Genomic DNA, 45,430 nt, shown 5'->3' with positions numbered 1-45,430 from the left:
TATTTAGTTGCGCATAAAACCCGGCAATTTGTAAAAGTGGCCCTTACGGGAGATGGAGGAGATGAAGTGTTTGGCGGGTACAACAAGTATTACATGGGTAAGCTTAATACAAAGTACACGTCATTAGTACCTGAAGCAATACATGGTTTTATCAAAAAATCTACTTTCCCTTTTTTATCCACAAAAGATGATAAAAGAGGAAAGAGGTTCAAAGCCAAAAGACTTTTGAACGCCCTAAATTATGAAGGTGATTTCTACTACAATATCGTTTCCCTGGCATTTCAGGCAGAAGAAGTGGATGCTTTACTGAAAAATAGCTGGAGAAAGGAGAATACATTCCGGCACTATAAAAGTATTGTGGGAGATAATAACCGTTCCCTTACAGACTTCAGGAATATCGATAAGATAATGAGCCTGGAAGGAGATATGCTGGTGAAGGTTGACCGTACGAGTATGCTTACTTCTTTGGAAAGTAGAGCTCCCTTCCTTAACAAGAAAATATGGGACTTTACTGCACAATTACCTGAAGATTACCTTATGAAAGGCTGGAATAAGAAATATTTGCTAAAAGAATCTTTTAAAAAATATTTTCCGGATGGGTTTTTGGATAAATCAAAAAAGGGTTTTGGGGTCCCCGTGGGAGATTGGCTGCGTGGCCATTTGGCACCTGAATTAAAATCATATATAGAACCAAATTTTCTGGAATCTCAAAACATTTTTAATCCTGCTGAAATTCGCGGAATTGTAGAAAGACACCTCACTGGGAAGGAAGACAACACCTTTAGGGTTTGGACCTTTTTCTGTTTTCAGAAATGGTATAAAGAAACCTATATGGCACTTTAAGTAATTGATGCCAACAGAGAACACCCTAAATCGCTTCAAAGTACTTAAGTGGTTCATAAAAATTCCTTCAAATGAAAAATTCAGGATTTGCTGCTTTTATTATTACCTATGAGCGTACTGAAATCCTGTTGAATACAATTGCTATTATAACGAACCAAACCTTTCCTCCTGCATATCTCCTGATTGTTGATAATAGCTTTAGTGATAATACACAAAATGCTCTTAAACAATATATATCCAATTCCTTTGAATATCATAGGGTAGGTTACAATAGCGGCCCAGCCGGTGGTGCGAAAATCGGGTTAGAGAATTTGGCAAATTTGGGCTATGATTGGATCTATTGGGGAGATGATAATAATCCGCCACGGGATAAAAATGTTTTCCAGGAAATGTTTAAAGGAATACATCAGCTTAGTAAACGGGGAAAACCGGGAATCTTTGGTGGCAAAGGCGGAAGCTTTAATCCCTGGACAGGTAGGGTAAAGTCGCTTAGCAATAAAGAATTAAGGGCTAAAAAATATGCCGGGGCAGATTTTATTCCGGGGGGACAAACTTTAATTACGAATGCAGAGGTAGTGAGGCAGGGAATTGTTCCAGAAGAGAAGCTTTTTTTTGCCTTTGAAGATTTGGACTTTTGCTTAAAAGTTAAGGCAGCAGGTTATAAGATTTATGTAGATTCCAATTCCTGGCTAAGGGTAAGGCTTAGGGACAATTATAAAAAAGATGCTTACCGGTGGAAAGGATCTTCCTTTGGAGGAAATACCTCCTTTCCCCGCGAATACTACAGTACAAGGAGTTTACTTGATATTTTCTTCAAACGACAATATTATACTGCGTTTGCAATTGTTTTTTTTAAATCTTTGGCCAAAATAGCACTGGGTTTTAGATTTGGATGGAATTATGGTAAAAGCATGGCGCGGGTTCAAACTTCAGCATTAAAGGATTTCTTTTTCGGGAAGTTTGGAAAACAGGTAGATTTATAAAGCTGTTGACATTTATCAAATTGGTTACCTTTAGCGAAATTATTTTTTATGCTGAACATAAATCAGAAAAAAATTCAACTTCTGGATTGCACCCTGCGTGATGGAGGCTACTATACAAACTGGGACTTTGATGAAAACCTGGTGGAGCAGTATTTTAAAACCATAAACAATCTTCCGGTAGAATTCATCGAAATTGGTTACCGCTCCAAACCACAGCAAAAATATGAAGGAGCTTTTTTTTATCTTCCGCAGTATCTTCTCGAATTCTGCAAAAAGCAAAGCTCCAAAAAATTAGTGATTATTCTTAATGAGAAGGAGTTTTCACCTGATGATGTAGAAGAAGTTTTAAAACCATGTGCTGGAATGGTTTATATGGTTAGGTTGGCAGTAGCCCCCCATAGGTTGAAAAATGCTCTAAAAATTGCTGAAGCAGTGAAAAAAATGGGATTCTTGATTTCCCTTAACCTGATGTATGCCAGCAAATGGAAAGAAGATTTATATACTTCAGCAGATCTTAAAAACTTCCAAGGAATCCTGGATTATTTTTACGTGGTAGATTCCTACGGAGGAATGCTTCCTTCCGAAGTAACCATGACCTTCAATAAACTTAAAGAATCACTTTCTGTAGATTTAGGATTTCACGGACATAACAATATAGAAATGGCGCTTATTAACTCCCTAACCGCAATGGAGGCCGGAGCATCAATAATAGATGCTACCGTTTGTGGAATGGGACGTGGCGCCGGGAATCTTAAAACTGAATTACTGCTGAGTCTCCTGCATAGGAAATACAAAGTTCCTGTTGATTTTGATATTCTAAATGAACTCGTCGAAGAATTTTTAAAGCTGAAAGAAGAACATAAGTGGGGAACTAATTTACCATATATGCTTTCCGGCGCATTTTCTCTACCGCAAAACACGGTTTTGGGAAGGGTTAAAAAGAGATTTTTTTCGCTGAATTCTATTGTAAAGGAAGTTTCTGAAGAAACCACTCCTCCTCCAGAAAATTGTCATTTTCCTGTTTTCACTCCAGTAAAGCAATATCAGAAAGCGCTGGTAGTGGGAGGAGGAAATACTCCTCAGGAATTTTCTGGAGCGGTGAGAGAATATCTGAAGCATAATCCCAAAATTTGTATTATACATTCGAGTTCCAGGAATGTGAATTCCTTTTTAGATCTGCCAAATCACCAGTTTCATTGTCTTTCAGGAAAAGAAATTCTAAGACTGGAGAAAACGCTTAGCCCGGAGAACTATGATAAACGATTTTTTCTGATTTCTTCGGAAACCGGGGAAACTATTCCTGCGGATTTTTCATCTAAATATAAGCAGTTTACAAAAGTGCTTAAAAAAGGCCATTTTCAAAAAAAATATGAATTATCCACCACTGCAATGGCTATGGATATTGCCGATTCTTTAGATGTTCAGGAAATAATGTTTACAGGATATGATGGTTATGCGGGACAGGTTACCAGGGAACAATTAGAGCTGTTTGAAGAAAATCAGGAAATATTTGATGATGCAGAAGAGCACGGGCTTACTATTTTTTCCCTTACCCCAACCATGTATAAACTGAGTTCAAAATCAATATTTTCGATACTGTAAAAATGGCAATTTCAATCTTTCTACCCCTACGCAAAGGCAGTGAACGCATTAAAAACAAGAACACCAGGAAATTTTCTGTTTTTGAAGGCGGATTACTGGAATTAAAGCTAAAACAGCTAAAGGAAATTCGCGGTATAGAGGAAATTATACTATCTACAAATGATGAATCCTGTTGGAAAATAGGAGAAGGCTTTAAAAAAGTTATTCCACACCTTCATCTGCAGCAGCGACCGGATTTTTTGGGTAGTGCAGATACAGATCTGGAGGACCTGATAAAACATGCAGGAGAATTGGCAAATTTCGATGATATTTTGTGGACACACGTTACTTCTCCGCTTTGTGGTGCCGCCAATTATGAAAATGCTGTTAAAAAATACGCTGAAAACCAGAAACTCGGATATGATTCTTTAATTTCGGGCAGAAATTACAGGGATTTCCTTATTGACAGGAATTCCGGGAGGCTCGTAAATAATCCCGGAAGCCTGAAATGGCCTAGGACACAGGATTTAGCAGATTGGTTTGAGATAGATAATGCGATATTCATTACCTCCGGGAGCAATTTTAAAAATGGGAAAAGAACAGGCGAAAAGCCGTATCTGCTGGAGCATAATAAAGTGAATTCCATTGATGTAGATTATGAAGAAGATTTTTTTATAGCTGAAGCTGTTTATGAGAGAATTTATAGGTAAAGAAGTTATACTATGGGATTTTGACGGTGTGATAGTGGACTCTATGGCCGTTAGGGAAAAAGGGTTTGTGGAAACTTTGAAAGATTTTCCTGAAGAAGAGGTCAGTCAATTGATCAATTATCATGAAAAGAACGGCGGATTGTCCCGCTACGTTAAATTCAGATATTTTTTTGAAGAAATAAGGAAGGAAGAGGTTGACCAGAAAAAAGTAAAGGAATTATCTTCTGCCTTTTCTGATATAATGAGAAAAAGTCTGATAGATAAGCGTATTTTAATAGGAGAGGTTGTGGGATTTATAAAAAGCCATCAGGAAGATTTTAAAATGCATGTGGTTTCCGGTTCCGATGGGGAAGAGCTAAGATTTTTATGTGGGCAATTAGGAATTTCATCTTATTTTTATTCCATAGAGGGTTCTCCCACGCCAAAAATTGAATTAGTAGAAAATCTCCTTCAGGAATATAAATATGAAAAGAAAAAAACTTGTTTAATTGGAGACTCAGTTAATGACAAGGAAGCTGCCGACCGGAATGGAATAGATTTTTACGGATATAATAATACTGAGTTAAAAAAGGAAAACGCCTATATCAATTCATTCGGATGAAATTTAAAAGAAATCTGTATGCATTTTATTTAATGGTAAATTCCCTTAAGACTTTTGTGCCCGAAGAAGGACTGAAGGGGAAAAGAGTGGCTATAGTCGGAGCTGCAGATTCTGTTTTCAAAGAAAGAAATGGGAAATATATTGACGATCATGACGTGGTGGTGAGGATAAATAAAAGTCCGCATACCTGGAGGAAAGATCAGTCACAGCATGTGGGGTCAAAATTCACATTATTGTACCATAGTTTTTTTGAAAATGATTTTAGTGGCGGCGGAAAGATTGATTGGAACATGTTCAAAGAAATGGGCATTCAAAAAGTTATAAATCCAAATCCGACAAAGGAAGGTTTACTTGCTCATTTTAATTATTATAAAAGGCATTTTTCTGGAGAGAAAACCTATATGTTGAAAAGAAAAAATTACAATCTCTTTAAAAAGAAGCTAAAAGGCTTCACCCCAACTGTGGGATATGCAGCATTAGCCTCCATATTGCAGGCAGAATGTAAAGAGATTTTTATCACCGGATTTACTTTTTTCAAGACACCTTATGCCGGTAATTACAGGCCGGGGTTGGAAAAAATGGATGCTAATAAGGAACATATACAAAAACAGGGGCTTCATAATCCCAATTTCGAGTTGAAGTCTTTTAAACATGATCTTCTGGAAACAAAATGCAAAAAGGTGATTCTGGATAAAGAACTGGAGAAAATAATGGAAGGAGAGCGGGTATGAGGTTTTTGTACTACAGTACTTCTTATTATGCAAGCCACGGAGGCAGTATTCAGGCTATAGAATTTTATAATCACTTGGACGAGTTTAAGCTTATTGAAGAAAAATCAATTTTTCCGAAAGAGGCAAAAAAAGGGTTCCCAGGCAAAGCAGGAGCTGGAAAAGTAAGGCATTGGCTAAAGAAAATTCCGTTGGTTCAGATTTTTCTTTTTTATCGTCGGAATAAGTTTTATCTGGAAGGATTAAAAAAGGAAATTCAGGATTTTAAGCCGGATGTTGTTCTCTTTCAGATAGATTCTAATTTTCTTCAGCTGAAAAAAGTGAAAAAGTGGTTTCCTAAATTAATTATAGCTACACAAATCAACGGTTCTCCTTTTGATGAACCTTTTCGTAATATTGCTTTCAGGAATTTTTTTCTGAAGAAACAAAGAAAAGCCTACATGGCCAGTGATGTTAATTTTTTTGTTTCTGATGTTTCTAAAAATCAAATTATGGGAAATAATGTTGATGCTCAGCGGGATATTATTGTTCCTAACGGCACCAGCACTCAGACTTTTTTTCCTATTGAAAATAAAACACAGCTAAGGGAACAATTAGGTTATGATGTACAAAAGACATTAGTAGGATATGTGGGGACGTTAGATTATCATAAAAAAATGTTGTTGCTTGTAAAAGCATTTGCAGATCTTCTAAATGAGAATGCTCAATTACAACTAATAATTATAGGAGACGGCCCTGCTCATAAAAATATTACTTCAGAAGTAAAGCGGTTAGGAATAGAAAAGGAAGTGCTTTTAAAAGGCTGGATAAAACACGATAATCTTAATAAGCATTTAAACTGTTTCGATATTGCTGTGCATCATTATGCCAGTGATTATATGAACCCTATGAAAATTTTTGAGTATCTGGCTGTGGGATTACCGGTTTTGGCACCCGATATCCCTTCAATAAAAGAAACTTTTGAAGATGGTAAAGATCTGCTAATTACTAAAGATACGCCAAAGGAGATTTTTAAAAATTTAAAAAAATTGGTTCAGGATGTTTCCCTTAGAAGTAGGCTTACGGGTAACCCCAGAATTTTGAATGATTTAAAGGAAAAACACAGTTGGGAAAACTATACCAGGAAAATTGTTCAGGCAGTTTATGAAAAAATAAAAAATTTGCAACTTGGATAAGCTTATACGCATTACTACTGTACCAATATCTCTGGAGAAATTGTTAGAGGGGCAACTTAACTTTATGAGTGACTATTTTGAAGTTACCGCAATCGCAGCCGAGAAAGAAAAGCTGGAAAAATATGGTAGAGACGTCGGAATAGCGACCTATTGGGTAGAAATGACCCGTGCAATTACACCGCTAAAAGATTTGAAAGCATTATTCAAAATGTATCGCTTTTTAAGAAAAGAGAAGCCTCTTATTGTCCATACGCATACGCCCAAAGCGGGAATTATTGGAATGACGGCAGCAAAAATGGCAAAAGTTCCGCTGCGCTTTCATACAGTGGCCGGTTTGCCGCTGTTGGAAACTTCAGGGAATAAAAGAAAAATTCTCAATAAGGTGGAGAAATTAACCTATGCCATGGCCACAAAAGTTTATCCCAACTCGCTGGGACTAAAGGAAATCATTATAAAAGAAAAATTTGCCAGAGCGGAAAAGCTAAAGGTTCTTGGAAGAGGTAGTTCAAACGGAATTGATACACAGTATTTTGATGCTGCTGCGTATTCAGAAGAATTCAGAAAAAAGTTAAGGGAGGAATTAAGTATTCCAATTCAGGATAAGGTGTGTATTTTTGTGGGCCGCCTGGTTTCAGAAAAAGGAATAAATGAATTAGTGAATGCTTTTGAACGGCTAAGTAAAAAACATAGTGAAATTTCACTCCTTTTGGTAGGTGATTATGAGAAGGAACTCGATCCTTTAAAAGAAGAAACTTTCAGGAAAATAAAAAATGATCCAAAAATATTCACAACAGGCTTTCAGCAGGATGTAAGGCCCTATTTTGCAATTTCAGATATTCTTGTTTTTCCAAGTTACAGGGAAGGATTCCCTAATGTGGTAATGCAAGCCGGAGCTATGAATTTACCGGCTATTGTTAGCAACATAAATGGATGTAACGAGATTATAAATCATAATATAAATGGCTTAATAATAGAAGTTAAAAATGAAGATGCCTTAAAAACAGCTATGGAAAAACTTTTACTTAACAGCGATCTTATAAAAAAAATGAAAAATAATTCCAGGGAAATCATTAGTTCTAATTATAACAGGGAAGATTTCTGGAATATTCTTCTGGAGGAATACCGAAACCAGAAGGCAAATTAATTTAAAAATAAGTGACACTTAAATTTATTCCGTAGGGTAGATTTATATATTATAGCCGGAAGAGACAATGGAGATGTACAGACATTTTTTTAAACCTATAATAGATTTTGTTATTGCTTTAACGGCATTATTAATCTTAAGTCCGTTATTGATCATTGTATTTCTATTGTTAGCTTTGGCCAATAATGGCAAACCTCTGTTTTTCCAAAAGAGGCCGGGTAAAGACGGGAAAATATTTAAAATCGTGAAGTTTCGTACCATGAATGATAAAAGGGATAAAAAAGGAGAACTTCTCCCGGATCCCGAGCGGTTGACCAAGACTGGAAAAATAGTACGAAAAACATCTATAGATGAAATTCCGCAACTTTGGAATGTGTTGAGAGGCAATATGAGTTTAATTGGGCCAAGGCCTTTGCTTCCCGAGTATTTGCCTCTTTATGACGAATTCCAGCAAAGACGGCATGAAGTAAAACCAGGAATTACAGGTTGGGCCCAGGTAAACGGCCGAAATACTATTACCTGGGATCAGAAGTTTAAATATGATGTCTGGTATGTGGATAACGTTTCATTAAAGGTTGATGCCAATATTTTTTACCTTACCGTTAAGAAGGTACTAAGTTCTGCAGATGTTTCTGCAAAAAATCATATTTCAATGCCTAAATTTTCAGATCAATTTAATAATAAGTAAATAATACATACCAATGAATATTTTAGTTACTGGAGCAGGTGCTTTATTAGGTCAGGGGATTTTAAGATGCCTTAATTTTTCAACCAATTCTTATTATATTGTTTCTGCAGATCCAGATGTGCGTTCTACAGGTCATGCTTTAGCACATAAATCTTATTGTATTCCCTATGCTACCGATTCTTCTTATTTAGAGCGTATAGAAAAAATCATTTCTAATGAAGATATTGAGATGGTCTTCATAGGGACTGACGTTGAACTACCTTTATTTGCCGAAAGCAAAAAGTACCTGGAGGAAAAATATAATTTAATAGTTGTAGTATCAAATCCTGATGCTATTAACATTGCAAATGATAAGTGGCTCACGGCTGAATTTTTAAGAAAAAACAATTTCCCGTTTCCTCTCTCTGCGCTAACTACCGATTCTGAGTCTATTACAAATTTAAGACAAAAGGCCAGCTATCCATTTATTGCCAAACCTGTAGATGGAGCACGTTCAAAAGGCCTGAAAGTTATAAATAATGATGAAGATTTGCAGGCAATTTGTAGTTACTCCAATAATTTAGTAGTACAGGAAATGTTAAGTGAAGAAACCGGCGAGTTTACAACTGGTTGTTTAGTTGTGAATGGTAAATGTGTTGCTATTGTTTCACTAATGCGGGACTTAAGGGATGGCAATACCTGGCGGGCTTATCGTAATGGTGCTTCTCCCTATGATGAAACCATAGGGGCAATAGCAGAAAAGTTAGGAGTAGAAGGCCCCGCAAATTTCCAGTATAGGATCAAAGACGGTAAGCCTGTTGTTTTTGAAGTAAACTGCAGGTTTAGTGGAACTACTCCATTAAGGTTAATGTTTGGTTTTAATGAAGTGGAAGCGTTGATTGATTATTATTTAAAACAAAAACCCATAAAACAACCAAAACTGAAGAATGGAACTGTACTACGTGCTTTTTCCGATATTTTTGTAAGCAATGAAACTCTGGATGCTTTTCAGGAAAAGGGGGTTACAAGTTCCTATAACTCACAGTATTTTCCTTTTAAAAAAAATGAAGAATGAAATATCTAATATTTGGTGGTACAGGACTGGTAGGAAAGAAATTAGCAGAATATATAGAAGATCAGGGTGATGAAGTGAGAACTGTTTCCCGGTCTGGAAAAGATGGGTCAATTGCCCTTGATATTCGTGAAGAATCGGAATTTACTAAAATAGATTTTTGTCCGGATGTAATTGTTAATTGCGCATCACAAATTCCTGTTAATGGTAAGACCTCTAAAGATCCTGTTTTTCTGAAAGAACTTTTTCAAACAAATGTTATAGGTGCAGTTAATATAGCAAACTGGGCAGTTAAAAACAAGGTCCCTAAAATTATTAATTGTTCTACTTTAGTAGTTGTAAAGAAACCCTGGCCTGATTTTTTATCTGAAACTTATTTTGGAATACCTGATGGCCCGCATGTAGGTTATTGCATGTCTAAGCTAAGCCAGGAACAAATTATGAGTGAATGTGTGGTTAATAGCGATACTAAACTTTTACACGCTCGCATTTCAGCTGTTTATGGTGAAGAAATGCTTCCGGAAGGAATAATTTATAAACTACTACAAAAATTGGAGAACGATCAGGAGATATTATTAACTGATGGTGGTAAAAATACTTTAGATCTTATCCATGCCGAGGATGTTAGCAGATCCATATATGCTTTAAGTGGTGGGGATTTTAAATTAAAAATTGTAAACCTTGCCAGCGGAAAACGAATTTCGATTTTGGCATTGGCCAATCTTTTAAAAGAAATAACTGGATCTGAGTCAAATATTGTTGACCGTTTTACAAATAATCCTGCTTCAACTGCTAATATAAGTGTTGAGAAACTAAAAGGATTAATAGGAAATATTTACAATGATTTTATTCCTTTGGAAAAAGGTTTAAAATCCTTAGTTGGAAATTTGCAAGAGGCCTAACAAAATATGAATTTAATGCCGATAGATTTACTTCTTAAAAAAATATTTTATAACTAATCTTATTATGAAAATCAGAACTGCTGTTATTGGAGCTAATGGATTTTTAGGTTCCTGTATAGTGAAAAACTTGCTTAAGGAGAACTACGAGGTGCTAGGTGTTTATAATAATAAACAAGACAATTTGACGGATAATTGCATTAATATCCCAATAGTTGATTTTCTGTCCGCTAAACATTCTGTAGATAACATAATATTTGCTGCTGGAAATTTTAAATTGACGGCAAAACAGAATAATGATCTCAATTTCAACGTATTATACAAGATAACTAATCTGTATCCGGACTGTAGATTTATCTACGTTTCAAGTGCAAATGTTTATGGCCAAACCAGAGAAGTGAGAACGGAAAGTTCTCCTTATGATAATCCTAATTTGTATGGTCTGGCAAACATTTCGGGGGAATTTATTGCTTCAAGTATTAAGAATCATGCAGTGGTAAGACCAGTTTATCTATACGGGCCAAACCTAAATAATAATTCATTTTTACCAAAAATAATTGGACAGGCTAAAGAAGGAGCAATTAAATTGTTAGGGCAGGGGCTTCGGAGGCAGGATTATTTACACGTTAATGATGCGGCAAAGCTGTGCATTAAAGCAATGCAAAATGGCAACAGGAAAGTTTTTTTAGGAGCAACTTGCAATTCCATAGCAAACAAAGAAATTGCAAATGTAATACGCAAATATATTTTGTGTGAAATTCAGTATTTAAATAAAGATGAACATGCCTCTTCTTTATATTATGATTCATCATGGACACAAAAAGAACTAAACTGGGAACCACAAATATCACTTGAGGAAGGAATAAAAGAAATGTTTTCATGAGGTACTTGATTTTTGGCGACGTACATGGTAACCTGCCTGCTTTAGAGAAACTTTTTAAGCTGGAAAAGGGGAATTACGACCAGGCAGTCTCACATGGAGATGTGGTTAATTATGGTCCCTGGAGTAACGAATGTGTGGAATTTATGGAAAGTACACCGGAACTTGTAAAACTAAAAGGCAACCATGAGAACAACTACCTTGAGGGCAATTATACAGGAACAAATGAAGTAGCTAATGCATTTTTTGATTTTTGTTATCCTATTTTTAATAGATTTGACGAAATTTCAGCTTATCTGGAAAATGTACAAACCAGGGATTTTAATGTTCAACATACAATAAGAAGTAAATACATTTTTCCGGATTCAGATCTGGAAGAGCTTTATCTGGATAAAAACTATATCATTGGACATTCTCATTATCAGTTTGACAGATCTTTTGCTGGTAAACGTTTGGTTAATACCGGAAGCGTAGGGCAAAACAGGAAATTCCTCAATCTCGCGGAATATGTACTTTTAGATGAAGAAAAAAAACGTGTGGAGCTTAAGTCTTTTCAGTTTGATATAGAACTGGTAATTAACCAGATGGTTCAGGATGGATATCCTGAAATCTGCATTAACTATTATAGAAATAAACCTTTTATTATATGAAGCCTAAAATCTGGCTTTCCTCACCACATATGGGAGGAAATGAACAAAAATATATAAATGAAGCCTTTCAGGAAAACTGGATAGCACCGCTGGGGCCCAATGTGAGTGGATTTGAAGACGATATAAAGGAATACCTTGATAATGGTGTTGATAATGGCTTTGAAGTAGCTGCCTTGAGTTCCGGTACGGCTGCTCTTCACCTGGCTTTGATTCTACTGGGAGTGGAGCGCGGAGATGAGGTAATATGCCAGAGTATGACTTTTGCCGCCTCAGCTAATCCCATTGTTTATCTTGGAGCTACTCCTGTTTTTATTGATAGTGAGAAAGATACTCTCAATCTCTCTCCTGAATTTTTAGAGGAAGCAATAAAAGATCGTCTGGAAAAAGGAAAAAAGCCAAAAGCAATAATTGCTGTTCATTTATACGGAATGCCCTATAAGGTGGACGAAATCAACGAGATTGCAGCCAGGTACGAAATTCCTGTAATAGAGGACAGTGCTGAAGCCTTAGGAAGTTCTTATAAAGGACATAAATGTGGGACTTTTGGTGACTTTTCGATTTTGTCATTTAACGGGAATAAGATTATTACTACTTCTGGGGGTGGAGCTCTTGTCTGCAAAAGCAAAGAATATAAGAAGAAAACTGTTTTTCTTGCTACACAGGCACGGGATGCTGCACCACATTATCAACATAGTGAAATAGGGTATAATTACAGATTAAGTAATATCTGTGCAGGAATTGGAAGAGGCCAAATGGAGGTTTTGGATGAAAGAGTTAAGTTAAGAAGAAAAATGCACACTTTTTACAAAGAGATATTTGCTAACATTAGCGATGTAAATGTTCATAATGAACCAGGTAATGATTATTTTTGCAATCATTGGCTTACGGTGGTTCGCTTTAATGATAAGTCAGCTACATTTTCAAGAGAAGGGCTTCGTCTTCATTTGGAAAAGGAAAATATTGAAAGCAGACCTTTATGGAAACCAATGCATATGCAGCCGGTTTTTAAAGATGCACCGTTTTACGGAGAAAAGGAAGCAGAAAATCTTTTTGATGAGGGACTGTGTCTTCCTTCTGGCTCTAATCTCGGAAACGAAGATCAGCGGCGTATAGCAGCATCAATTAAGCAATATTTTAACAAGGGCATCCTATAAGGAATGGGTAAAAAAGTAAATAGATTAATTAAAAAGATTTTATCAGGTCCTGAAAATTCACTGAACCTCCGGAATATCAAGTATCTTCCCCGATGGGCTGTGTTTTTAATTGATATTGTTCTAGTTGCGATTTCTTCTGTTTTCACTGTTCTTATTCTACTAGATTTAACTACAAATATTTACAGTTTACTTGATCTTGCAGACAAGGGAGCGATTGTTTTGGCTGTGAATATTTTTTATTTCTATATTTTTAAAACTTATGCCGGGATCATAAGATACTCCTCCAATATAGATGCTTTAAAGCTACTCTTAGCTACACTAAGTTCTTTTTTCACGCTTCTCATCATTAACCTCATCACGTCGTTGGTTGTTGGGCAGAAAATTTTCCTTTTTGGAGCTCTTTTAATTAATCTTTGGATATCTTTTTCATTATTATTCTTATTTCGTCTTGCAGTTAAACAGATATATGAGTATTTCAAGTTTGTTCAGAAGGATGAAAATTTAATAAAAGCGGTAATACTTGGAGCAGATGAAAATGCTATTTCCATAGCGGGTGCACTGGATATTGAACATCCCAGAAGATTTAGGGTCGTTGGTTTTCTCACAAATAAGGATCATAACAAAAGCATACGTCTCTTAGATAAACCGGTTTTAAAGCATGGAAAATTTGTCCATGAGGAGGTAAAGGCTTTAGAGGCCGATGCAGTTATTTTTTCTGAAAGTAATTTCTCCGCAGAAGAAAAATTCAAAATAGTAGAAAATTGTCTTGAGCATGGAGTTAGCGTATATAATGCACCTCTCGTTTCTACCTGGGGAGAAGACAAACCTATAGCACAAAAGGTCAAAAGTTTGCAGATTGAAGATCTGTTAGACAGAGAACCCATACAGTTGGATGTACAGAACAAAATTGATCAGCTAACGGGAAAAACAATTCTTGTTACTGGAGGTGCCGGTTCTATTGGAAGGGAAATTGTAAGGCAGGTGGCAGAGTATAATCCCGCAAAACTAATAATTCTTGATCAGGCCGAGACTCCTTTGCATAATGTACAACTTGAAATAGAGGCGAAATTTCCGGATTTAGTTTATAAATGTATTATCTGTGATGTAGGGAACAATAGAAGACTGGAGCTGATGTTTCAGAACAACAATATAGATGTGATTTATCATGCTGCGGCATATAAACACGTTCCTTTAATGGAGGAGAACCCTCACGAGGCCATTTTTGTTAATATCCGGGGCACAAAGAACTTGGCAGATTTGGCTTTAAAATATGGTGCAGGACATTTCGTGATGATTTCGACAGATAAGGCTGTAAATCCCAGTAATGTAATGGGGGCTTCAAAAAGAGCTGCGGAAATGTATGTACAATCTCTCTATCACAGTCAGAAGATGAAGGGAGTGGAGACTACAAAATTTATTACAACCCGCTTCGGGAATGTTCTTGGTTCCAATGGTTCTGTCGTTCCCCTCTTCAAAAAGCAAATAGAAAAAGGAGGGCCGGTAACCATAACACATCCCGGAATTATACGTTATTTTATGACGATTCCTGAAGCGTGCCAGCTAGTATTGGAAGCCGGCGCAATGGGAAAAGGCGGCGAGATTTTTGTGTTTGATATGGGGGAACCGGTAAAGATTATGGACTTGGCAATTAAAATGATAAAATTGGCCGGTTATGAGCCCAATAAGCACATCAAAATAAAAATCACCGGTCTTCGTCCCGGTGAGAAATTATATGAAGAACTGTTGAATGATGAATGTAAGACCCTGCCGACCCATCATAAAAAAATTATGATCGGGCAGGATGTGGTACGTGATTATGAAGCTATAAATGAAAAGATCAATAAAGTTATTAAATCTGCAAATAAGCTAAAAAGCGACAAAGTAGTTGCTAAACTTAAAGATCTTATTCCGGAATTTATTAGTAATAACTCCTCCTTTCAAAAACTTGATAAAGTCCTGGAAAATAAAAATCCTGAGAACTTGCACCAATAGATTTTTGGGAAAAAGAACAGTCATATTCCTTTATCATTATATATTTGCACTTTTTATTTTCTATTATGAAGAAATTACTGTTATTATCATTTCTCCTTTTGTTTTTTATTAGTTGTTCTACTCGTGACGAAATTGTCTATTTCCAAAACTCTGAGCAGTTGGAAGGAATGGAAAATATTCTTGAGTACGAACCTACAATACAACCTAATGATGTGTTACGTATAAATGTATCTTCTCAAATTGAAGAAATAGTCGCTCCTTTTCAAAATCGTAATTCCCAAAGTTCCGGAGGCGGAGGCGGACAGAATTTAGCTTTAACAGGTTATCTGGTAGATCCTGAAGGATTTATTCAATTCCCTGTTATCGGAGAGGTGGAAGTAGGAGGAAAAAAAAGAGGAGAGGTTCAAAAACTTCTTCAGGAACAAATAAGAAACTATGTTACTGACGCTGTCGTGGACATACGTATAGTCAATTTTAGCGTTACGGTAATTGGGGAGGTTAATGCCAGAGTTCCTGTTAATGATGGGCGTATCTCTATGCCGGAACTTTTAGCTACGGCCGGAGGTATTCCTTATACAGGTTTACGGGAAAATATTTTAGTGATCAGGCAAATCAACGGTGTGAAATCTGTAGGTAGAGTGGACATGACGGAAGCCGACATTTTCTCCAACCCATATTTTTATTTACGCCAAAACGACATTGTATATATTGAGCCAACTTATAGAAGAGTCAAGTCTGCCGGTTTTTTTACCAGTTACCAGGGAATAATATCTATAGGAACGACCATAATAAGTTTATACTTACTCATAAACAATCTTTAAATAATATGGAAGAACTCAATGACTATAATGAGAAGAGCGAAGCGTCTAATTTTGATTTAAAAGCTGAGTTTTTTAAATACCTTACTCATTGGAAGTGGTTGGTGTTAGGTCTTTTGCTCGGTGGGGCAATAGCTTATATCTATAACCGCTATACCATTTCCGAATTCTACACTGAAGCTTCAATGATTATAGTAAATGATCAGGAAAAGAACGTAGCTAGTGCCCTTCCTTCAGGTGGTGGGTCTTTATTAACAATTGATGATTCAGGACTAGAGAACCAGATTGTAACCTTACAATCCAAAAGTTTAATTGAAGCAGTTGTAGCTGAACTTGACCATAATATCTCCTATTTTATTGAGGGCAACGTAATAACTGTTGAAGCTTATAAAAGCAGCCCTGTAGTCATCGATTTTATAAGCCCGGATTCAATAGTCCATCAAAGCTCAAAAAGTATTTTTATATATCCCAATTCGGCTGATAGTTTTCGTTTAGAAAAAGAGAATTCTGAAAATTCAAGTATTTATAAATTAGGAGAAATTATAGAACTGGATGAACTAGTGTTTCGAATTGAACACCGCAATGATGGTTCGGCTGGTGATTCTTTCAATGCAAATCATCCTCCAATTAATATTCGGATTTCACCGTTACGACAGGTTGCTAACAACTATATTGCCAGATTACAGATCGCACAAAAAGGAAGGGCTAAAGATATCTTATCTCTTTCGGTTACTCAGGAGTCCAGTAGGAAATCTGAAGATTTTCTAAATAACCTGATGTTCAATTTTAATCAGAAAGGGATAGAAGATAAGAGGGAAGTGGCAGAAAACACTACAGCCTTTATTCAGGAAAGACTGGAGATTATAACACGCGAATTAGATTCTGTAGAAGGGGGAATGGCCAGCTTTAAACGCGAAAATCAAATAATGGATGTTACCAGTGGTGCAGCTAAATTTCAATCACGCTATTCTTCAGTAGAAGAGGAATTATTTGCTCTGGAAACCCAAATAGAGCTAATCAGATCTGTTCAGGAAAGATTAGCGAGGCAGGAAGATTATTCGTTGTTACCTTCAGATATCGGTATTGAAGAAGCGGGAATATCTGGTAATATAACCAGTTATAATACCCTTGTACTTGAAAGAAATGCATTTTTAGATAATGCTACTACTGAAAACCCGGTTATTGAAAGGATCTCCCGGCAGCTAGATTCACTAAAAGCTAACCTGATAAGAAATATTGAAAATTCCATAAATTCTTTAATTATCAGGCGTGATGAACTCACCGAAAGGGGTCAGGTTGCTCAGGGAGAATTTAGTGTTTTTCCAGGTTTGGAACAAGGTATGCGTGGCATTGCCCGACAGCAGCAAATAAAGGAGCAGCTTTATTTGTTCCTACTTCAAAGGCGGGAGGAAGCAGCGATTTCTTTTGCTTCCACCTCTTCAGTAGCAAGAGTGGTTGATCCTGCTTATACTGTGAATGAACCGGTAGACCCTAAGCCCTGGCTTATACTATTAGGAGGTTTCTTGATTGGATTGTTAATACCTATCCTGGTAATCTTCGTTAAGAATTTCTTAGACACTAAAGTACACCATAAAGGAGATTTACAACCCCTTATAAACCAGGTCCCTTTTATTGGAGAAGTGCCCCGGATAGCTGCCGGCCAGAGTGATATAATAGGATTGAATGACCGTTCGCCTTTAGCTGAATCTTTTAGGATCCTTAGAACCAATATGGCATATCTGGTGCAGAAAAAGGAAGATGGCAAAGGAGAGGTTATTTTCGTGACATCTACTATTAAGGGAGAAGGTAAAACTTTTATATCCTACAATTTGTCAAGAACTTTTGCCAGTACAAATAAAAAGGTATTAATTATTGGTGCAGATATACGAAATCCCAAATTACACCGATATACTGAAAAATTGGTTTCGGATAAAGGATTATCAGATTATCTCTATGACTATGATCTTACTGAAGAGGAGATCATTTTGAGTTCTCAGGAAGAAGGATTGAAGGTAGATATTGTGCTTTCAGGCTCTATACCTCCTAATCCCGCAGAGCTTTTTATGAATGACAGGATGAAGAAGCTATTGGATTTTGCTGCTTCTCAATACGACTATGTAATTGTAGATACAGCTCCTACCATGATTGTGACAGATACTCTATTGATTAGTCCTCTGGCCGATACTACGGTTTACGTCACCCGGGCCGAGCATACCGAGAAGAAATTACTAGATTTTCCAAAGGATCTTAAGAAGCAAGGGAAGTTAAAAGGTTTGGCTATCATATTAAATGATGTGGATTATTCTAAATTTTCTTATGGCGCCAAATACGGTTATTCTTATGGATACGGTTATGGATATGGGCAGGACGAAGAAAGCAGATTTAAAAGGTTCTTTAGAAATCCTTTTAAACGAAGTTAAAAGAGATTTATACTGTTTTCCAAAATAGGATAGAGTAAGCGCATCTTCTTTTCAGAAAGTCTTATAGCTTCTATCTTCTTTAAGTGTTCCATTTTATGGCAATCGCTACTAATAACATCTATTAATCCTTTCTCCAGTAACTGAAAAGCTACTTTTTGAACTCCGGATCCATAATGTCTTGTTAGGGATAACATATTCAGCTGCAATTTGCAGCCTCTGGATTTTAATTCTTCGAATTTGTGAAGACTTTTTGAATGAAAGTAGGGGTATCTTTCCGGATGCGCTAAAATGGGTTTAAAGGACTTGTTCTGGAGCTTAAACAAAATCTCATTAAGATTAATGGGTGGCTGGAAATAAGACATTTCTACTAAAACATGTTCACTATCAATAGAAAGAACTTTATCGGATTCTAAAACGTCCAGAAAATGTTGATCCATCATATATTCAGCTGCCGCCCTGATCTTTACCCCTTCAGGTAGACTGGCTTTGATCAAATTAAGGGCTCCCTTTATGGTTTCAGGAGTATTAGGATAATACTCGCCCATGACGTGAGGAGTGGCAACAAAATCTTTAACCCCAAAATTGCCAAATTCTCGTATCAACTTTATCGTCTCCTCAACAGAGTCGGAACCATCATCTATATTAGGTAGAAGATGGTTGTGAAAATCTGTAAAATTCTCCAGATGATCTGCTAAATACTGTTTTTTCTGAAAAATGGAAAGCATCTCTTTATTTTTACTCAACAAAATTACATAATTTTATCCCGATAAACCTTTTTCCCGGTGCCCAAACTTACCACCTGCTCTATGAAGTTTCTGAAGATATTTTCTGTTATATTTTTTCTCACCCAATTTAATGCTTCTTCACAGAGCCTCCAGTATTCGTTGGACATTAACACTTATGGCACTGCATACTCGCAGGATGAATCACCATTTTGGATACATAGCAACAAGAGGGGGAGAGTGAATGAATCTTCTAATTTTTCTGGTTGGATCAACGGAAGAGCAATTTATTCTTTTACTGAAAATGCTTTTCTTGAAGTTGGAATGGGGCTTTTATATCATGATGGTTATGATAGTGCAATAAAGTTTGATCAATCTTACCTGAGTTTCGAAAACTCCTGGCTAAAAGCTACTGCAGGAAGAAAACAAAAGGAGGAACTTTATCTTGGGTTGAGTGCAACAAATGAAAATATGTTGTGGTCATTAAATGCAAGACCTTTACTTGGGCTTCTTTTGGAAACTAAAAGGCCTGTTTTTTTGTTTGGAGATGACGGAATAGGCTTTACAGCTTCGTTTGGAGAGTTTTTCACAGATGATAATCGCTTCGTTAAAAATACACGTATTCATCATAAAAGTTTCAATCTGGTCTATAAAAATTCTGATAAATTTCAGGTCTCTGCCGGTTTGCAGCATTTTGTACAATGGGCAGGTACATCTCCCGAGTATGGTGAATTATCAAGCGACCTTGAAAGTTATGCCAGAATATTCTTAGGTATGCAGGGAGATTCTGAACAAGGCGCAGAGAATGCTGAAGGTAACCAGTTAGGTAGTTATGAAGTTAAATTAAGTACAGAAATAAATTCGTACAAGATCAAATTAATATATAATCACATATTTGAAGATGGCTCAGGAAGGATGCTATTTAATACACCCGATGGTCGTTATGGCATTTTTATCGAAGATGTTTATAAATTGCCTGAAAACAAATGGGTAAAGGCTGCAATGTATGAATTTTATCATACCACAGATCAAAGCGAGGGCAGCGGTACCACAGACGGAGACGACAATTATTTTGTTCATGATCTTTATCAATCAGGCTGGACCTATGAAAATAGGGTCATAGGGGTGCCTTTCATTACCATGAACGAAGATAGAACGAGGGTTTATAACAACACGCTTGTTGCCCACCATTTAGGCTTAACAGGTATGGCTTTTAATAATTTTCCGTACAAACTTTTAAATAGCTATAGAATCAATTACGGATACAAGGGGAATGATGTTTTGGACAATAAAATTCTTTCATCTTTTCTGGAAGTAGAGGTATATAATTTAAACAACTTAAATATCAATGTTCAATTAGGTGCAGATTTCATTTCTGATTCCCCCACTAACATAGGTGCAGGCATTCTCTTGTCAAAAACTATTTATTAAATAACAGCTGTCAAACCTTTTTTCACGGGATCGGCATCATCAAATTTTTTTTCCGTCCGGTTCTTTTGTAATTCATCTGCTCCAGGTTTCTAGTCTATAAACTCTGCTCGTGGTTCGTAGTTCAACTTTATGTACAGAGGGAAATTCTCAGAACTTAGGTGGTTTTTCGCTAGCGATATTAATAAGGGACATCATTTAAATCTGCAAAGATCAATACAGACACTTTATCCTATCTTTTATTCAATTCTAATATTAGTAACACGCCTGCAGCATTTAAACCCAATTCGAAATAAGGTTTCAAATCATGAACCTATAAAAGTAGTCCAGAAAATTAAGAGGCGTCTTTGTATAATTAACACAAAATTAAATCACGTTCAGGTTATAGTTTTTCCTGTTCTGTGTAAAATATCTTAATTTTAGAGAATGATGAAGAGAAATGATAAGAATATAAAAGGCTTTGTTTTCAAAAAATACGAAGAGCCTTTCAGGACGCCTTTTGAGAAACTTTTTGAAATTTTCAAAGAACTTATTACTCATACTTCAGGTGACCTTGACGAAGCACTGGACTGGCTGGAACAACTTGATAAAGAGTATAAACTTACCGATGAAGATTATACAATAGATGATTTTATAGAAGATCTTAAGAAGAAAGGTTATATACGTGAAGAAATAGAACCCGATGGCAGTGGGGGCATGACCATTACAGCTAAAACCGAAAGAGCCATAAGGCAGCAGGCCCTTGATCAAATCTTCGGAAAACTGAAAAAAGGAACCGCAGGAAACCATCGCACCAATCGTATTGGCAGAGGGGATGAGCATACTGGCGATTTTCGCAATTATCAGTTCGGGGATTCTCTGGATAGCATATCCATGACTGAAAGCCTTCGGAATGCCCAAATTAACAACGGCATTGGAAATTTTAATATGACCCAGGATGATCTTGTGGTAGAGGAAACTCACTATAAATCCCAGATGAGTACTGTGCTAATGATCGATATCAGTCATAGTATGATATTGTATGGGGAGGACAGGATTACACCCGCAAAAAAAGTTGCTATGGCGCTGGCCGAGCTCATTACGACCCGCTATCCTAAAGACACACTGGATATTCTTGTCTTTGGAAACGATGCCTGGCCTATTTCTATTGCAGATCTGCCGTATCTAAAGGTTGGCCCGTACCATACCAACACCGTAGCAGGCTTGCAATTGGCTATGGATCTACTAAGGAGAAAGCGGAATACAAACAAGCAAATTTTTATGATTACTGATGGTAAGCCCAGCTGCATTAGAGAGCGCGATGGTTCTTATTATAAAAACAGTATGGGACTGGATCCTTATATTGTGGACAAATGTTACAATGCAGCACGACAGGCAAGGAAGCTACATGTACCAATTACCACTTTCATGATTGCTCAGGATCCCTATCTCACACAATTTGTAAGAGAATTTACTAATGCCAATCAAGGAAAAGCTTTTTATACGGGGCTTAAAGGTCTTGGAGAAATGATCTTTGAAGATTACGAAGCCAATCGCAAAAAACGAATTAAAGGTTAAAAAAGAAAAGATGAAAATTGAAAATATTAGCACACTTGGAGAACTTAAGTCTTCGGGATACGAAAGTAAAAGCATAAAAGAGGAGCTTCGGCAAAATCTTATTCAAAAGATAAAGAATAATGAGTCTGCTTTTGAAGGTATTCATGGTTACGGGAACACTGTAATCCCTGAATTGGAAAGAGCTATCCTTTCCAAGCACAACATAAATTTATTAGGTTTACGCGGGCAGGCGAAAACCCGTCTTGCCAGATTAATGGTCAACCTGCTGGATGAGTATATTCCTGTTGTTGAAGGTTCTGAAATAAACGATGATCCTTTAAATCCCATTTCCCGTTTTGCAAGGGAAAAAATCAAAGAAGAAGGGGATGGAACACCTGTCACATGGATACACAGGGAAGAGCGGTTTTTTGAAAAACTGGCAACTCCAGATGTTACCGTTGCCGACTTAATAGGAGATGTGGATCCTATAAAAGCTGCGAATTTGAAGTTGAGTTATGCAGATGATCGTGTTATTCACTTCGGAATGATTCCCCGTGCAAATCGCAGCATATTTGTTATCAACGAGCTACCAGACCTGCAGGCGAGGATACAGGTCGCACTGTTTAATATTTTGCAGGAAGGGGATATCCAGATTAGAGGTTTTAAGTTGAGACTACCTTTGGATCTGCAATTTGTTTTTACGGCAAATCCTGAAGATTATACAAATCGGGGTAGTATTGTTACTCCGCTAAAAGATAGAATTGGCTCACAAATTCTAACCCATTATCCTGAAACTATTGAGATAGCTAAAACCATTACGCAGCAAGAGGCGAAACTGGACAAGAGACAAAGTGAATTAGTCTATGTTCCGGAATTAGCTAAAGACCTTTTGGAACAAATAAGTTTTGAAGCAAGGGAAAGTGAATTTATAGATGAAAAGAGCGGGATTAGTGCAAGAATGAGTATAACTGCTTATGAAAATTTACTTAGTACAGCAGAAAGACGAACGCTTAAATCTGGAGATGATAAGACCCTTTTAAGGTTTGGAGATTTTCTGGGGGTAGTACCGTCAATAACCGGAAAAGTGGAGTTGGTTTATGAAGGAGAGCAGGAAGGAGCGGCTGCAGTGGCTCTGGAATTAATAGGTTATGCTGTGAAAACTTTGTTTCCGCAGTATTTCCCGAAGGTCGAGAAGCTTCAAAAGGCAGAAGATTCGAGCCCTTATGATGAGCTGGTGGAATGGTTTTTTGAAGAAAGCGGGTTCGAGTTACCAGATGATCTTTCAGATGAAGAGTATAAGAAACAACTGGACTCTGTCGCGCCTTTAAATAAGCTTATAGAAAAACATCAACCTGAAATAAGTAAGGAGGATAGTTATTTTCTAAAAGAATTCCTGCTTTGGGGATTGGTAGAGTACAAAAAATTAAGTAAGCATAGATTTACAAAAGGGGTTCAGTTTAAAGATCTCTATGGAAGTTATATAAGCGGATTATAATACGTTCTTCGTGAAATCCTAGTAAATACCTGATTTTATTAAAGATCAGGTATTTTTTTTGGATCAAATAAAGAAAATCATAATTATAAATCTAATTTTATCTTTTTGTTTTTTTTACACATAAAATTATATAATTTTATCACGAGTTTAGCTAAAATTATGAGGACTAATAGCATTAATAGTAAGCATTTCTTCTTTCCTGCAATTTCTGCATCAGGCACTAATACTATGATGATTATTACTCGTATTACCCCTTTGGGGTAATTTTGTATATAAACTTCCGTCCGTACCTATACATTGGTAAATTCGATTTCAAAAAAATCAAACCCGACAATTTTTAAACATTATGAATATTCTCAAATTCGGAGGTTCTTCTTTAGCCTCTCCCGACCGGATAAAATTAGTAGCTGAAACTATTCAGAAACATCTAAAAAAAGGGCCAACCATCGCGGTCTTTTCAGCATTTGGAGGCGTAACTAACGAACTTCTTTATATGGCTGAGCTGGCTTCAAAAGAAGATGGAGCTTATAAAGAAATTCTTGCTAAAAATGAAAAAAGGCACCTGGACGCTGTTAAAGCGTTAATTCCTGTGCAATCCCAGAGCGGTATTCTTAGCAAGGTGAAAAACGAATTTAACCGGCTGGAAACTTTGTATGAAGGAGTTTTTCTTTTAAATGAACTTTCCAACAAAACAAAACACGTTGTTTCCGGATTTGGAGAAATTCTTTCCTCTCTAATAATTGCAGAATATTTTAAAAGCATTGAGGCAGAGGTAAGCTTTGTAGATTCCCGCGAACTCGTAATTTGTAGAAATATGAACGAAAAGGTGCAGGTGAGTTATGAGGAAACCTATAGAAATATTCAGGATTACTTTGCAACGAAAAATAACGGACTTTTCGTAGTTCCGGGTTTTGTTGCGAAGAACATCCAGGGCGTACCAAGTACACTGGGGCGTGGTGGATCAGATTTTACTGCTGCTATCTTCGCGGGTGCACTAGATGTGGAGGAGTTGTTTATTTATACCGATGTGAACGGGATGTACACAGCCAATCCAAGCTTGGTTTCGCAGGCTTATCCCTTAAAAAATATATCCTATGAAGAAGCCATGGAGCTGTCTCATTTTGGAGCGAAAGTATTATATCCCCCAACTTTGCAGCCGTTACTCGACAAGCAAATAAAAATTCATATAAAAAACACTTTTAAGGCCGAAGAGGAGGGAACCATAATCTCCCGGTCAAGTAAGGAAAATTTTAGATGGGTTACCGGGATAACTCATATAGATTCTATCAAACTGCTGAATATTGAAGGTAGTGGAATGGTAGGTATTCCTGGATTTTCCAAGCGCTTTTTTGAAGTTCTTTTTCAGGAAAATATAAACGTGGTACTTATTACCCAGGCCTCTTCAGAACATAGTATCTGTATCGCAGTAAAAGATGATGAAGCTGAAGCTGCCAAAGAAGCGCTCGATACAGCCTTTGAAGTAGAAATTGAACAGAAGAAAATCCGCCCTGTATTTATAGAAGAAAATGTGGCGATCGTGGCATTGGTTGGGGACAGCATGAAGAGCCATCACGGGCTAAGCGGGAAAATGTTTAGTGCACTTGGGAACAATAATATAAACATCAGGGCCATTGCACAAGGTTCTTCAGAACGGAATATTTCTGCAGTCATCGCTAAGAAGGATGTGAAAAAAGCACTTAATACGCTACACGAACAATTTTTTGAGGTTCCTTCAAAAGAACTGAATCTATTTATCACCGGTGTTGGTAATGTGGGTGGAAAATTACTCGCACAGCTTCAGAAACAGGAAAAATACCTGCTTGAAAAATTGAGGTTAAAGGTTAGGGTGCTGGGGCTTTCAAATTCCCGAAAAATGGCTTTTAATGAGGATGGGATAGACCTGGACAACTGGCAGGAAGCATTGGATAATGGAGAAGCAGCGAATAAACAGGACTTCTTTGACAAAGTGAATAAATTGAATTTGCGCAATAGCATTTTTGTGGATAACACCGCCAGTGCAGAGATTGCTTCCTGGTACAAGGAGTATTTGGCCAATTCAATTTCTGTGGTGACCTGTAACAAAATTGCATGTGCCGATGATTTTGTCAATTATCAGCAATTACAAAATCTGGCGAGGGAATATGGGGCTTCATTTTTATACGAAACTAACGTAGGTGCAGGATTGCCAATTATCGATACACTAAAAAACCTAATGGCCTCAGGAGATAGGATTCAGAAAATACAGGCGGTACTTTCAGGAAGCCTTAATTTTGTTTTTAATACTTATGATGCCACAGAGCCTTTTTACAAAACAGTTGAAATGGCGATGAAAGAAGGTTATACAGAACCCGATCCAAAGATTGACCTTAGCGGAGTGGATGTTGCTCGAAAGATCCTGATTCTTGCCCGCGAGAGCGGTTTGAGGATGGAACTTGAAGACATCGAACGAGAAGACTTTCTTTCTCAGGAAAGTCTTAATTCTGAAACGAATGAAAAATTCTTTGAACTTTTGAAAAAAGATGAACCTGAATTCCAGGAGATATACAAGAGTGCCGAAAAGAATAACGCACAACTTAAATATGTAGCTCAACTCGAAGATGGAAAGGCTAAAGTGGGACTTCAGGAAGTAGGGTCAGACCATCCTTTCTATAACTTGAGCGGAAGCGATAATATCGTACTTTTCTTTACTGATAGATATAGTCAGCAGCCTCTTATAGTAAAAGGTGCGGGCGCCGGTGCAGAGGTTACAGCTTCAGGAATTTTTGCCGATGTAATCCGGATTGGAAAAAAATAGGCTATGGACGAAATCAGAATTTTTGCCCCGGCCACTGTTGCTAATCTTTCCTGTGGATTTGATGTTTTAGGCTGTTGTCTGAACACCGTAGGCGACGAAATGCTTATTCGCAAAAATGATCTTGGTGAGGTTAGGATCACCAAACTCACAGGACAGGATTTACCCCTGGAGACAGATCAAAATGTTGCCGGAGTTGCAGTTAAATCGCTGCTTGGCGAGTTAGGCAGTAAACAGGGTTTTGATATAGAAATTTACAAAAAGATAAAAGCAGGAAGCGGAATTGGTAGTAGTGCTGCCAGTTCTGCCGGTGCTGTGTTTGCAGTTAACGAGCTGCTTAAAAAACCTTTTAGCAAAAAGGAATTAATCCCTTTTGCTATGGAAGGGGAACGGCTCGCCAGCGGGAATGCACATGCAGATAACGTGGCGCCGGCATTGCTGGGTGGTTTCAGCCTTGTGAAAAGCTACGATCCTTTAGAGGTGTTGAGCCTTCCTTCTCCTTCTGAATTGCGAATGGTGGTGTTACATCCTTTAATCGAAATAAAAACAAAGGATTCCAGGTCTATTATCAAACAGAGCGTAAGCCTTAAAAAGGCCATTTCCCAATGGGGAAATTTAGGAGCCTTTATTAGCGCGCTTTATACTGAAGATTATGAACTGCTGGGTAGAAGCCTTAAGGATGAGGTTGTTGAACCCATCCGGTCGATCCTGATTCCGTATTTTGATGATTTAAAAATGGTTGTGATGCAAAAAGGAGCCTTAGGTTTCGGGATTTCAGGTTCCGGTCCTTCAGTTTTTGCGCTTTGCAAGGGCAACGAAAATGCTCAGAATGTGGAAGCCGCCATAAATGAATTCTATAAATCCAAGGCAATAGCATTCGAACTTCATCTTTCAGAAATTAATACCGAGGGGATAAAAATATTATAATGAATTACTTCAGTTTAAATAACAGGGAGCATACCTCCAATTTTGAAAATGCGGTGGTAAGAGGCCTCGCACCCGATAAAGGATTATATTTTCCGCAGTTAATTGAAAAGTTACCAAAATCTTTCTTCAGCGAAATCCGATCTATGGACAACACGGAGATTGCTTTTGAAGTCATAAAAAATTACGTAGGCGAGGAGATAAGCGATTCCGCATTAAAAGATATTATTGCTGATACGCTGGATTTTGATTTTCCTGTTGTGGATGTCGAGAAAAATGTGGGTAGCCTGGAACTTTTCCACGGTCCTACATTGGCTTTTAAAGATGTGGGAGCGCGTTTTATGGCCGGCAGCCTTGGTTATTTCATTAAAAAAGGAAAACTGGGGAATATCACTGTTTTAGTGGCGACTTCGGGAGATACCGGTGGCGCGGTGGCGAATGGCTTTCTTGGTGTGGAAGGTATAGATGTGGTGATCCTTTATCCTAAAGGGAAGGTGAGTGAAATTCAGGAAAAGCAATTGACGACCCTGGGACAGAATATTGTCGCTCTGGAAGTGGATGGTGCTTTCGATGAGTGTCAGGATATGGTGAAAAGGGCATTTTTAGATGATGAAATTCAGCAAAAAAGGCAGCTGACTTCTGCTAATTCGATTAATGTGGCGCGTTGGCTGCCGCAAATGTTCTATTATTTTCTGGCTTATAAACAGTTGGCAAAAGAAGGTCGAAAATTGGCATTTTCGGTGCCCAGCGGGAATTTTGGTAATATTTGCGCCGGACTTTTAGCCAGGGAAATGGGCTTGCCCATAGATCATTTTATTGCTTCCAATAATGCAAATAACGTGGTGACACGCTACCTCGAAAATGGCAATTATCAGCCTACAGCAAGTGTACAGACCATTTCTAACGCTATGGACGTGGGGAACCCGAGTAACTTTGTAAGAGTACTGGAGCTTTTTCAGAATGAGTTCGGAAATTTAAAGGAGTATTTATCCTCCTACAGTTTTGATGATCTTGCTACCAAAATGGCGATTAAAGAAGTTTTTGATAAAACCGGGTATATTATGGATCCACATGGCGCCGTAGGGTATCTTGGATTACAGGAATTTCTGAAGAAAAATGAAAATTATTACGGAACATTTCTGGAAACTGCGCATCCGGTTAAATTTCTGGATACTGTGGAAGAAGCGATAGGACAGAAAGTAGCTATTCCAGATTCTATTGAAAGTATCATGCACAAAGAGAAAAAATTTCATCAAATTAGTAATTATGATGAGCTTAAATCTTATTTGTTGTCATAAAATATTCAGGCCTCCCAGGTTTTAGAAACCTGGGAGATCTGATAATTGAGATTTTAGTTATAGATTGATAATTGCCATATTTATAGGTACACCTGTTTTTGCCAGTAAAGCTAGTTGTATGAAAACATTCAGGTTCTAATTCTGAGCCCTGGCCTGCCGCAGATTTTCTCCAGACTGAAAAATTGGTTTAATCTTTATTATGTAAATTCTCATCCCTGAAGATGATGATATAAGAGAGGTAAATCCCACCCAAAGCGGCTAAAAGAAAAAACAGCATCGCCAGTCCCGGGTAACCAAAAATTGTAAATTCTGAAGGAACCTGCATAAGCATCGCTGCGCCTACAATCATGGCAGCAATTATTAACCCCAGCGTAATCCTGTTCGCTACTTTCTGAAAACCATCGGTTACCCGCTTTTCGTCAATAGCTTCTATTTTAATTTTAAAGTTGTTGTTTGCCAGGTTTTCTGAAATTGTATTGAGTCTTTCCGGAGCATTTTCAGCAAGTTTCTTCGACTGCAAAAGCATCGTGAAGAAGTTTTCAGGCTTCAGTTCTTCATATACTTTATTTTGCATAATCTTGGTTACGTGCTTTTGAATCGTATCTTTTAGATCAAAATCGGGATCCAGAACAGCAACGATCTGGTCCATATTCAAAAGTATTTTTCCAAGGATGTTTAATTCTACAGGAATATGGATCCCGGACTCTGCCGAAAGCCGGTTCAGCTGAATAACCAGCCGCCCGGTTTGCAGGTCCTTGGCCGTGCTGTGCTCGCTCTCCATAATAATATCATTTATAGATTTCCTGAATGCCCGCAAATCCCTTTCTTCATCATATTCACTCATGCCCAAAAGTACATTGGCAGTTTCTGAACCGTTGGTATTACTAATGGCAATAAGTAATTGCAAAATATTCTCCTGCATCTGTGGCGTAAATTTTGCCACCATTCCAAGATCTATTAAAGCAATTTTTGCGTCTGGGGTAAACTGGATATTCCCCGGGTGAGGATCTGCATGAACAAAACCATCAATAATAATTTGCTTTAAATAGGCTTCCACAAGCTGGTCTACCAGCGGGCCGTAATCTACCTCCAGCTGTTTTAAGGGAGAGAGGGAAGTGATTTTTTTCCCCTTGATGTACTCCATCGTAAGTACTTTGCCTGTGCAGTAGTCATTAATAGGTTGCGGAACAACAAGATCCTTGAACTCCTGTAAATTCCTGCCTAAAGTCTTGAGATTTTGCGCTTCCCTGTAATAATCCAGTTCATACAGTACAATCCGGCTTAATTCTTCCAGAACATGGTCAAAAGAATACCTCCTGGCAGTTTTGGTATGTTTTACAGCAAGGTCTGCGAGTTCCTTTAGCGTGTCCAGATCTTCAAGGAACTGTTTTTTAATTCCCGGCCGTTGGATCTTTACCGCCACAGGCTGCTTAGACCTTAAAGTTGCGTAATGTACCTGGCCTATAGAAGCACTGGCAAGTGGCTCTTTATCAAAAGTATCAAAGGCTTTGGAAATGCGGGTGCCAATTTCTTCTTCTACAATTTTATGTACTTCTTCATAAGGAATGGGCGCTACGTCATCCTGAAGGGTTGCAAGTTCTTTTAAATAAGCATCGGGCAATAAATCTGGACGTGTAGAAAGAAGCTGGCCCAGTTTTATGTAAGTGGGCCCCATGTTTTTAAGGTCTTCTACAAGTTCTTGCGGGGTCTGTTCAAAGTTCTCATCACCGTTCCCCTCATTTCCCTCCATAGCATTGGAGGCTGTTTTACGAAAAAGATCGCTTTGCCAGTACTTCAGCATAAAACTTATAAACTTCCGGTAGCGGTCCAGGTTATTAGGTAGAACAGACATATTTTTTAGTTAATTATGGGGCTTGTCGTTTGGTTATAAATGAACAAATACAAATTACAAGGCTTTGTATTAATCAGCAAGAGAATGAGAAATATTTAACGATTAAGCCTTACAGCGAAAGTATTTTATTAATATGATTAATGTTGGATGGATTTCCGAAGAGATAAAGAAGATCGTCCTGTAAGATCACCGTTTTGGTAGAAATTTCTGTCAGGTAATTATTTTCCCTTTTTATGGCCAGGACTGTTACCCTGTAATTTTTTCCCATCCCGGATTCCTTGATCGTTTTTCCCACGATTTTTTTGTTGTTTCGTCTAACAGTAAGCGTGGCAATTTCCTTATTCGGTATATTTAGATGCTGTAAATTAGGGTTGTGAGGTTTGCCTTTAAGAGAAGTAAGCATTGCATAGTCTGAAGAACGAATATTGTCTGTGAAAGCCTGGATTTCATCAAAAGGGACCAAATATTTCTTCAGTACACGGGTAAAAATTTCTATAGAAGTTTCAAATTCTTCGGGAATTACTTCATCAGCACCAAGACGTATGCTTTCTTCAATTTCACTTACATAGCGCGTTCTTACAATTATAAAAGCGGTTTGGGTGAAAAGCCGTATACTGCTAATTATTTTATGTGTGGCGGCGGGATCTGAAATGGCAATAACCACCACCCGCGCTTCCTGCACATGCACATGTTTTAAAATAGTAGGATTGGTCGCGTCACCAAAAACAATTGGCTCTCCCTTTGCTTTGGCTTTATCAAAGGAATCTGGCTCCATGTCGACAATTACGTATGGGATATTTGCATTTTTGGCGGCCTTACCAATGTTTCCGCCGTTGATCCCATAACCGATAATGACAAGGTGATCGTGCAGATTTTCTTCTGAAAATTCTTCATTATTAGCATTCTTTTTAATATTCTCCAGCCGTTTTCTTACTGCAGAAGGGATGGGAGCTTTAAGAATGGAATATGTAATTTTTGAAGAATAGGAAATAAAGAACGGCGTTAGTCCCATGCTTATAATTGAAATAGCCAGGAAATACTGATAAATATTCTCCGGAATTAATCCGTTATCCAATCCCACACCCGAGAGGAGGAGCGAAAATTCCCCAACCTGAAACAGGCTGAAAAGTGTCATAAAGATAGTCCGTGGCTTATATTTTAAGATAAGTGTCGTTAGTCCCACAACGAGCATTTTAAGCGCAACCACGGCCACGACAAGTAATAAAATATAGCCGATATTGTTAAAAAAGAAGTTGAGGTTGAGGAGCGTTCCTACTGAAATAAAGAAGAAGCTTATAAAAATTTCTCTGAAGGGAAGCACATTTGCGGTAGCCTGGTGACTGTAATCAGATTCAGAAATAATTAACCCTGCAAAAAAAGCACCAAGAGCCAGGGAAAGCCCCACAGACGAGGTTAGCCAGGCAATCCCAAAACAAAAAACAATAACAGTAAGAATAAAAAGTTCCTGATTTTTAGTTTTCACCACCCATTCAAAAACTCTTGGCACTACATATTTCGCCAATAAAATAATCACTATTCCAACTAATATCACTTTTATAGTGAGAATACCAATCGTCTCCAGGATATTATCAGATTTACCTGCCAAAAGCGGAGTAAATAGCATCATGGGAACTACAATAATATCCTGAAATATTAGAATAGCCACTCCAATCCTGCCGTGAGGTGCAGTAATTTCCCCTTTTTCCTGAAGTAATTTCAGGACAATCGCAGTACTACTTAACGAAAATAAGAATCCCAGAAAAATAGAAGTGTTTAACGGAAGGCCTAAAAAAGTAGCAACAAGCGTAGTGAACAATATGGTGCCTCCTACCTGCAGCCCACCGCCAAAAATAATTGTATTTTTTATTGATGCCAGGCCCTTTAAGGAAAGTTCAATTCCAATGACAAAAAGCAAAAAAATAATTCCAATTTCCGAAAGTAATTCTACTTCGTGCCGGGAACTTATAAGGTTAAACGCATGTGGACCTGCAATAATTCCGGCAAGCAAAAACCCCAAAATGGAGGGAACTTTTATTTTTTGGAATGCCAGGATAATAAGGATCGATAACCCTAGAATTAATACAATATCCTGTAGGATAGGAATTTCCATGCAGTAAGAAGTGGTTTTAGCTGGTTAATTTAAAAATTCAATTTAGGAGATTTGCCTGAATTAAAATAAAAAAAGCGGTAGTATCTACCACCGCTTTTCAACTTATTTCAAGGAAAATCTTTTATGATTTTAACCAGGCGTATCTAAGTTCAATTTGGTCACTATCAGCATTCTGTATTTCCACTAAACGCATTCCCGGTGCAGTTGGTGCAACAATGGTAGATTCTACAAGCATTTCTTCACCATCCCTTACAATCGTCATTGTGATGGGATCTCCTTCTTTCCAGTTTTGGGAAGTAGTTATAAGGTCATAAATATTTTCGCGGGTATACTTCGTACCGTCAATACTCTGGATCATATCACCACCTTGCAGTCCTAAATCCTGAAGAAAAGAATTCATTTCCACATCATTTCTTACCAGTATATTTCCCTGCGGATTTACAGTAATGTAAGGCGTAGTTTGATTTTTTAGAAAATAACCCACAGGGATCTGATCTTCCCTCATTTCCAGGCCTACTTTTTCAAAAAACTCTGAATAAGGAATTGGGGTTGTTCCAATCACATAATTATCAAAGAAATTTTGAATTTCAGGATAAGTAAGCTCAACAATATCAGCAAAAAGTTCATCATCATTAAACGGCCTGTCTTTTCCGTATTTTTCCGTAAGTTCCTTCATAAGATCAAGTACACCCATGCTGCCACCGCTAAGTTCTCTTAAACGAATATCCAGTGCCATGCCTATTAATGCTCCTTTTTGATAAACATTAGCATAATTTTTCTGATATTCCTCTTCTAGGATGTTTTCACTCATCACGGTAAAAGACATGGTGTCGTTATATCGTTTTGCCGCCTCAATCTTTTCATTAATCCTGTCGTAAAAATCCTGATTGTCTATTAAGTCCTGATTTACCTGGAAAAGATTTGCAAAATATTCTGTGATCCCTTCGTACATCCAAAGATGTTTGGACATTTGAGGATCATTATAATCAAAATAATGGATTTCCTGAGAATGCACCCCAAGTGGTGTGATGATATGAAAGAATTCATGCGAAACAATATCGGTAAGACTTTCATTTAAAGCTTCTTCTTCCATAACTTCCGGCATCACTACCACGGTAGAAGTATGGTGCTCTAAAGCGCCAAAATTTCCTGCATCGTCCTCTCCCGGTGTAGCCGATAAATAAAGGAGGATAGCATATTTATCAGTACTGTTAATATCGCCTAAAAAGTTCTTTTGCGCAGTGATCATTCTCCTCATTGCAGGTGCAAAAGTTTCTGCTGAAAATTTGTCGTTTGGAGAATACACATCAAGTAACACCTTCATTCCCTGTACATCAAAACTCACCGTGTCCGGCTCGGCATACATTATAGGATTGTCGGTAACTTCAAAATACCGGTTCAGGTTGTAAATATCTGTTTTAGCTGTAGCGTCTTCTGCAGAAGTAGTCTCTGAAATTTCCAGTGCACTTCCGCCAACAAGGTCTGAAGGTCTTTTGATCTCTACACGATATTTTTTCTCCTGCATGTTTTCAAAATATCCAACAAATCCGTGCAGGTTAAGCAGAAAGTTTTGGTCCTCAAGGATATTTGTACCGGCCATAGAATAAATTCCGCCTTCTCCCTGTACATCAAACGTATCGTTCACCCAATAAGTAATTTTATCGAGGTTTTTAGCATCGGGAATGCTCCAGCTATTTTCGTCCAGTTGTACAATTTCCAGTTCGTTTCCTTTATAATCAAAAGCTTTTAAATCTTCGGAATATTTACCGTAGTTGGAAGTAGAGTAGGTGCCGGGCACTGTCTTCGGAATGTAAAATGTAGTAGTTTCCGTAGTAAATTCTGCAGGATCGATGCTCACCATTACCCGGTCATCCTGAACATTTACAAGGTCGAGTTTGGTAACAATCGGTTGTTCTTCAGCAATTGTACTTTGAGTGGTTTTACACCCAAAAATGGCAAATGACATTGCCAGTGCATAAATTAATTTTTTCATTCTGAAATGTGGTTTTATTTGTAAGACTGAAATTTCTGCGGAAAGTTACGAATCTCTACTCTATTTAACGATCTTCAGTAACGTTAACACGTTGTTAACGTATAAATAAGACGAATAACTTCAGAAAATGAAGAAATTACCTCTTCTTCCAAAAGATTATAAGCTGATAATTGCCATTTTAGATTTACGTAAGATCTCACAGGTTTTCAAGACATGTAAGATCTGATATGAGCAGGCCGAAAATTGACATTTTTTAAATTCCATAGTAAAACAGTAAATGAGTTAAAGAGTAAAAAAAGGTTCGCTAAAAATTGCAGGACGAAAATTATCATTTTTCAACTCCTCTTTTCCGAATGAAAAGAGATCTTGCAGAACCAGATTTTTCCTGCAAGGTTTTTAAAACCTTGTAGGTTTCAGCAGAATTACTTCAGCTTCAAAAACTGGTGGCCTAAAATTGCCAATTTCAGGCATATACCTAAAATTAAAAAATACAAATTCAGCACAAAAAAAAGAGATTGCCCGCAGGACAACCTCTTTTCAAAAATTAATATCCGAATAGGATTAAGCTCTAATATGGCCTTCTCCTAGTACATAATATTTATTGGTAACCAGTTGTTTTAGACCTAAAGGCCCTCTGTGATGCAGTTTATCTGTACTAATTGCCAGCTCTGCGCCAACGCCCATTGCACCACCATCGGTAAACCTGGTGGAAGCATTATGGTAAACGGCTGCACTATCTACCTGTTCCATAAACTTCAAAGCTTCAACTTTATCTGTTGTGATAATTGAAGCAGAATGTCCTCCAGAGTATTTGTTGATCGTTTCAATAGCGGCATCAAGTTGTGACGCACCACCAATTACCACTTTCATTGCCAGAAATTCTTCGTACCAAACGTCTTCTGAAGGTATTTTGTCTTCATCATTAAGTACTTTGTGAATTTCTTCGTCTACCAGGATTTTTACTCCGTTTTCCCTGAACATTTGCTGAAGTTCACGAAGTTTATTCTCATAATCCGGAAGGTTTCGGCTTACCAGTACTTTATCCAATGCATTACAACCAGATATTTTGTCGATCTTGGCATTCAGCATTACTTTCTTGGCGATTTCAAAATCGGCATTTTCAGAAACATACAGGAAGTTATTTCCACGACCGCTAACAAGAACAGCACCTGTCGCGTGTTCTTTTACAAAAGCGATTAATCTTTCTCCACCTCTTGGCACGATAAGGTCTAGCTTTTCCGGTGGATTTTTTAAGAATTCCTGAGTTTCCTGTCGGTTTAAGTGCAGCAATTGTATCCAGCTTGTATCCAGATCGTTTTCCAAAAGCGCCTTATGCCAGCACTCCTCGAGGATTTTATTACTGTTTATGGCTTCTTTACCACCTTTTAAGTAAATCTTGTTATTTGCTTTAAAGGCAAGTACGGCTGCTTCTATCGTAACATCTGGTCTTGATTCGTAAATGATCATAATGTTCCCGAAAGGAGCAGTTTTATTGGTAATTGCCAGGCCGCTATCCAATTTTCTATGCTCAATCGTTTGGCCAACAGGATCGTCCTGTTCCATCACTTCTTTAACAGACTGGATCATGCCGTCAACTTTCTTATTGTTCACAATTAGCCTGTCGTACATTGCTCCTTCGGTTTCCCCAAATGCAATGAGGTCTTTTTGATTTGCAGCAACTATTTCTTCGCGTCTTTTATCCAGGATATTTATCATGGATTTTAAGACATTGTTCTTTGTTTTTGTGTCTATTAATATCATTGCTATAATTTTTTTAGTTCTACTTATTTATTTATGCGGTAAACTTTGTACCTACGGGTTTACCAGCCACAATATCCAATATTACATTTTCGTTTTTTCCATTTGCGATATAGGTTGTAATATTCTTGGAAGCGGTACTTTTAGCGATTTTAATTTTGGACTCCATACCGCCACGGCCTTCACCTTCACCTTTTCCAGATTCCTGTACGTATTTTTCAACGTTTTGATCAACCTGAACTTTATTTAGCTTTTCTGAATCTTCATCATCCGGATGGCCCGTGTAGAGTCCGTCAGTATCACTAAGGATAATAAGAGAATCGGCTCCAATCAATTCTGCCACGAGACTTGCCAGTTCATCATTATCCGAAAACATAGACATGGTTACTGATACCGCGTCATCTTCATTCGCAATAGGAATTATTCCTTCAGACAATAATGATTCATAACAGTTAATCATATTTTCCCTGTGGATACCGGGACTAAAATCTCTTTTTGTAGCCAAAACCTGTGCGCAGCGCATTCCGTAGTCATGGAAAATACTATAATAATGCCGCATCATACGAGGTTGTCCTACTGAAGAAAATACCTGCCTTCTTTTAGACGGATCTGTAATATTTATTTCTCCGAGTATTTCTTTACCGGCAATCGCAGAACCTGAAGAAACAAGTACTACATGAACATCCTGCTCATATAAAGTGGCGATTTGCCTTACCAGGTTTTTTAATACCGGGCCTACTATTCTATTATCTTTATTGGTCATTACGTTGGTTCCGACCTTTACAACTATTCTTTTCTTATCCATTTTTTCGATTTTACAGATAATAATTAAATTATGCTTCTTCTTTTCCAAGTTCAACCGCCCTGTCAAATGCTGCGTAAGCGGCTTCTTTAATAAGTTCTTTAACGTTGTTATCTTCCATAGAATCCAATGCTGCCCTGGTGGTCCCTCCTTTGGAAGCGACCCTTTCCATCCAGGTATTTGGAGAAAGATCTGACTGGTTAAAGAGCTCTACAGCCCCTTCAAAAGTCTGACTTACAAGAACTTTGGAATCGTGTTGTGAGAAGCCCATTTTTAACGCTGCTTCCAACATAGATTGCATAAAATAAAACACATAAGCCGGTCCACTTCCAGAAATTCCTGTTGAAGCGTCTATAAAGTTTTCATTCTTTACCCTTATAGATTCTCCTGTAGTGTCCAGGAGATTTCTAATCATTAAAAGCTCTACCCTGGAGACTTCCTGTGCTTCTGTATAGGAGGTAACTCCTTTTCCTACCTGGGCCGGCAGGTTAGGCATAGATCTTACTACTTTTTTTACATCAAGACCGTCCTGTATTTTTTTAATAGTAATTCCCGCCATTAGTGATACAAATATCTGCTGGCTATTTACGTATGGTTTAATCTCTTCGAAAAGGCCTTCACAGTGGTAGGGTTTTACAGCCAGAAAAACAACGTCGGCTTCAGGAAGGCAGTCTTCAATCTTGTCAAAAACATCAAAATGATCAATACTGCTTAAAGATGTTAATACTTCTGCTGACTTGTCAAAAATCATCAGGTTTTTGCGATTTAGCATGCTCGATTGTGCCATGCCTTCCGCATAAGTAAGACCCATATTTCCTGCTCCGATAACTAGTACTTTCATTTCTATTTATTTGGTTAATTAATTTTCAGATTTTTAATTTAAAAAATAATTCTTTCCGTTAGGGTTCAAACATCATGCAAGCATTCCGAAAAAAGGGATTTCCCGCATGCCGAACCGGTTATAAGTTAGCTTAAATAGAGCGAATCGCAAAAATCAAGATTGTAAAAAAGATGGAAAATTAGGCATCTTTAGGTTTTACGATCAAAAAAACATCTGGCTCAGCCTACGTATATAAGACCTTGGTGGGAAAAAAAGATGGAAGACGACGAAATGGAAATCAAAAGAGTAACAAATAAAGGGCAAATAAAGAGAATCCTTTTTTTGAATTCATAATTCTTAAACGCTATAAGTTACGGTTTGGCAGAAATCTGCAATAATGGCAGTATTTCCTGCTTTTTTGTATGATTTTGGTCAAGTCCAAAGCTACTTACAAAGGAATAAATTTATTGGAAACTGGTAATTTTTGTGGTTACCATCAACAGTCAATGCAGAAATTCCACAGCTATATTTCCGTAGCTTTTTGAAGCCATAATCAAGCAGAACGTTAGTTTTAAGATGTGATTAACACTTTTTAACATTAGACAGAGTTAAATTGTGATCTTTTAAGAATTTTACTATTATATTTAAAGGTCTATAAGAGTAATAGGCGCAACTTTTGTTTGATATAGGTTCATAATTGTGCGAAATCACTAAGTAATAGTGGGTATTAACGATTATTTTTGATCTTTTTAATTCTTTCTTAAAAAGAACTACGCCAATCACAATGACTAAAAATGATAATATTCTGACTCAAATTTCTACAACCCACGTACCTGTTGAGAACTCCAGGATAATTGCCGTAGGGGCAAGCGCAGGAGGTCTGGAGGCTTTGCAGGATTTTTTTAGTAATATTTCTGAAAAAGATAATAGTACTTATGTTGTAATTCAGCATCTTTCACCGGATTATAAGAGTATGATGGGGGAAATTTTGTCTAAAACGGCAAAACTTCCTATAGTACAAATTAGTAACAGGATGGAGATACTTCCGGGGAAAATTTATTTAATTCCGCCGGTAAACAACTTAATGATTGAAGATGACAAGCTTCACCTTCTAAAGAAACCAAAAGATCAAAAATTAAATTTACCAATAGATATCTTCCTCACTTCCCTTGCCAAGTTCAAGAAAGATAAGGCAATTGCGGTGATTCTAAGTGGTACGGGTAGCGATGGTACAAGAGGAATTAGAGCAATTAAGGAAGCGAATGGTATGGTGATGGTGCAGGATCCTGCTGAAGCTAAATTTAACGGGATGCCTCACAGCGCCATTAATACAGGCCTGGTAGATTACGTATTACCTGTTGCTTCTATGGGTTCAGAATTGTCAAATTTTATTAATGCCCCTACCGTAGTAAATTTTTCTGAAGAAGATTTTGAATATGATGGAAATTCCCTCTCAAAAATTCTTGATCTCATTAACAGAGAAACTGAACTCGATTTCAGCGAATATAAATATTCTACTTTGGCCAGGAGGATTGCCAGGCGCGTAAATGTTTGCAAGTGCAGCTCTTTGGAAGATTATTATGAAATTTTAAAATCCAATCCAGAGGAGGTTGGCTTTTTATACAGGGAGTTTCTTATTGGAGTAACTAAATTTTTTAGAGACTCCAAAGTATGGGAATTAATGGAGGATGAAGTTATTCCTGAAATTTTGAATAAAAAGAAAGATGGGGATATCCTAAAAGTTTGGGATGTGGCCTGTAGTACAGGAGAGGAAGCCTATTCTTTAGGAATGCTAATAAGCGAGGAGCTTGAGAGACAAAATAAAGACATTGAAGTAAAAATATTTGCTACAGATATTGCAGAGAAGCATCTTGAAATAGGTAGTAAAGCTTTTTATCCTGAAAGTATTATCGCAGATATAGCACCTAACCTTGTTCAAAAATACCTGGTTAGCAGGACAAACGGTTATCAAGTTGTGGAGAGAATACGCAGGATGGTGATTTTTTCTAAGCATAACGTGATTAAAAATCCACCGTTTAGCAGGATGGACATGGTGTTGTGTAGAAATCTTCTTATTTATTTCCAACCTTCTATTCAGCAAAAGGCATTAAATGTCTTGCACTACGGATTAAAAGAAGACGGGTATTTAGTTTTGGGAACGAGTGAGAGCGTACAGAGCCATCAGGACTATTTTGAGGATGTAAGCAGGAAGTGGAAAATTTTTCGCAACGTTAACCCGCGCAGGAGTATAGAGGTAGAAACCCTTCGTTCCTCAGCAGCCCGGGTTCACAAAAAATCGAAGATCAAGAAAAATAGAAAAACAGATACGCCGGTCAACAATACCAAAAACAAATATGTCCTCGAGCTTAATGAAGCTATTCTGGAACAGTTTGGTGGAGCAAGCGTTTTTGTAGATTCAGAATATAATATTCTTCAGGCAATTGGGGAATTTAGAAAATATGCTAATCTTCCTGTGAGTGGTTTTTCCATAAACCTCATGGATATGATTGGTACAGACCTTAAACATGTCCTTTTATCTACAATAAAGAAAGCCAGGAACGAAAATACAAAAGCGATATACAGGGATGCCGTATATAAACATCAGGGAGAAACGAAGGCGCTGGATTTAATTGTAAAACCTTTTGTACAGGAGCAATTGGATGATGATGTTAATTTTGTGCTCACGTTTATTGAAAAGGAAGTAGATCATTCCAAAATAAAAGAGGTAGAAAAGGTAACCCTTAGCAGCAGAACCGAACAACATATTGCAGAACTGGAAGATGAGCTGAAGAAAACCAAGGAAGACCTTCAGCATTCCTTACAGGAAATTGAAAGGAGCAATGAAGAACTTCAGTCTGCAAATGAAGAGTTGCTGGCTTCCAATGAGGAACTGCAAAGTACCAATGAAGAGCTACAGAGTGTAAATGAAGAGATAAATACAGTAAATGCCGAAAATGTTCAGAAGATGGACGATTTGGCCGCTCTAAATGCAGATATGAACAACCTGCTGGAAAGCACCCAGATAGGGACGATTTTCCTGGACAGTGAGCTGAGAATCAGGAAATTTACACCTTCAATTAAAGAACATTTCAGCTTTCTTAATTCCGATGAAGGGAGACCCATAGAACATTTCGTAAGTAGTATCGGTAAGGCGAACCTAATTGAGCGTTGCAAAAGGGTTCTTAAAAGCGGAAAGACCCTGGAGAAGCAAATTTTCTCCAAACAGGGAAAACCCTATTTAAGACGAATTTCAGCATACCGTAATTCCGCCGGAAGAATAAGCGGAGTCGTGGTTACTTTTATAGATATTGAAATGCTTGAAAAATCTCGCGGGAAATTAATTGCGAGCGAAAAACGATTTAAGTCTTTCTACGAGGAAGATCCCGTTATGCATTTCAGTATTGATCCAAGTACTTCTGAAGTTGTACAGTGTAATACCGAAGCAGTGGAGAAACTGGGCTACGCATCCAAAACTGAATTAATAGGAAAACCGTTTTTTGAACTTTACAATGCAGATTACCAGGTGGAAGCACTACGACTGAATAAAATATTCAGGGAAAAAGGGGAATTGAAGAATGTAGAGCAGGACATGGTAACGAGGTCTGGAGAGGTTATTCCTATAATAATGAATGCTACCGTAGAAATGGACGGTGATGGGAATGGAGTTACTCATAGATTCACCTGTGTGGATATTTCTGCATTAAAACGTGCTCAGGAAGAGCTAAAAGAACAAAAGGCAGATCTTATAAGAGCAAACCGGGACCTGGAACAATTTGTTTCTATTTGTTCCCATGATTTGCAGGAACCTTTATCCACCATTAAATTTGGTAGTGATATTTTGGGGAAAATCTATGCTTCAAAACTTGATGATAAGGGCAGGGAGTATCTTTCATATATAGATGAAGCTTCCAACAGGTTGGCCAATCAGATAAAGGCACTGCTGGATCATTCCAGGATTGGAAGGAATACCAAAAAGACACTTGTTAATACCAAAGAAGTGGTTGAAGTTGTGAAGTATGACTTAGGTAAGAGAATCCGCGACACACGGGCTAAAGTGCATGTAGGTTCTTTACCTAAAGTAAAAGCTTATGAAGTGGAATTAAGGCTGCTTTTTCAGAATTTACTAAGTAATGCTTTAAAGTATAAGGCAAAGGACCGTGATCCCGAAATCAGGATTTCAGCTTACCAGGAAGGAGATTACTGGGTCTTTTCTGTAATGGACAACGGGATTGGTATTTCTGAAGAAGATCAAAAAGAAATTTTCACCATTTTTAACCGCGTTCCTACTGAAGAAAAATATGAGGGAACCGGGGTAGGACTGGCTCATGTAGAAAAAATAGTTCTATTACATGAAGGAACATTATGGGTCGATTCACAACCGGGTGTTGGAAGTACTTTTTACTTCAAGATTAAAAGAAAATAATTTATGGCTGTAGACCTTGATGGGCCTGGTGAAGTGAACATAACCAATTGCGATAGAGAACCCATTCATATTATTCCACAATCCCAGGCACACGGGGTGATCCTTATCTGTAACAAATTAGATTTTAAAATTACCCAATGCAGTAGAAATATAGAAGAATTACTGGGTTTTAAATTTCAGGATGTTCTGTCCAGGCCACTTTCTGCAATATTACCTTTAGAAGAAGTTAAGAAGCTGCAAAAAAATCTTTCAGAAGAAAATACATTGCTTCCGGGGGAAGTTAGTTTAAACGGCTCGCGGTTTTTTATGATTCCGCATATCTCGGGAGATCATCTTGTGCTGGATATAGAACCTTCCGGTGATTTTATAGATCCAATAATTTTTCAGGAACAGCTAACAAAAATCCTTAATGAAATTGATGAGACAAACTCTGTTGCAGAGATGTGTCAGCAGGCTGTGTCGCTGGTCAAATATTTGTTCGATTATGATCGCGTAATGATGTACCGGTTTGACGAAGAATGGAATGGAGAGGTGGTAGCTGAGGTAAAGGAAAAGGAGTTGGAAAGTTGGCTGGGATTAAATTATCCCGCAACAGATATCCCAAAACCGGCGCGCGAAATATTTCTTAAACAAGGCGTGCGTATCATCAGTGACGTTCACTATAAAGCTTCTGAAATTCAGCCGCCTGTTTCACCAATTACGAATAGGCCGCTTAACATTTCAAAATCAGAGTTGCGGGGAGTTTCACCTATTCATATAGAATATTTAAAGAACATGAAGGTTGGAGCTTCTCTTACTGCTGCCATTATCTTAAACGGAAAACTGTGGGGTCTTTTGGCTTGCCATCACTCCCGTCCAAAATTTGTCAATTATCACCAGAGGCAGTCTTGTAAATTTCTTACACAAATTTTTTCCAATAAACTGGCCCAAAGAACTTCTGATACTTTTTTAAAGGAAAGAGAAAAGTCTGAAAAGATTAGAAAAGAACTGGTTTCACATTTATATTCACATTCTGATATTGCGAAGGCGCTAACCGTTTACAATCCCGGTTTTACCGGTATTGTAAATTGTGGTGGCGGTGCTGTTTACTATAAAGGGAATTTGAGCCTTGCCGGTAATACCCCAAAGCAGGAAGATGTTATTTCTCTAATCTTTGATTTTCTTAATAATAAGAATGAAAGGCTTTTCCAAAGCAAAAACCTCTCAAAGCATTATGCTCCTGCTGAAAAATTTAAAGAAACCGCTTCCGGAATATTAACTGTGAGAATAGGAGAGGAAGATGAGGGATTTATCATGTGGTTTAGACCGCAAAGCTCCAATACAGTAAGTTGGGGAGGTAACCCGAAGAAGAATGGAGTTGTAAAAGATGGAATAGAATATTTAAGCCCCAGAAAGTCTTTTGAACGCTGGACGCAGGAAGTATCTGGCGTGGCTTCAAATTGGGAAAAATATGACCTGGAGGCTGCAATGGCCCTTCAGGACAGTCTCACCCATTTTCTAGTGAAAAAGCAAAAGAACGAAATTGAAGAATTAAATAATAGCCTCTCTGAAGCAAATAAAGAGCTTAAAACCTTTAGTTACAGCGTCTCTCATGATTTAAGAGCGCCTTTGCGGGGTATAGAAGGCTTTGCGAATATTTTATCTGAAGAATATTCATCAAAACTTGATGATTTTGGACAAAATGCCTTAAAAAGTATTACGACATCTGTAGAAAAGATGGATTTGCTGATAGAAGAGATCCTTTCATACGCCAAAGTAGGACAAACAGAGCTTGTTAAGCAGAAATTTTCATTAAAAGAGCTGGTTAAAGAAATAATTCTAACCAAAGATTTAGAGATTCAATTTCCCAACGCAAAAATAAGTGTAGGTCGAAATTTGCCAAATATCGAGGCAGACCGGCGGATGATTTCGCAGTTGATGAATAATCTTATCGGTAATGCCCTTAAATATTCTTCAGCAAAAAAACAGCCCGTTATCGAAATTGGATCTATGACGAAAAATTCAGAAACTGTAATTTTTGTAAAGGATAATGGTATTGGTTTTGATCCTGAACAAGCCGATAAAGTTTTTGAAATTTTCTCCCGTCTTGCAGGAGCCGGATACCAGGGATCTGGGGTAGGTCTTGCCATTGCAAAAAGGGTGGTGGAGAAGCATAAAGGAAAAATTTGGGTAGAAACCGTTCCCGGGAGTGGTACTACTTTTTTCTTTTCATTAAAGGAAGGATAGCGGGTTTTTGACGGTGTTCTTTTTTTTACTAATTTCAGCAGAATTTCTGGCAATGATTAAAACAGCTTTACGAATATTACTGGTCGAAGATCTAAAGACTGATGCTGACCTTATTAGCTATCACATTAGGAAAATTGTGGAGAAGCCAGAAATAAGAGTAACAGATAATCTTGAGGAGGTATCTGAACTTTTACAGAATTTTGCACCAGATGTAATTTTATCAGACTATAATTTACCGGCCTGTACAGGCCTTGATGTGCTTGGGCTGGTTAAGGATTTTGATGCCGGTATACCGTTAATTTTTGTCACCGGAACTATTGACGACGATGAGTTGGCAGCTAATACCATTCTCACCGGGGCTGCGGGGTTTGTCCTTAAGAAGCATATGAAAGTAATGGGTGATAAATTAAGGCCCTTATTTAAGCAGGTAGTTTTTAATATGATTGAAAAGGAAGAATTGAGGGAGAAAATAAGGCAAAACAAAATTGCGGTGAACCAGATATACAGATATCTTGATGGTTTTGAAGCCGATAGTGAAGAACAGCGGAATTATCTCACCAAAATAAGACAAAATATTGACCAGATTAAATTAGAAAGAGATGCTGACTGATTTAAGAGAAGCTACTACAGAACTCCACAGGCAAATAGAAGAGGAAAACACTGCCGGTAGAATAATGGACCACAGTATCTCTATGGAAGAGTATAAAAACCTGCTTTTTCAAAATTATGTGGCATATGCCATTTCTGAAAAAGAAATTTCTGCACAACTTTCAGGTTATAAAGGAACTAAACATAAGGAATTGGAAAAAGACCTGGAGCAGCTAAGCGTGCCGGTTAAAATTCCTTCTTTTCCCGGAGACAATTTTTCTTGTAATTCGGAAGCGGAAGCACTTGGAGCGGCTTATGTTGTGGAAGGTTCTGCTATGGGAGGGATG

The 45,430-nt window shown here is 37.6% G+C and carries 34 protein-coding genes; 27 read left to right on the top strand and 7 right to left on the bottom strand.

What is annotated here, in order from left to right; translation table 11 throughout:
• The 17 genes from RM529_RS06520 to RM529_RS06440 form a co-directional block, all read left to right on the top strand.
• Positions 1-843, top strand: an 843-nt coding sequence (locus tag RM529_RS06520) for an asparagine synthase C-terminal domain-containing protein (RefSeq protein ID WP_311483946.1), incomplete at its 5' end; no start/stop codon positions are given.
• A gap of 71 nt (positions 844-914) precedes the next feature.
• Positions 915-1,826, top strand: coding sequence for a glycosyltransferase (locus tag RM529_RS06515; RefSeq protein WP_311483945.1), 912 nt, complete (start codon positions 915-917; stop codon positions 1,824-1,826).
• Between the two features lie 48 nt (positions 1,827-1,874).
• Entirely contained in the window at positions 1,875-3,428 is a 1,554-nt protein-coding gene (locus RM529_RS06510) for a beta/alpha barrel domain-containing protein (protein WP_311483944.1), read from the top strand.
• 2 nt (positions 3,429-3,430) lie between these two features.
• Entirely contained in the window at positions 3,431-4,117 is a 687-nt protein-coding gene (locus tag RM529_RS06505) for a hypothetical protein (RefSeq protein ID WP_311483943.1), read from the top strand.
• Positions 4,098-4,718, top strand: coding sequence for an HAD family hydrolase (locus RM529_RS06500; protein WP_311483942.1), 621 nt, complete (start codon positions 4,098-4,100; stop codon positions 4,716-4,718). The genes RM529_RS06505 and RM529_RS06500 overlap by 20 nt, the downstream gene beginning before the upstream one ends.
• A complete protein-coding gene (locus RM529_RS06495; protein ID WP_311483941.1) occupies positions 4,715-5,449 on the top strand; it encodes a glycosyltransferase family 29 protein in 735 nt (244 codons plus the stop codon). The genes RM529_RS06500 and RM529_RS06495 overlap by 4 nt, the downstream gene beginning before the upstream one ends.
• Complete coding sequence (locus RM529_RS06490; protein WP_311483940.1) at positions 5,446-6,621, top strand: glycosyltransferase family 4 protein; 1,176 nt, start codon at positions 5,446-5,448, stop codon at positions 6,619-6,621. The genes RM529_RS06495 and RM529_RS06490 overlap by 4 nt, the downstream gene beginning before the upstream one ends.
• Positions 6,614-7,765 (top strand): glycosyltransferase family 4 protein, encoded by a 1,152-nt coding sequence (locus tag RM529_RS06485; RefSeq protein WP_311483939.1) that lies wholly within the window; start codon positions 6,614-6,616, stop codon positions 7,763-7,765. Before RM529_RS06490 ends, RM529_RS06485 begins: the two co-directional genes overlap by 8 nt.
• 73 nt (positions 7,766-7,838) lie before the next feature.
• Positions 7,839-8,453 carry a sugar transferase gene (locus tag RM529_RS06480; RefSeq protein WP_311483938.1) on the top strand — a complete coding sequence of 205 codons (615 nt, stop codon included), beginning with the start codon at positions 7,839-7,841 and terminating at the stop codon, positions 8,451-8,453.
• Between the two features lie 13 nt (positions 8,454-8,466).
• Positions 8,467-9,507: an ATP-grasp domain-containing protein gene (locus RM529_RS06475; protein WP_311483937.1), complete on the top strand. Its 1,041-nt coding sequence runs from the start codon at positions 8,467-8,469 to the stop codon at positions 9,505-9,507.
• Entirely contained in the window at positions 9,504-10,406 is a 903-nt protein-coding gene (locus tag RM529_RS06470; RefSeq protein ID WP_311483936.1) for an NAD-dependent epimerase/dehydratase family protein, read from the top strand. The genes RM529_RS06475 and RM529_RS06470 overlap by 4 nt, the downstream gene beginning before the upstream one ends.
• Positions 10,407-10,470: 64 nt before the next feature.
• A complete protein-coding gene (locus RM529_RS06465) occupies positions 10,471-11,286 on the top strand; it encodes an NAD-dependent epimerase/dehydratase family protein (RefSeq protein WP_311483935.1) in 816 nt (271 codons plus the stop codon).
• The gene (locus tag RM529_RS06460) at positions 11,283-11,933 is read left to right on the top strand and encodes a metallophosphoesterase family protein (RefSeq protein ID WP_311483934.1); all 651 of its coding nucleotides are present in this window, start codon (positions 11,283-11,285) and stop codon (positions 11,931-11,933) included. The genes RM529_RS06465 and RM529_RS06460 overlap by 4 nt, the downstream gene beginning before the upstream one ends.
• Positions 11,930-13,087 (top strand): DegT/DnrJ/EryC1/StrS family aminotransferase, encoded by a 1,158-nt coding sequence (locus RM529_RS06455; RefSeq protein WP_311483933.1) that lies wholly within the window; start codon positions 11,930-11,932, stop codon positions 13,085-13,087. Before RM529_RS06460 ends, RM529_RS06455 begins: the two co-directional genes overlap by 4 nt.
• Before the next feature lie 3 nt (positions 13,088-13,090).
• The gene (locus tag RM529_RS06450) at positions 13,091-15,079 is read left to right on the top strand and encodes a polysaccharide biosynthesis protein (RefSeq protein ID WP_311483932.1); all 1,989 of its coding nucleotides are present in this window, start codon (positions 13,091-13,093) and stop codon (positions 15,077-15,079) included.
• Between the two features lie 167 nt (positions 15,080-15,246).
• Positions 15,247-15,900, top strand: a complete 654-nt coding sequence (locus RM529_RS06445; RefSeq protein ID WP_311483948.1) for a polysaccharide biosynthesis/export family protein — start codon at positions 15,247-15,249, stop codon at positions 15,898-15,900.
• A gap of 5 nt (positions 15,901-15,905) precedes the next feature.
• The gene (locus tag RM529_RS06440) at positions 15,906-18,317 is read left to right on the top strand and encodes an exopolysaccharide transport family protein (RefSeq protein ID WP_311483931.1); all 2,412 of its coding nucleotides are present in this window, start codon (positions 15,906-15,908) and stop codon (positions 18,315-18,317) included.
• Here RM529_RS06440 and RM529_RS06435 read toward each other — a convergent pair.
• Positions 18,314-19,060, bottom strand: a complete 747-nt coding sequence (locus tag RM529_RS06435; protein WP_311483930.1) for a tyrosine-protein phosphatase — start codon at positions 19,058-19,060, stop codon at positions 18,314-18,316. The two genes, RM529_RS06440 and RM529_RS06435, sit on opposite strands and share 4 nt — an antisense overlap.
• Before the next feature lie 63 nt (positions 19,061-19,123).
• Between RM529_RS06435 and RM529_RS06430 the strand changes: the two genes are divergently transcribed.
• The 6 genes from RM529_RS06430 to thrC all read left to right on the top strand — a co-directional run bounded on the left by RM529_RS06430 (position 19,124) and on the right by thrC (position 28,511).
• On the top strand, positions 19,124-20,470 hold the full coding sequence (locus RM529_RS06430; RefSeq protein WP_311483929.1) for a capsule assembly Wzi family protein: 1,347 nt from the start codon (positions 19,124-19,126) through the stop codon (positions 20,468-20,470).
• Positions 20,471-20,896: 426 nt separating this feature from the next.
• On the top strand, positions 20,897-22,024 hold the full coding sequence (locus RM529_RS06425; protein WP_311483947.1) for a vWA domain-containing protein: 1,128 nt from the start codon (positions 20,897-20,899) through the stop codon (positions 22,022-22,024).
• Between the two features lie 10 nt (positions 22,025-22,034).
• The gene (locus tag RM529_RS06420) at positions 22,035-23,498 is read left to right on the top strand and encodes a magnesium chelatase (protein WP_311483928.1); all 1,464 of its coding nucleotides are present in this window, start codon (positions 22,035-22,037) and stop codon (positions 23,496-23,498) included.
• 346 nt (positions 23,499-23,844) lie between these two features.
• Positions 23,845-26,292 carry a bifunctional aspartate kinase/homoserine dehydrogenase I gene (thrA, locus tag RM529_RS06415; RefSeq protein WP_311483927.1) on the top strand — a complete coding sequence of 816 codons (2,448 nt, stop codon included), beginning with the start codon at positions 23,845-23,847 and terminating at the stop codon, positions 26,290-26,292.
• 3 nt (positions 26,293-26,295) lie between these two features.
• Complete coding sequence (locus tag RM529_RS06410; RefSeq protein ID WP_311483926.1) at positions 26,296-27,216, top strand: homoserine kinase; 921 nt, start codon at positions 26,296-26,298, stop codon at positions 27,214-27,216.
• Complete coding sequence (gene thrC / locus RM529_RS06405; RefSeq protein ID WP_311483925.1) at positions 27,216-28,511, top strand: threonine synthase; 1,296 nt, start codon at positions 27,216-27,218, stop codon at positions 28,509-28,511. Before RM529_RS06410 ends, thrC begins: the two co-directional genes overlap by 1 nt.
• 187 nt (positions 28,512-28,698) lie before the next feature.
• On the opposite strand, the gene RM529_RS06400 is transcribed toward thrC, so the two are convergent.
• From RM529_RS06400 to proC, 6 genes are all read right to left on the bottom strand, one after another.
• Complete coding sequence (locus RM529_RS06400; protein ID WP_311483924.1) at positions 28,699-30,363, bottom strand: ABC1 kinase family protein; 1,665 nt, start codon at positions 30,361-30,363, stop codon at positions 28,699-28,701.
• A 109-nt stretch (positions 30,364-30,472) separates the two neighbouring features.
• The gene (locus tag RM529_RS06395; protein ID WP_311483923.1) at positions 30,473-32,473 is read right to left on the bottom strand and encodes a cation:proton antiporter domain-containing protein; all 2,001 of its coding nucleotides are present in this window, start codon (positions 32,471-32,473) and stop codon (positions 30,473-30,475) included.
• A gap of 121 nt (positions 32,474-32,594) precedes the next feature.
• Positions 32,595-34,466: a M61 family metallopeptidase gene (locus RM529_RS06390; RefSeq protein WP_311483922.1), complete on the bottom strand. Its 1,872-nt coding sequence runs from the start codon at positions 34,464-34,466 to the stop codon at positions 32,595-32,597.
• A gap of 561 nt (positions 34,467-35,027) precedes the next feature.
• Entirely contained in the window at positions 35,028-36,227 is a 1,200-nt protein-coding gene (locus tag RM529_RS06385; RefSeq protein WP_311483921.1) for a glutamate-5-semialdehyde dehydrogenase, read from the bottom strand.
• Between the two features lie 31 nt (positions 36,228-36,258).
• The gene (gene proB, locus RM529_RS06380) at positions 36,259-37,029 is read right to left on the bottom strand and encodes a glutamate 5-kinase (protein ID WP_311483920.1); all 771 of its coding nucleotides are present in this window, start codon (positions 37,027-37,029) and stop codon (positions 36,259-36,261) included.
• A 28-nt stretch (positions 37,030-37,057) separates the two neighbouring features.
• Complete coding sequence (gene proC, locus RM529_RS06375; protein WP_311483919.1) at positions 37,058-37,867, bottom strand: pyrroline-5-carboxylate reductase; 810 nt, start codon at positions 37,865-37,867, stop codon at positions 37,058-37,060.
• 763 nt (positions 37,868-38,630) lie between these two features.
• Here proC and RM529_RS06370 point away from each other — a divergent pair.
• The 4 genes from RM529_RS06370 to RM529_RS06355 all read left to right on the top strand — a co-directional run.
• Positions 38,631-42,269: a CheR family methyltransferase gene (locus tag RM529_RS06370; protein WP_311483918.1), complete on the top strand. Its 3,639-nt coding sequence runs from the start codon at positions 38,631-38,633 to the stop codon at positions 42,267-42,269.
• A gap of 3 nt (positions 42,270-42,272) precedes the next feature.
• Positions 42,273-44,495 carry an ATP-binding protein gene (locus RM529_RS06365; RefSeq protein ID WP_311483917.1) on the top strand — a complete coding sequence of 741 codons (2,223 nt, stop codon included), beginning with the start codon at positions 42,273-42,275 and terminating at the stop codon, positions 44,493-44,495.
• 52 nt (positions 44,496-44,547) lie between these two features.
• The gene (locus RM529_RS06360) at positions 44,548-45,105 is read left to right on the top strand and encodes a response regulator (protein WP_311483916.1); all 558 of its coding nucleotides are present in this window, start codon (positions 44,548-44,550) and stop codon (positions 45,103-45,105) included.
• Positions 45,095-45,430: biliverdin-producing heme oxygenase (locus tag RM529_RS06355; protein WP_311483915.1), on the top strand; the 336-nt coding region annotated here is incomplete at its 3' end. The genes RM529_RS06360 and RM529_RS06355, both read left to right, overlap by 11 nt.

The sequence above is a fragment of the Autumnicola edwardsiae genome (assembly GCF_031846505.1).
Taxonomy (GTDB): domain Bacteria; phylum Bacteroidota; class Bacteroidia; order Flavobacteriales; family Flavobacteriaceae; genus Autumnicola; species Autumnicola edwardsiae.
Note: the sequence above shows the minus strand (reverse complement) of the source record. Positions and strands in the feature narration are given on the sequence as shown.

What these genes read in the sequence shown, in the direction of transcription:
- RM529_RS06475 (WP_311483937.1), top strand. Translation starts at nt 8,467, where the DNA reads ATGAATATTTTAGTTACTGGAGCAGGTGCTTTATTAGGTCAGGGGATT.
- RM529_RS06365 (WP_311483917.1), top strand. Translation starts at nt 42,273, where the DNA reads ATGGCTGTAGACCTTGATGGGCCTGGTGAAGTGAACATAACCAATTGC.
- RM529_RS06510 (WP_311483944.1), top strand. Translation starts at nt 1,875, where the DNA reads ATGCTGAACATAAATCAGAAAAAAATTCAACTTCTGGATTGCACCCTG.
- RM529_RS06460 (WP_311483934.1), top strand. Translation starts at nt 11,283, where the DNA reads ATGAGGTACTTGATTTTTGGCGACGTACATGGTAACCTGCCTGCTTTA.
- RM529_RS06395 (WP_311483923.1), bottom strand. Translation starts at nt 32,473, where the DNA reads ATGGAAATTCCTATCCTACAGGATATTGTATTAATTCTAGGGTTATCG.
- RM529_RS06360 (WP_311483916.1), top strand. Translation starts at nt 44,548, where the DNA reads ATGATTAAAACAGCTTTACGAATATTACTGGTCGAAGATCTAAAGACT.
- RM529_RS06445 (WP_311483948.1), top strand. Translation starts at nt 15,247, where the DNA reads ATGGAAAATATTCTTGAGTACGAACCTACAATACAACCTAATGATGTG.
- RM529_RS06495 (WP_311483941.1), top strand. Translation starts at nt 4,715, where the DNA reads ATGAAATTTAAAAGAAATCTGTATGCATTTTATTTAATGGTAAATTCC.
- RM529_RS06420 (WP_311483928.1), top strand. Translation starts at nt 22,035, where the DNA reads ATGAAAATTGAAAATATTAGCACACTTGGAGAACTTAAGTCTTCGGGA.
- RM529_RS06390 (WP_311483922.1), bottom strand. Translation starts at nt 34,466, where the DNA reads ATGAAAAAATTAATTTATGCACTGGCAATGTCATTTGCCATTTTTGGG.
- RM529_RS06450 (WP_311483932.1), top strand. Translation starts at nt 13,091, where the DNA reads ATGGGTAAAAAAGTAAATAGATTAATTAAAAAGATTTTATCAGGTCCT.
- RM529_RS06440 (WP_311483931.1), top strand. Translation starts at nt 15,906, where the DNA reads ATGGAAGAACTCAATGACTATAATGAGAAGAGCGAAGCGTCTAATTTT.
- RM529_RS06385 (WP_311483921.1), bottom strand. Translation starts at nt 36,227, where the DNA reads ATGATATTAATAGACACAAAAACAAAGAACAATGTCTTAAAATCCATG.
- RM529_RS06400 (WP_311483924.1), bottom strand. Translation starts at nt 30,363, where the DNA reads ATGTCTGTTCTACCTAATAACCTGGACCGCTACCGGAAGTTTATAAGT.
- RM529_RS06430 (WP_311483929.1), top strand. Translation starts at nt 19,124, where the DNA reads ATGAAGTTTCTGAAGATATTTTCTGTTATATTTTTTCTCACCCAATTT.
- RM529_RS06470 (WP_311483936.1), top strand. Translation starts at nt 9,504, where the DNA reads ATGAAATATCTAATATTTGGTGGTACAGGACTGGTAGGAAAGAAATTA.
- proB (WP_311483920.1), bottom strand. Translation starts at nt 37,029, where the DNA reads ATGGATAAGAAAAGAATAGTTGTAAAGGTCGGAACCAACGTAATGACC.
- RM529_RS06480 (WP_311483938.1), top strand. Translation starts at nt 7,839, where the DNA reads ATGTACAGACATTTTTTTAAACCTATAATAGATTTTGTTATTGCTTTA.
- RM529_RS06500 (WP_311483942.1), top strand. Translation starts at nt 4,098, where the DNA reads ATGAGAGAATTTATAGGTAAAGAAGTTATACTATGGGATTTTGACGGT.
- thrA (WP_311483927.1), top strand. Translation starts at nt 23,845, where the DNA reads ATGAATATTCTCAAATTCGGAGGTTCTTCTTTAGCCTCTCCCGACCGG.
- RM529_RS06505 (WP_311483943.1), top strand. Translation starts at nt 3,431, where the DNA reads ATGGCAATTTCAATCTTTCTACCCCTACGCAAAGGCAGTGAACGCATT.
- thrC (WP_311483925.1), top strand. Translation starts at nt 27,216, where the DNA reads ATGAATTACTTCAGTTTAAATAACAGGGAGCATACCTCCAATTTTGAA.
- RM529_RS06370 (WP_311483918.1), top strand. Translation starts at nt 38,631, where the DNA reads ATGACTAAAAATGATAATATTCTGACTCAAATTTCTACAACCCACGTA.
- RM529_RS06410 (WP_311483926.1), top strand. Translation starts at nt 26,296, where the DNA reads ATGGACGAAATCAGAATTTTTGCCCCGGCCACTGTTGCTAATCTTTCC.
- RM529_RS06465 (WP_311483935.1), top strand. Translation starts at nt 10,471, where the DNA reads ATGAAAATCAGAACTGCTGTTATTGGAGCTAATGGATTTTTAGGTTCC.
- RM529_RS06455 (WP_311483933.1), top strand. Translation starts at nt 11,930, where the DNA reads ATGAAGCCTAAAATCTGGCTTTCCTCACCACATATGGGAGGAAATGAA.
- RM529_RS06425 (WP_311483947.1), top strand. Translation starts at nt 20,897, where the DNA reads ATGAAGAGAAATGATAAGAATATAAAAGGCTTTGTTTTCAAAAAATAC.
- RM529_RS06490 (WP_311483940.1), top strand. Translation starts at nt 5,446, where the DNA reads ATGAGGTTTTTGTACTACAGTACTTCTTATTATGCAAGCCACGGAGGC.
- RM529_RS06515 (WP_311483945.1), top strand. Translation starts at nt 915, where the DNA reads ATGAAAAATTCAGGATTTGCTGCTTTTATTATTACCTATGAGCGTACT.
- proC (WP_311483919.1), bottom strand. Translation starts at nt 37,867, where the DNA reads ATGAAAGTACTAGTTATCGGAGCAGGAAATATGGGTCTTACTTATGCG.